At 67.4% G+C, this 57,671-nt stretch carries 50 protein-coding genes and 1 pseudogene (1 of these 51 running past the window's edge); 31 read left to right on the top strand and 20 right to left on the bottom strand.

Translation table 11 applies throughout. From position 1 onward, the window contains the following. From trxA to ACLQ3J_RS17835, 3 genes are all read right to left on the bottom strand, one after another. Positions 1 to 355, bottom strand: the 5' portion of a protein-coding gene (gene trxA / locus ACLQ3J_RS17845; RefSeq protein ID WP_169652900.1) for a thioredoxin. The gene continues 17 nt to the left of window position 1, outside the view; the window shows 355 of its 372 coding nt (coding positions 1-355); its start codon is at positions 353 to 355; its stop codon lies beyond the left edge, outside the window. A 121-nt stretch (positions 356 to 476) separates the two neighbouring features. After that, a complete protein-coding gene (locus tag ACLQ3J_RS17840; protein WP_169652899.1) occupies positions 477 to 1,499 on the bottom strand; it encodes a GlxA family transcriptional regulator in 1,023 nt (340 codons plus the stop codon). A 232-nt stretch (positions 1,500 to 1,731) separates the two neighbouring features. Next, entirely contained in the window at positions 1,732 to 2,250 is a 519-nt protein-coding gene (locus tag ACLQ3J_RS17835; RefSeq protein WP_169652898.1) for a 2'-5' RNA ligase family protein, read from the bottom strand. A gap of 19 nt (positions 2,251 to 2,269) precedes the next feature. Between ACLQ3J_RS17835 and ACLQ3J_RS17830 the strand changes: the two genes are divergently transcribed. From ACLQ3J_RS17830 to ACLQ3J_RS17815, 4 genes are all read left to right on the top strand, one after another. After that, the gene (locus ACLQ3J_RS17830; RefSeq protein ID WP_346765391.1) at positions 2,270 to 3,397 is read left to right on the top strand and encodes an isocitrate/isopropylmalate dehydrogenase family protein; all 1,128 of its coding nucleotides are present in this window, start codon (positions 2,270 to 2,272) and stop codon (positions 3,395 to 3,397) included. Positions 3,398 to 3,568: 171 nt separating this feature from the next. Continuing rightward, a complete protein-coding gene (locus tag ACLQ3J_RS17825; RefSeq protein ID WP_425904151.1) occupies positions 3,569 to 4,441 on the top strand; it encodes an ABC transporter substrate-binding protein in 873 nt (290 codons plus the stop codon). Positions 4,442 to 4,451: 10 nt separating this feature from the next. Then, positions 4,452 to 5,420, top strand: coding sequence for an amino acid ABC transporter permease (locus ACLQ3J_RS17820; RefSeq protein WP_169620020.1), 969 nt, complete (start codon positions 4,452 to 4,454; stop codon positions 5,418 to 5,420). After that, a complete protein-coding gene (locus tag ACLQ3J_RS17815) occupies positions 5,417 to 6,190 on the top strand; it encodes an amino acid ABC transporter ATP-binding protein (protein ID WP_169620019.1) in 774 nt (257 codons plus the stop codon). The genes ACLQ3J_RS17820 and ACLQ3J_RS17815 overlap by 4 nt, the downstream gene beginning before the upstream one ends. A gap of 17 nt (positions 6,191 to 6,207) precedes the next feature. Here the strand turns inward: ACLQ3J_RS17815 and ACLQ3J_RS17810 are convergent, their stop codons facing one another. Beyond that, complete coding sequence (locus ACLQ3J_RS17810; RefSeq protein WP_425904051.1) at positions 6,208 to 7,119, bottom strand: class I SAM-dependent methyltransferase; 912 nt, start codon at positions 7,117 to 7,119, stop codon at positions 6,208 to 6,210. A 232-nt stretch (positions 7,120 to 7,351) separates the two neighbouring features. Between ACLQ3J_RS17810 and rpsA the strand changes: the two genes are divergently transcribed. Beyond that, positions 7,352 to 8,812 carry a 30S ribosomal protein S1 gene (gene rpsA, locus ACLQ3J_RS17805; protein WP_072698949.1) on the top strand — a complete coding sequence of 487 codons (1,461 nt, stop codon included), beginning with the start codon at positions 7,352 to 7,354 and terminating at the stop codon, positions 8,810 to 8,812. Positions 8,813 to 9,006: 194 nt separating this feature from the next. On the opposite strand, the gene ACLQ3J_RS17800 is transcribed toward rpsA, so the two are convergent. After that, positions 9,007 to 9,219: a hypothetical protein gene (locus tag ACLQ3J_RS17800; protein ID WP_296551249.1), complete on the bottom strand. Its 213-nt coding sequence runs from the start codon at positions 9,217 to 9,219 to the stop codon at positions 9,007 to 9,009. Positions 9,220 to 9,435: 216 nt separating this feature from the next. Between ACLQ3J_RS17800 and coaE the strand changes: the two genes are divergently transcribed. Further along, positions 9,436 to 10,653, top strand: a complete 1,218-nt coding sequence (coaE, locus tag ACLQ3J_RS17795) for a dephospho-CoA kinase (RefSeq protein WP_422423534.1) — start codon at positions 9,436 to 9,438, stop codon at positions 10,651 to 10,653. 86 nt (positions 10,654 to 10,739) lie between these two features. Here coaE and ACLQ3J_RS17790 read toward each other — a convergent pair whose 3' ends face one another. Then, positions 10,740 to 10,955 carry a hypothetical protein gene (locus ACLQ3J_RS17790; RefSeq protein WP_425904049.1) on the bottom strand — a complete coding sequence of 72 codons (216 nt, stop codon included), beginning with the start codon at positions 10,953 to 10,955 and terminating at the stop codon, positions 10,740 to 10,742. Between the two features lie 788 nt (positions 10,956 to 11,743). After that, a complete protein-coding gene (locus ACLQ3J_RS17785; RefSeq protein ID WP_425904047.1) occupies positions 11,744 to 12,760 on the bottom strand; it encodes an MFS transporter in 1,017 nt (338 codons plus the stop codon). Between the two features lie 1,053 nt (positions 12,761 to 13,813). Here ACLQ3J_RS17785 and ACLQ3J_RS17780 point away from each other — a divergent pair. Continuing rightward, positions 13,814 to 14,393 (top strand): annotated as a pseudogene (locus tag ACLQ3J_RS17780) (LLM class flavin-dependent oxidoreductase); the annotation flags it as partial. An 18-nt stretch (positions 14,394 to 14,411) separates the two neighbouring features. Here the strand turns inward: ACLQ3J_RS17780 and ACLQ3J_RS17775 are convergent. Next, positions 14,412 to 14,921, bottom strand: a complete 510-nt coding sequence (locus ACLQ3J_RS17775; protein WP_169652895.1) for a DUF402 domain-containing protein — start codon at positions 14,919 to 14,921, stop codon at positions 14,412 to 14,414. A 104-nt stretch (positions 14,922 to 15,025) separates the two neighbouring features. On the opposite strand from ACLQ3J_RS17775, the gene uvrB reads away from it, so the two are divergent. Both uvrB and ACLQ3J_RS17765 read left to right on the top strand, forming a co-directional pair. Beyond that, the gene (gene uvrB, locus ACLQ3J_RS17770) at positions 15,026 to 17,185 is read left to right on the top strand and encodes an excinuclease ABC subunit UvrB (RefSeq protein WP_169622970.1); all 2,160 of its coding nucleotides are present in this window, start codon (positions 15,026 to 15,028) and stop codon (positions 17,183 to 17,185) included. A 185-nt stretch (positions 17,186 to 17,370) separates the two neighbouring features. Further along, on the top strand, positions 17,371 to 17,823 hold the full coding sequence (locus ACLQ3J_RS17765; RefSeq protein WP_169622971.1) for a universal stress protein: 453 nt from the start codon (positions 17,371 to 17,373) through the stop codon (positions 17,821 to 17,823). 24 nt (positions 17,824 to 17,847) lie between these two features. On the opposite strand, the gene ACLQ3J_RS17760 is transcribed toward ACLQ3J_RS17765, so the two are convergent. The 8 genes from ACLQ3J_RS17760 to ACLQ3J_RS17725 form a co-directional block, all read right to left on the bottom strand. Continuing rightward, on the bottom strand, positions 17,848 to 18,252 hold the full coding sequence (locus tag ACLQ3J_RS17760) for a DUF732 domain-containing protein (protein WP_378528419.1): 405 nt from the start codon (positions 18,250 to 18,252) through the stop codon (positions 17,848 to 17,850). Positions 18,253 to 18,406: 154 nt separating this feature from the next. Beyond that, positions 18,407 to 20,710: a HelD family protein gene (locus tag ACLQ3J_RS17755; protein WP_425904046.1), complete on the bottom strand. Its 2,304-nt coding sequence runs from the start codon at positions 20,708 to 20,710 to the stop codon at positions 18,407 to 18,409. Between the two features lie 190 nt (positions 20,711 to 20,900). Further along, positions 20,901 to 21,926 carry a DoxX family protein gene (locus ACLQ3J_RS17750; RefSeq protein WP_169622972.1) on the bottom strand — a complete coding sequence of 342 codons (1,026 nt, stop codon included), beginning with the start codon at positions 21,924 to 21,926 and terminating at the stop codon, positions 20,901 to 20,903. Positions 21,927 to 22,134: 208 nt separating this feature from the next. After that, positions 22,135 to 23,499 (bottom strand): cytochrome P450, encoded by a 1,365-nt coding sequence (locus ACLQ3J_RS17745; protein ID WP_378528416.1) that lies wholly within the window; start codon positions 23,497 to 23,499, stop codon positions 22,135 to 22,137. Positions 23,500 to 23,567: 68 nt separating this feature from the next. Further along, positions 23,568 to 24,080 carry a (2Fe-2S)-binding protein gene (locus tag ACLQ3J_RS17740; protein WP_169652893.1) on the bottom strand — a complete coding sequence of 171 codons (513 nt, stop codon included), beginning with the start codon at positions 24,078 to 24,080 and terminating at the stop codon, positions 23,568 to 23,570. Next, the gene (locus ACLQ3J_RS17735; protein ID WP_169622975.1) at positions 24,073 to 24,948 is read right to left on the bottom strand and encodes an FAD binding domain-containing protein; all 876 of its coding nucleotides are present in this window, start codon (positions 24,946 to 24,948) and stop codon (positions 24,073 to 24,075) included. The genes ACLQ3J_RS17740 and ACLQ3J_RS17735 overlap by 8 nt, the downstream gene beginning before the upstream one ends. Continuing rightward, complete coding sequence (locus tag ACLQ3J_RS17730) at positions 24,945 to 27,317, bottom strand: xanthine dehydrogenase family protein molybdopterin-binding subunit (protein WP_296549901.1); 2,373 nt, start codon at positions 27,315 to 27,317, stop codon at positions 24,945 to 24,947. Before ACLQ3J_RS17730 ends, ACLQ3J_RS17735 begins: the two co-directional genes overlap by 4 nt. A 261-nt stretch (positions 27,318 to 27,578) precedes the next feature. Next, entirely contained in the window at positions 27,579 to 29,282 is a 1,704-nt protein-coding gene (locus ACLQ3J_RS17725; protein WP_425904044.1) for an alkaline phosphatase D family protein, read from the bottom strand. A gap of 165 nt (positions 29,283 to 29,447) precedes the next feature. On the opposite strand from ACLQ3J_RS17725, the gene ACLQ3J_RS17720 reads away from it, so the two are divergent. Continuing rightward, on the top strand, positions 29,448 to 29,663 hold the full coding sequence (locus tag ACLQ3J_RS17720) for a hypothetical protein (RefSeq protein ID WP_240955183.1): 216 nt from the start codon (positions 29,448 to 29,450) through the stop codon (positions 29,661 to 29,663). Positions 29,664 to 29,767: 104 nt separating this feature from the next. Next, positions 29,768 to 30,805, top strand: coding sequence for a beta-ketoacyl-ACP synthase III (locus tag ACLQ3J_RS17715; RefSeq protein WP_169622979.1), 1,038 nt, complete (start codon positions 29,768 to 29,770; stop codon positions 30,803 to 30,805). A gap of 32 nt (positions 30,806 to 30,837) precedes the next feature. On the opposite strand, the gene ACLQ3J_RS17710 is transcribed toward ACLQ3J_RS17715, so the two are convergent. The 3 genes from ACLQ3J_RS17710 to ACLQ3J_RS17700 all read right to left on the bottom strand — a co-directional run bounded on the left by ACLQ3J_RS17710 (position 30,838) and on the right by ACLQ3J_RS17700 (position 33,012). Beyond that, positions 30,838 to 32,001: a N(5)-(carboxyethyl)ornithine synthase gene (locus tag ACLQ3J_RS17710; RefSeq protein WP_425904041.1), complete on the bottom strand. Its 1,164-nt coding sequence runs from the start codon at positions 31,999 to 32,001 to the stop codon at positions 30,838 to 30,840. A gap of 44 nt (positions 32,002 to 32,045) precedes the next feature. Continuing rightward, a complete protein-coding gene (locus tag ACLQ3J_RS17705) occupies positions 32,046 to 32,180 on the bottom strand; it encodes a hypothetical protein (RefSeq protein ID WP_277350493.1) in 135 nt (44 codons plus the stop codon). 142 nt (positions 32,181 to 32,322) lie between these two features. After that, positions 32,323 to 33,012: an MBL fold metallo-hydrolase gene (locus ACLQ3J_RS17700; protein WP_425904040.1), complete on the bottom strand. Its 690-nt coding sequence runs from the start codon at positions 33,010 to 33,012 to the stop codon at positions 32,323 to 32,325. A 120-nt stretch (positions 33,013 to 33,132) separates the two neighbouring features. Here ACLQ3J_RS17700 and uvrA point away from each other — a divergent pair, with 120 nt between their 5' ends. Then, positions 33,133 to 36,057: an excinuclease ABC subunit UvrA gene (gene uvrA / locus ACLQ3J_RS17695; protein WP_169622982.1), complete on the top strand. Its 2,925-nt coding sequence runs from the start codon at positions 33,133 to 33,135 to the stop codon at positions 36,055 to 36,057. 65 nt (positions 36,058 to 36,122) lie between these two features. Here the strand turns inward: uvrA and ACLQ3J_RS17690 are convergent, their stop codons facing one another. Further along, positions 36,123 to 36,488, bottom strand: a complete 366-nt coding sequence (locus ACLQ3J_RS17690) for a DUF1844 domain-containing protein (protein WP_169622983.1) — start codon at positions 36,486 to 36,488, stop codon at positions 36,123 to 36,125. A 338-nt stretch (positions 36,489 to 36,826) separates the two neighbouring features. Between ACLQ3J_RS17690 and infC the strand changes: the two genes are divergently transcribed. From infC to tyrS, 19 genes are all read left to right on the top strand, one after another. Further along, positions 36,827 to 37,528, top strand: a complete 702-nt coding sequence (infC, locus tag ACLQ3J_RS17685; protein ID WP_206037422.1) for a translation initiation factor IF-3 — start codon at positions 36,827 to 36,829, stop codon at positions 37,526 to 37,528. A gap of 70 nt (positions 37,529 to 37,598) precedes the next feature. Further along, positions 37,599 to 37,793: a 50S ribosomal protein L35 gene (gene rpmI / locus ACLQ3J_RS17680; RefSeq protein ID WP_072698932.1), complete on the top strand. Its 195-nt coding sequence runs from the start codon at positions 37,599 to 37,601 to the stop codon at positions 37,791 to 37,793. 72 nt (positions 37,794 to 37,865) lie between these two features. Next, positions 37,866 to 38,246 carry a 50S ribosomal protein L20 gene (gene rplT / locus ACLQ3J_RS17675; protein ID WP_169622984.1) on the top strand — a complete coding sequence of 127 codons (381 nt, stop codon included), beginning with the start codon at positions 37,866 to 37,868 and terminating at the stop codon, positions 38,244 to 38,246. A gap of 38 nt (positions 38,247 to 38,284) precedes the next feature. Continuing rightward, the gene (locus ACLQ3J_RS17670; RefSeq protein WP_169622985.1) at positions 38,285 to 39,115 is read left to right on the top strand and encodes a TrmH family RNA methyltransferase; all 831 of its coding nucleotides are present in this window, start codon (positions 38,285 to 38,287) and stop codon (positions 39,113 to 39,115) included. A gap of 93 nt (positions 39,116 to 39,208) precedes the next feature. Beyond that, on the top strand, positions 39,209 to 40,279 hold the full coding sequence (gene pheS, locus ACLQ3J_RS17665; RefSeq protein ID WP_169622986.1) for a phenylalanine--tRNA ligase subunit alpha: 1,071 nt from the start codon (positions 39,209 to 39,211) through the stop codon (positions 40,277 to 40,279). 49 nt (positions 40,280 to 40,328) lie between these two features. Next, positions 40,329 to 42,815 carry a phenylalanine--tRNA ligase subunit beta gene (gene pheT / locus ACLQ3J_RS17660; RefSeq protein WP_296549937.1) on the top strand — a complete coding sequence of 829 codons (2,487 nt, stop codon included), beginning with the start codon at positions 40,329 to 40,331 and terminating at the stop codon, positions 42,813 to 42,815. A gap of 76 nt (positions 42,816 to 42,891) precedes the next feature. After that, the gene (locus ACLQ3J_RS17655) at positions 42,892 to 43,308 is read left to right on the top strand and encodes a PspA/IM30 family protein (protein WP_296549939.1); all 417 of its coding nucleotides are present in this window, start codon (positions 42,892 to 42,894) and stop codon (positions 43,306 to 43,308) included. Positions 43,309 to 43,372: 64 nt separating this feature from the next. Continuing rightward, entirely contained in the window at positions 43,373 to 44,446 is a 1,074-nt protein-coding gene (argC, locus tag ACLQ3J_RS17650) for an N-acetyl-gamma-glutamyl-phosphate reductase (RefSeq protein WP_422423549.1), read from the top strand. Positions 44,447 to 44,481: 35 nt separating this feature from the next. Then, complete coding sequence (gene argJ / locus ACLQ3J_RS17645) at positions 44,482 to 45,714, top strand: bifunctional glutamate N-acetyltransferase/amino-acid acetyltransferase ArgJ (protein ID WP_378528429.1); 1,233 nt, start codon at positions 44,482 to 44,484, stop codon at positions 45,712 to 45,714. 23 nt (positions 45,715 to 45,737) lie between these two features. Next, positions 45,738 to 46,682 (top strand): acetylglutamate kinase, encoded by a 945-nt coding sequence (argB, locus tag ACLQ3J_RS17640; RefSeq protein ID WP_425904150.1) that lies wholly within the window; start codon positions 45,738 to 45,740, stop codon positions 46,680 to 46,682. Beyond that, positions 46,679 to 47,866: an acetylornithine transaminase gene (locus ACLQ3J_RS17635; RefSeq protein WP_425904037.1), complete on the top strand. Its 1,188-nt coding sequence runs from the start codon at positions 46,679 to 46,681 to the stop codon at positions 47,864 to 47,866. Before argB ends, ACLQ3J_RS17635 begins: the two co-directional genes overlap by 4 nt. Positions 47,867 to 47,872: 6 nt before the next feature. Beyond that, positions 47,873 to 48,802, top strand: coding sequence for an ornithine carbamoyltransferase (argF, locus tag ACLQ3J_RS17630; protein WP_169622991.1), 930 nt, complete (start codon positions 47,873 to 47,875; stop codon positions 48,800 to 48,802). Positions 48,803 to 48,804: 2 nt separating this feature from the next. Further along, positions 48,805 to 49,317 carry an arginine repressor gene (locus ACLQ3J_RS17625; protein ID WP_169622992.1) on the top strand — a complete coding sequence of 171 codons (513 nt, stop codon included), beginning with the start codon at positions 48,805 to 48,807 and terminating at the stop codon, positions 49,315 to 49,317. Positions 49,318 to 49,366: 49 nt separating this feature from the next. Beyond that, positions 49,367 to 50,566, top strand: coding sequence for an argininosuccinate synthase (locus tag ACLQ3J_RS17620; protein WP_169622993.1), 1,200 nt, complete (start codon positions 49,367 to 49,369; stop codon positions 50,564 to 50,566). Between the two features lie 2 nt (positions 50,567 to 50,568). Continuing rightward, entirely contained in the window at positions 50,569 to 51,990 is a 1,422-nt protein-coding gene (gene argH / locus ACLQ3J_RS17615; RefSeq protein ID WP_296549944.1) for an argininosuccinate lyase, read from the top strand. Positions 51,991 to 52,168: 178 nt separating this feature from the next. Next, positions 52,169 to 55,156: an alpha/beta fold hydrolase gene (locus ACLQ3J_RS17610; RefSeq protein ID WP_169652885.1), complete on the top strand. Its 2,988-nt coding sequence runs from the start codon at positions 52,169 to 52,171 to the stop codon at positions 55,154 to 55,156. A gap of 41 nt (positions 55,157 to 55,197) precedes the next feature. Beyond that, positions 55,198 to 55,419 (top strand): Trm112 family protein, encoded by a 222-nt coding sequence (locus ACLQ3J_RS17605; protein WP_169622996.1) that lies wholly within the window; start codon positions 55,198 to 55,200, stop codon positions 55,417 to 55,419. A gap of 14 nt (positions 55,420 to 55,433) precedes the next feature. Continuing rightward, positions 55,434 to 56,060: a DNA-3-methyladenine glycosylase gene (locus ACLQ3J_RS17600; RefSeq protein ID WP_169622997.1), complete on the top strand. Its 627-nt coding sequence runs from the start codon at positions 55,434 to 55,436 to the stop codon at positions 56,058 to 56,060. A 7-nt stretch (positions 56,061 to 56,067) separates the two neighbouring features. Next, complete coding sequence (gene tyrS, locus ACLQ3J_RS17595) at positions 56,068 to 57,345, top strand: tyrosine--tRNA ligase (RefSeq protein ID WP_425904035.1); 1,278 nt, start codon at positions 56,068 to 56,070, stop codon at positions 57,343 to 57,345. Positions 57,346 to 57,671: the final 326 nt, after the last annotated feature.

Here is a 57,671-nt window from a genome sequence, read left to right as displayed (position 1 = left end):
GCGCTTCCGCGATCTGCTTGCGCACATCTTCCATATCGAGTGCCTTGACCTGGCTCACGAGATCGGAGAGGGCAGCCGGGGGAAGGGCACCGGCCTGGTTGTAGACGAGAATGCCTTCCCGGAAGGCCATGATCGTCGGGATCGACCTGATGTTCGCCGCTGCCGCGATGCCCTGCTCGGCCTCGGTGTCGACCTTGGCGTGCACCACGTCGGGGTGCTCCTCGGACGATGCCTCGAAGGTCGGGGCGAACTGCTTGCACGGGCCGCACCAATCGGCCCAGAAGTCGACGAGCACGATGTCGTTACTGGTGACGACCTCATCGAAGTTCTGCTGCGTGAGAGCTTGGGTTGCCACGGAAATCCTTTCGTCGGCGTATCGACGGTTCCAACATCCGGACGTCTCGTTTTCTTCCCGCCACGCTACGCGAGTGGTTCCGCCCGTGCGGCGTGCTCGGCCCGTCGATCGGGCCCGGTGGTCAGGACACCGGTACCGCTTCGGCTGCTCGGAACGCACGCCGATAAGCCTGGGGCGTGGTCTGCCGAAGCCGCAGGAAATGCTGCCGGAGCACCGCGGCGGTACCGAACCCGACGCGGTCCGCCACCACGTCGACCGGGAGGTCGCTGTGCTCGAGAAGTCGCTGGGCAGCGAGAACGCGCTGGTCGCGCAACCACCGTGCCGGAGTGGTGCCGGTCTCGGCGGCGAAACGCCGCGCGAAGGTCCGCGGCGACATGTGCACCCGCGCGGCGAGCGCCGGAACGGGCAGGTCGAGGCCCAGATTCTCGGTCATCCAGTCGAGGAGCGGGGCCAGAGCCTCGGATTCGCATTCCGGCAGCGGCATCGCGACGTACTGCGCTTGGCCGCCGTCGCGGTGCGGGGGAACGACCATGCGCCGGGCGATGGAGTTGGCGACGTGGGAGCCCTGCACCGTGCGCACGATGTGCAGGCACAGATCGATGCCGGCTGCGGTGCCCGCGCTGGTGAGCACCGAGCCGTCGTCGACGTAGAGGACATTGGGGTCGACCCGCGCCTCGGGGTACATCCGGGCGAGTCGCTCGGCATGTCGCCAGTGGGTCGTGCAGCGCCGGCCGTCGAGAAGCCCCGCCGCACCCAGGAGGAACGCTCCGGTGCACAGGCTCGCAACGCGGGCACCGCGGTCGACTGCCGCGCGGAGACGCTCGAACAGCGGTTCGAGTTCGGATGCGTCGGCACCCTTCCCGCAGAGGAAGGACGGATCGTCGAGGGAGGCCATGTCCGTGCCGCCGGCGGGAAGCACCACCAGATCGGCTTCGTCGATCTTCGTCAGGTCGTAGGGCGCGTCGACCGTGAACCCGAAGCGGGTCCGGGACGGAGTCGGGCTCCCGGCGATCAGCGAGAAATCGTAGGTGGGCAGGCCGTCGTCGGATCGGTCGAATCCGAAGACCTCGCACGCGACACCGAGTTCGAACATCTCGGTCCGGGGCAGGACCGGGACCACCACTGTCTCGAGTTTGTCGGCCATGACGTCAGTCTGCACCCTGGGTGGCAGGAAAGCGAGTAATCATGTCTTTTCTGCCACTGTTGTGGCGGGTGGACGAGGGCGACGCTGGTAACCATGATCTCGCTGCTGATTCTGTTCCTGGCCGTGTTGCTGGTCCTGGACGTGCTCGCGCTCCTCGGGAGGACGCCCGATACCCACTTGGAGACAACGCAATTCGGCGACTACACGTTCTGAGCACCCTCCGGGTACGCGGTCAGACCAGACGCCATTCGCGCTTGGCTGCGCCGTCCCACCGGCGGATCCCGGCACTCGTCCCGCTCAGGTCGTGGCCCCCGATATGTGCCGCGACGAGGGCCGCTCCGATGCGATCGGCAGGAACCCGCCGGGCCAGGGTCACGTGCGGGGTCCACTCGCCGGGCCGGATGTGTGCCGGTATCCCGGGGCACACTTTCAGCAGTTCGTAGATCCGCGCATGCAGATCGAGGAGCGCGGACGACGGTACGACCAGGCGCGCGAGGGTCGCGTGCCGATCGCCGAACACGATGGCACCCCCGAGCCGCACAGGCAGGGGAGTGTCGGTGAGGGTCGCGCGTACGGCGTCCTCGACCTCGGCCGGGATCTCGGCCGAGACGAACAGGGTCACGTGCGGGCGATTGGTCGGGGAGCGGACACGGCCCTGACTGTCGATTCCCCCGTCGAGCATGCGTGTCCACTCGTCACGCACCGCCGCGTCGAGGCGGTCGTCGAGCAGCAGTTCCACCGACTGCACCATGGTGAGCAATGATGACCGGGTGACCGACCAGACCGCAACGCCCCGCGACGCGACACGACCGGCAGCGCTCCCCGGAACAGGTCCACACCGCATCGGCCTTCTCGAAGGCGACGGCATCGGCCACGAGATCGTCCCGGCAACGCGGGAGGTCGTGGATGCGGCGGTCGCCGCGGCCGGAGGAATCGGGGTGGAGTGGGTCCCGCTGCCGATCGGGGCCGAGGCGATCGACACGCACGGCACGCCCTTGCCCGAGGAGACGCTCGACGCGCTCGAGGGCCTAGACGCGTGGATCCTGGGTCCGCACGACAGTGCGTCGTACCCGGAGCCGTACCGGAGACAACTGACTCCCGGCGGACGCATCCGCAAGCACTTCGACCTCTATGCCAACATCCGGCCCGCGCGCACACTCGCCGGCGTGCGGGCGGTCTCACCGGCGATGGACCTGGTGGTGGTCCGTGAGAACACGGAGGGCTTCTACGCGGACCGCAACATGGCGGTCGGAAGCGGTGAATTCATGCCGACCCCCGACGTCGCCCTTGCCGTGGGTGTCGTCACACGGGCTGCGTGTGAGCGGATCGCCCGGACCGCGTTCGACCTCGCGTCGAAGCGCCGCGGCCGCGTCACCATCGTCCACAAGGCAAATGTGCTGTCGATGACCACGGGACTGTTCCGGGACGTGTGCCGCGAAGTAGGCCGCGACTATCCGAGCGTGCAGGTCGACGACGCCCACGTCGACGCGATGGCAGCGCTGCTGGTCCGGCACGGCGACCGGTACGACGTCATCGTGACCGAAAACATGTTCGGCGACATCCTCTCCGATCTGACCGCCGAGTTGTCGGGTTCGCTCGGCACCGCGGCGTCGGTCAACGCCTCGGGCACCAGAACGATGGCGCAGGCGTCACACGGTGCCGCGCCCGACATCGCCGGTCTCGGCCGGGCCAATCCCATCGCGCTGATATCTTCTGCGGCAATGCTTCTCGACCGGATCGGCGACACATCCGATCCTTCCTTCGCCGCAGCTGCGCGCAGGATCGACGCTGCCGTGGACGCGACGGTCGGCTCCGGAATCGCCACCGCCGACCTCGGCGGCACGGCGTCGACCGCCGAGTTCACCGATGCCCTGATCGCGCGCGTGCGCGACCTCTGACCCCGGAGCGATCGGCGCGGGATTCGGCCGCACGGGCACCGGAGTGGATACTGTTTCTCTGTGAAAGAAGCAGTGCGCACCCACGGCAGGGGGCACACCGGCGACACACATCCCACCGAAAGCACCGGACATTCCGGACGCAAGGCGAGCGGAACGCGCCGCGGTCGAGGCATCGCGGCAGCGTGTGTATCCCTGTTCGCGGTGCTGTGTGTCACGACGGGGTGTGTCGTCAACTCGGAATCGACCGTGCCCGCGGGCGACCGCGTCCGCGCCGAACGCGTCGACAGCATCGCGTCCCAGCTTCCCGACTGGGCCTCCGACCCCGACCTCCAGATCGGCGTCAACGTGCCCTACGCCCCGAACGAGTTCCGGGACGACGACGGCACGATCGTCGGCTTCGGTGTCGAACTCGTGCAGGCGCTCGGCGACGTGCTGGGCGTGCAGACAGTCTTCAACGAGGCCGACTTCGACCGGATCATCCCGGCGGTGCAGGCCCGCACCTTCGATCTGGGTTCCTCGTCGTTCACCGACACGCTGGAACGTGAGGAAACGGTCGACTTCGTGACCTACTACAACGCCGGGGTGCAGTGGGCACAACGGACCGGCGAGCACGTCGATCCCGACAACGCCTGCGGGATGCGTGTCGCGGTGCAGACCAACACGGTCGAGGACATCGAAGAAATCCCCGCGAAGAACGAGGCGTGTGCCGCCGCAGGGCTCCCGCCGATCGACAAGGTCAAGTACGACAGCCAGGACGAAGCGGCGAACGCGCTCATCCTCGGACGCGTCGACGCCCTGTCCGCCGACTCACCGGTCACCGCGTACGTCATCGCCCGCAGCGAGGACCGACTCGAGGCGGCGGGACCGCTGTTCGACGCGGCGCCGTACGGCTTCGTCGTCGCGAAGGGATCACCGCTGGGCCCCGTACTGCAACAGGGCGTCCAGTACCTCATCGACACCGGTGTCTACGCCGAGATCCTCGAGCGCTGGAACATGTCGGTCGGGGCGATCACCACGTCGCAGATCAATGCGGCAACGAGCTGAGAGGGAACCGATGAGCGAGCACACGCATCCGAGCGGTGCGCCTGCGACCGAACCGGAACCGATCCAGGCGGTTCCTCTCCGGCACCCCGGACGCTGGATCTCCGGGGCACTGGTGCTGATCGGGCTGGGCCTGTTCCTGTGGGGCGCGGCCACCAACGAGGCCTACCGCTGGGATGTGTACGGCCAGTACCTCTTCGACAGCCGCATCACCGCAGCCGCGTGGAAGACGGTGCAGTTGACGGCACTCGCGATGCTGATCGCGGTGCTGCTCGGTGTCCTCCTCGCCGTGATGCGACTGTCGCCGAACCCGGTGCTCAAGTCGGTGTCGTGGCTGTATCTCTGGGTCTTCCGTGGCACCCCGGTCTACGTGCAACTCGTCCTCTGGGGCCTGTTTCCCTCGATCTACAAGCAGATCGATCTCGGCATCCCGTTCGTGCACCAGTTCGTCCACATCGACGTCCAAGGGCTCAACGCCGCATTCCTGTTCGCCGTCGTCGGTCTCGCCCTCAACGAAGCCGCCTATATGGCGGAGATCGTGCGCGCCGGCATCGGATCGGTTCCGGAAGGGCAGGTCGAGGCGTCGACTGCGCTCGGGATGTCCTGGTCCCAGACCATCCGGCGCACCGTGCTGCCCCAGGCCATGCGGGTGATCATCCCGCCGACGGGCAACGAACTGATCAGCATGCTCAAGACCACGTCGCTCGTGGCGGCGGTGCCCTACAGCCTCGAGTTGTACGGCCGAGCGCGAGACATCTCGGGCGCGAACTTCCAGCCCATTCCGCTGCTGCTCGTCGCGGCGACCTGGTATCTCGCTATCACCAGCGTGCTGATGGTGGGCCAATACTTCATCGAACGGCACTACTCGAAGGGGCTGAGCCGCCAGTTGACGAACCGCCAGTTGCAGGCCCTCGCCGACGCACAGGACACGCCGGCCGCCGCGCCGAAGACCCCGAAGCACCCCGGAGGTGGGCTCGCATGACCTCGACCGAAACGCCGATGGTTCGCGCGGACCGCGTATGCAAGAACTTCGGGGCCGTCAAGGTGCTCAAAGGCATCTCTCTCGAGGTGGGACGCGGTCAGGTCGCATGCATGATCGGCCCGTCCGGGTCCGGCAAGTCCACCTTCCTGCGGTGCATCAACCACCTCGAACGCGTCGACGCCGGGCGCCTCTATGTCGACGGTGACCTCGTCGGTTACGCCGAACGCGGCTCCAAGCTCCACGAGCTTTCGCCCAAGGTCGCCGCCCGGCAGCGCCGCGAGATCGGCATGGTCTTCCAGCACTTCAATCTGTTCCCGCACCGCACGGCGCTCGAGAACATCATCGAGGCTCCGATGCTGGTGAAGAAGGTCAAGCGCGCGGAGGCGGTGGAGCGTGCGCGTGAACTCCTTGCCCGCGTGGGCCTGTCCGACAAGGCCGACGCGTACCCGGCGCAGTTGTCGGGTGGCCAGCAGCAGCGCGTCGCCATTGCCCGTGCCCTCGCGATGGACCCCAAGCTCATGCTCTTCGACGAGCCCACCTCGGCGCTCGATCCTGAACTGGTGGGTGAGGTCCTTGCCGTGATGCGGGATCTCGCTGCCGGCGGAATGACGATGGTCGTGGTCACCCACGAGATGGGTTTCGCGCGCGAGGTCGCCGACGAACTCGTGTTCATGGACGGCGGTGTCGTCGTCGAAGCCGGCAATCCGCGTGAGGTGCTGTCGAACCCGCAGCACGAGCGCACCCGCGGGTTCCTGTCACGCCTGCTGTAGCCGCGCCGGAGCCCGGTTCAGCTCGGTTTGCGGCTGCAGAAGATCGCGGTGCCCGGGAAGTACTCGCCACGCAGAGGGCTCCACTGTCCCCACTCGCGGTCGAGATGCTCGGGCCACTCGGGTTCGATGATGTCGTAGACCTCGAGTCCTGCGCCGACGAGTTCGCGCACCCGGTCGCCGATGGTGCGGTGGTGTTCGACGTAGGTGGCGGTGCCGGCGTCGTCGAGTTCTACATAGGGCGTGCGATCGAAGTAGGGGAACATCGCGACCAGTCCCTTTTCGGTCGGGTCGTCCTGGAAGATCCACCGCATCGGGTGATTGACGGAGAACACCCAGCGGCCTCCCGGTCGCAGCACCCTCGCGACCTCCCGCATGACCTGCGCCGAATCCGCGACGAAGGGCACGGCCCCGAAGGCCGAACACACCACGTCGAAGCTCCCGTCCGCGAACGGGAGATTCTCGGCGCCGGCCTGCACGAGCGGAACGCGACGCTCCCGGGGTGTGTCCGTGGCGTCCATCGCGGCCAGGCCGCGCTCGAGCATCGCCATCGAGATGTCGAGTCCGACGGGGTGTGCGCCGTGCTCGGCCAGCCACCGCGCGCACGGAGCGGACCCGCAACCGATCTCGAGCACATCCCGCCCCGCGATGTCGCCGAGCAGATGGACGTCGCCCTCGTGGAGTCCTTCGGGGCACCAGACGAACTCACCGGCGGCCGAGTCGACGCCGAGGAACTCGCCGTGCGTGCGGTGGTAGTCCTCGGCGTCGGCGTCCCACCACGCCCTGCTTGCGCGCTCGCTGTCGCGGGAGCCGAGCCGGAGGCGCCCGACCTTGGCGGTGCCGAGGAGCGCGTTCGCGGATGCGTGCCGTTCCTCGGGTGACAGCTGGGACTGGTGAGGTGCTGTGCCGGAGGAGTTTTCGGGGCTGGGCATGGATCCGAGCGTAAAGGTCTCGCGGGGGCGGGCACGCGGGTGGGGCGTCCTGGTTTGCCCAGCTCCCCTGCGGACGCGTAGCCTGGTGGTCGCGAGTGTCCGCTGCTCGGCTTCATCGGTCGGACGGGGACGCTCGCCGTGATTCGATCACCGCTTCATCGCAGTGCCCGATTCGCATGCCCGACCGAAGTTCCATCAACCGACTATCAACCCGTCCGGAGCAACTCAACACATGGCCTCCACCACCGTCACCTCGCCGCAGGTAGCCGTAAACGACATCGGCTCCGCCGAGGATTTCCTCGCCGCCATCGACGCCACGATCAAGTACTTCAACGATGGCGACATCGTCGAAGGCACGATCGTCAAGGTCGACCGCGACGAGGTGCTGCTCGACATCGGTTACAAGACCGAAGGCGTCATCCCCTCCCGTGAGCTCTCCATCAAGCACGACGTCGACCCCAACGAGGTCGTGTCCGTGGGCGATGAGGTCGAGGCTCTGGTCCTCACCAAGGAGGACAAGGAAGGCCGTCTGATCCTGTCCAAGAAGCGTGCGCAGTACGAGCGCGCCTGGGGCACGATCGAGGAGCTCAAGGAGAAGGACGAGGCCGTCAAGGGCACCGTCATCGAGGTCGTCAAGGGCGGCCTGATCCTCGACATCGGCCTGCGTGGCTTCCTGCCCGCGTCGCTCGTCGAGATGCGTCGCGTCCGCGACCTCCAGCCGTACGTCGGCAAGGAGATCGAGGCCAAGATCATCGAGCTCGACAAGAACCGCAACAACGTGGTCCTGTCGCGCCGTGCATGGCTCGAGCAGACCCAGTCCGAGGTCCGCAGCGAGTTCCTGCACCAGCTCCAGAAGGGCCAGGTCCGCAAGGGCGTCGTGTCCTCCATCGTCAACTTCGGCGCCTTCGTCGATCTCGGCGGTGTCGACGGCCTCGTGCACGTCTCCGAGCTGTCCTGGAAGCACATCGATCACCCGTCCGAGGTTGTCGAGGTCGGCACCGAGGTCACCGTCGAGGTTCTCGACGTCGACCTGGACCGCGAGCGCGTGTCCCTCTCGCTCAAGGCGACGCAGGAAGATCCGTGGCGTCAGTTCGCCCGGACCCACGCGATCGGCCAGATCGTCCCGGGCAAGGTCACGAAGCTGGTTCCGTTCGGTGCGTTCGTGCGCGTCGAAGAGGGAATCGAAGGCCTCGTGCACATCTCCGAGCTGGCCGAGCGCCACGTGGAGGTCCCGGACCAGGTTGTCGCAGTCGGCGACGACGCGATGGTCAAGGTCATCGACATCGACCTCGAGCGTCGTCGTATCTCGCTGTCGCTGAAGCAGGCGAACGAGGACTACACGGCCGAGTTCGACCCGTCGAAGTACGGCATGGCCGACAGCTACGACGAGCAGGGCAACTACATCTTCCCCGAGGGCTTCGATCCCGAGACCAACGAATGGCTCGAGGGTTACGAGAAGCAGCGTGAGGAGTGGGAGTCCCGCTACGCGGAGGCCGAGCGTCGTCACAAGATGCACACCGCTCAGATCGAGAAGATGGCTGCCGACGAGGCTGCCGAAGCTGCTGCCGGCGTGTCCAGCAGCAACTACTCGTCCGAGACGGATGCCGAAGAGCCCGCCGAGCAGACCGGTGGCTCGCTGGCCAGCGATGCTCAGCTCGCTGCACTGCGCGAGAAGCTGTCCGGCAACGCCTGACAGATCTGATCGACTCTGATCGACGGAAGACCCCGCACCGATTCGGTGCGGGGTCTTCCGCTTTTCTGCGTTCGGTGCCGGTTGCGTCGGTGCGTCATGCGGCGCTCCCGGGCTCGGACGACGACGGCGACCACCTCCTGTCGGGAGGGGTCGCCGTTGTGGTGTGTGACCGTAGCGGTCCGGCCCGTGCGGGATCAGCCCACGGCGGGGGTGGCCCACTGCGCGGGAAGTGCGGCCGCGCGCTTACGCATCGCGGCGTGACTGTGCCGCGCATTGCTCAGCAGCGTGGTGAACCAGTTGCGCCGATGCTCGGCGAGCGCGGCGGCCACCTCGGGAATGAGGACGCAGTGAACACCGTGTTCCATACCGAGGCGATGTCGACCGGAAGGTGAGGGGGAGGAACTCATAGCCTGCCTTCTCGATGAACGGGATAACCGGAGTCGGACGCTTCGCCAAGACGATATCGGACGCGAAGAGCCCTGCCGGTCATTTACCGCAGGTGAAAGGCCGTGTTTCCCCAGGAAGGCCGCGGTCGCGACCAGCTTGTGACCGTGCCGTGACTGTGCCGTGACAGCGGCGGGTCGACTCACGGTGCCCGGCTGTGTGGTGCGACACTGGTCGGCGTGCTGCGAATGGGGTTGACCGGAGGTATCGGCGCGGGTAAGTCCACTGTCGCCAAGGAACTCGTGAATCTCGGGGCGGTGCTCGTCGACGCCGACGCGATCGCGCGCGAGATCGTCGAGCCGGGCTCGGAAGGTCTCGCCGAACTCGTCGACGCGTTCGGAGAGGACATTCTCCGGCCGGACGGCTCGCTGGACCGTCCCGCGCTCGCGGCCAAAGCGTTCGCCACCGACGACGCACGCGCCGTCCTTAACGCCATCACCCACCCGCGCGTCGGCGCACGCACGGCCGAACTCGTTGCTGCGGCACCGGAGGATGCAGTCGTCGTACAGGACATCCCGTTGCTCGTCGAAGGTGGAATGGCCCCGATCTTCCATCTGGTGGCCGTCGTGCACGCGGGGGAGGACGAGCGACTCCGCCGGCTGGTGGAGCTACGGGGAATGCCCGAGTCCGACGCTCGTGCCCGGATCGCGGCGCAGGCCACGGAAGAGCAGCGGCGCGTGGTGGCCGATGTCTGGCTCGACAACACCGGCGAGCCGGACGATGTGGTGAGCCGGGTACGGGCGCTGTGGACAGACCGTCTGGTGCCGTTCGAACGGAACGTGCGCACCCGCACCGCGGTGACAGCGGCGCCGGTACTCGTTCCGGCACGCCCCGAATGGGATCGGTCAGCGCAACGACTGATCGCCCGGCTCGCCGTGGCCTGTGGCGGCAGCGCGCTGCGCATCGACCACGTGGGATCTACCGCAGTGCCAGGGCTCGACGCAGTCGACGCGCTCGATCTGCAGGTCACGGTGCCGGATCTCGCTGCCGCCGACGCGCTCGCCGAGCCGCTGGCCGTCGCAGGTTTCCCTCGTATCGAGCAGGTCGATCACGACCAGCCGAAGCCCTCGTACGGCGCGGGCGGCGAGACGGACCCTGCGTTGTGGGCGATGCGGTTGCACGGAAGCGCCGATCCTGGGCAGCCCGCGCGGGTCGCGGTGCGCGTCGACGGCTGGCCCGGGCAGCAGTTCGCGCTGCTGCTACGCGATTGGCTGCGTGCCGACGCGGAAGCGGCCGCGGAATACGCCGACGTCAAACGTGCCGCAGCAGACGCGGCGTCGGCATTCGGTGATCCGTTGGAGTCGGCCGTGGCGTACAGCGAGGCGAAGTCGCCCTGGTTCGACCGCGCCTACCATCGCGCGTGGGCATGGGCGCAGGACACCGGCTGGAGCGCATAGCCGGACGCCCTTCTCCGGTGTCGGCTTTCCTTTGCAGTGGGTAGACCGTGCACAACAGGGCCTACCCACCGGGTCCGTCGTGAGCTCTACTCCATCTTGCTGGTTTCCAGGTTCTTTCCGCTCGTTTCCGACGCGCTCCACGCGGCGAGGATGGTGGTTCCGGCGGTCGCCGCGAGTAGGAGGCTCAGCGGCACACTCGAGCCGTCGAAGGCAACCAGCAGGCTCGCAGCGATCATCGGGGTAAAGCCTGCGCCGATCAGGCTGGCGAACTGGTAACCGAACGACACCCCGGTATATCGCACGTTCGTTCCAAACATCTCAGAGAGCATCGGCGGGGGGGGGCGCGTACATCGCGGACTGCACCACCTGCCCGAGCATCAGCGCGACGGTCAGCACCGCAACCGAACCGGCGTCGATCATCGAATACAAGGGAACGCATACAGCACGGCCACAGCCGCGCCGGTGAGGCTCACCGTCCGCCGGCCGAATACCAAACCCCCCAAGGGCCGTGCGACGTAGCCGACCGCCAGCGTCCCGAACGCGGCGATCGTCGATACTGCCGGGCTCGACGAGGGAAAAACAGCTTCCCGAAGACCAACGCGGCCATGGTGCTGTACAGCAGGAAGTCGTAGTACTCGATGGTGGTGCCCAACAGGCTCGACAGCGTGACTTTCCGCCACTGCGAGTTGTTACCGGACGGGTGAGGCGCGGCCGCGGTCGGTCCTCGACCGAAGTCGGCACGATGTGATCCATTATCAACAGTCCGCCCACTGGGCGGGATGTTCGCCTCTGCGGGCGGGCTGATCTATCGAGCGGTGAGTGTGCGATCTGTTGTTTCGACCGTGAGGCGTAGGGCGTCGTCGGAAGCGCTGCCCGCAGTGCATGGATGGTTGGGTTGGCCTGGCACTGCATCGCCACACCGCATCGCCACACCGCATACATCTCCCGATTAGGGGGTCGGTGCAATGTACGCGAGACGAACTCGTAGCGAGCCGGTGCCGGGCCAGGCGCGGATCAGCGCAAGGAGGTACTCGACCGCCACCAACGCGAGCCGAATTGCTTGGTCACAACGCCGCATCATATGCAGCCCTCAAGCTTCTGGCTTCGGAGCCATCGACGGGCCTGCGCGCTCGGCGGTACGTACAAGTATTCTCCGAGAGTAAATCGCTTGAAAGACACCAACAATGAAGAACGTCAACCCTAAAAGGCACCAGCCCGTATTACCCGTTCCGACAAGAGCAATCATGATGGCCGGACCAACTGCTACTGCCAGTCCGTCTCCAATCGCGGCGATCGATTGATATCCGCCCGCGTGGTCATCATTCATCATGCTGGTAGAAAAATACCATTTTGAAGTTACGACCAAAACTTCGGCCAAAGCGTGGAGCAAAGTAAGGCCGAGAATTATTGCGACAGCGACGCGGGTCGACTCCGTTTCGCCTGCGATCACAAATCCCGCACATACTACGGATAGAAAAATGGATCCGGCCAGGTTTACGTATCTGCCGTGCTTCAATGTCACGACTTTATTTCCTACGGGGATCTGGATAATTATAATGATAATCGCGCTGATCGCCAAACAAACTCCCGCCATTGCGGGCGGGGCTACAGTTGATTCGGTAATCCACAACGGCAATCCGACAGTGAGAACCGGCCAGCACAGCATGAGAAGACTCGACCCCAGCATCATTAGCAGGAACGCCCGGTCTTTTACGGCTGTCGAGCCACCGATCCGACGGTCCGCTCGCGACGAGGTCACAGCTGACCGGCGGCTTATCCGAGTGCACATAAGTGCTCCCGCGAACAGCATGGTGCCGCCAATAGCCAAAGCAATCCGGAAAAAGATCTCAGCGCCGGAGGCGAGAACAAGAGATGCGGCGACAGCTGTTAGGGCGTAGAGCACATGTTGCAGAGTCCGGATCCATGAGAGCGAGTTCACTCTGCTCATGGGATCCACGCGAGTCGCGACGATGCTAGTCGATAGGCCTGTTTGGGCGGATTGAAGGCCAAGCGTAATAAACAGTGCTGCGAGTAGCAGGACCGTGCTACTCGAAAGCGACACAAGGAGGGCGGCGATACCCCGCAGCGTTAATAACAGAGCTAGCAATTAGCGGTCATCGACGCGGTCTCCAAGTGATCCCACGGGATATGCAAGAGCCATGCCCGCAACCCCGCCGAAGAGGGAGACCGTAGAAACAACGGCTGGGCTCACGTCTGCAACAGAGACAAAGTAAACTGCCCACAGTGCAATCCATATTCCGTTTGCGAGACTGTTGGCTGCGAACATTCCGTATAGAATTGCTGGCCCGACCGGTCTTGTCATCACCCCGCGAAATTTACGTGAGTAAGACTCATCAGGGAAGCTGCCGTGTCGATCCGGTCGGTACACGGGCGAAGGAGGTGTCGGTCCCGCGCGATCACTTCGAGGTCGCGCGCGCTCGGGCGGTGCAGATGCTTCGTCATGTCGTACGACTACTTGTCCACGTGCAACCGCTCGCTCACGATTGTCCTCGGTCGTTTCTCGATCGTGGAATCCGACATCAAAACAGTACCCCTTGCCAGTGTGTCTCTTGCCAGTCGCCTGGATTGGTCTTGGCGCGAAACACCGCGTCTTCGTCGCACCCGTGTCGCAGTGCCTCACGGATCGCAAGAGACCGCTCGTAATGGGAGCGGCCTTGACCGTTGAGTAGCGAGCAAACGGCCAGAAAGTCTCCCCATTCGCGACCGCGTATCGCAAATTCTCGCCGTGGGTGGAATTCACGAGTTGGCTGGTACTGACCCGAACGCACACTGGTCCTTGCACTTGTGCTCGCACACAACGTTCGATTTCGAGAGGCCCGTCCACCAGCTCCACCGAGAACCGATGAGCCAGCACCGTCCTTTGCCGATTCTCTCGTTGGAAGTTGTACCGGCTCCGTCCGGGCCGCTGATCGCCGCGACGTTCACTCGCGAAGGCCTTAGTGATGATCGACCACCACACGCGGACGGGACTGTCCGCTGGACTCCTCAACGACGTACTCGACGTCGGGCACCGGAAAGCCGATGTCCCCGACGGTTCGCCCCAACTCGTAACCGGTGACGCGTCACTAACCGCAGCGGGGTTCGGAACTTGTCTTCCCAGTCGACGACCTTCTCTCGCGACATAGGCGCCGGAGCAGGTGGTAGTTCTCGGTGGCCTGGAATCGCTGAACAGCCAGCGTTCTACGGCGACGGCTCCTGGAACAAGGAACACACCCCGGCAGAGGATCACCCTGTACCGGAACCGCTTCGAGCAGTACGGGCACGGCGCGGCCGAGCAGGCCGTCGTCGGACTCGGCGGCCAGGTATTCATGGCGGACACCGAAGCCGAGGCCAGGCGCATCTTCCGTCCGTATTTCGACAACGCGCCGGTGTACGGCCACGGCCCGTCCCTCGAGGAATTCTCCGCGACGACCCCGCTGACCGTGGGCACCCCCGAACAGGTCGTCGAGCGCACTCTCGGCTTCGCCGACTACGCGGGTGACTACCAGCGTCAGCTGTTCCTCATGGATCACGCCGGTCTGCCGCTCGACGTGGTGCTCGAGCAGATCGAAATCCTCGGTCGCGAGGTCGTCCCGGTGCTCCGTACCGAGTTCGAACGACGGCGTCCCGCGCATGTGCCGTCCGACCCGCCCACCCACGCGTCGCTCGCCGCCGAAGGCCCCGGGTCGCCGCACCGGCTCGTCGCTCCGGCTGCGAGCGGGGCCGGAGCCCGGGAATGAGCAGGGGAGCGGCGGGCGTCACTGCCAGCTGATCGGCAGCCCGACCGAGCTCAGCCACGCGTCGACGTCGTGACCGTGGGCGGCGATGCCGTCGACCGCTTCGAACGCGCGCAGGACGGCCAGTTCGGCGTCGTCCGTGTCGAGCAGACCCGCGGCGACGGCGGCGAACAGTTCGTCGACATCTTCTACCGCGGTGCCACGGCCGGTGCGGACGAGAAGATCGAGGTAGTGGTCGCGCGAATGCCACACGTCACCGTCTCGCCAGTACTCGCCCACATCGACGTACCGATCCAGGTCGCGCTCGTGCCCGGGTCGGTAATGGAAGATCGTCACGCGCAGATGCCGGGACGGCAGCAGCCAGGACTCCACGTACCCGAACTCGTGGTGGTCCGCCGGCCGCGCCATGTACAGCCCCCACGGCTCGACCCGGTACACGTCGACCGGCCGCACATTGCCCTTGGGGTCGGTGTTGGTCTGCGCGGGAACATCGAAACGTTCCTCTTTGACGGGGTGAAGGTGCGGCGTCATGACCGCACGTTACCGTCCGCGCGGGAACGGGCGTTGCGCCTGGCGGGGAGCGGCGGGCTCGGCGGCGCGCCGCACGTGTCGGTGGGAGCAATTACCCTGGAAACATGGCGTTCGCAAGTGAGCATCCTGTAGTCGCCCATTCCGAGTTCCGTCCGGTGGGGGAGATCGAACGCACCGACGCCCCGTTCGAGGTCGTCAGCGAATACGAACCCGCCGGCGACCAGCCCGCCGCGATCGACGAACTCGAGCGCAGGCTGAAGGCGGGGGAGAAAGACGTCGTCCTGCTCGGTGCCACGGGTACCGGCAAGTCCGCTACCACCGCGTGGCTCATCGAGCGGCTGCAACGTCCCACCCTCGTGATGGCACCCAACAAGACTCTCGCCGCGCAGCTCGCCAACGAGCTGCGGGAGATGCTGCCCAACAATGCGGTCGAGTACTTCGTGTCGTACTACGACTACTACCAGCCCGAGGCGTACATCGCGCAGACCGACACCTACATCGAGAAGGACTCGTCGATCAACGACGACGTCGAGCGGTTGCGTCACTCGGCCAGTTCGTCGCTGCTCTCCCGCCGCGACGTCGTGGTGGTCGCCTCGGTGTCCTGCATCTACGGCCTCGGCACCCCGCAGTCCTACCTCGACCGCTCGATCCAGCTCGAGGTCGGCCTCGAAGTTCCGCGCGACGCCCTGCTCCGCCTGCTCGTCGACGTGCAGTACAACCGCAACGACCTCGCGTTCACCCGCGGCTCGTTCCGTGTGAAGGGCGACACCGTCGACATCATCCCTGCCTACGAGGAACTCGCGGTCCGCATCGAGTTCTTCGGCGACGAGATCGAGGCCCTGTACTACCTGCACCCGCTGACCGGCGACGTCGTCCGCAAGGTCGATTCGTTGCGGATCTTCCCCGCGACGCACTACGTGGCCGGACCCGAGCGGATGGAACGCGCGGTCAAGGACATCGAAGCCGAACTCGAGGAGCGTCTCGCCGATCTCGAGAATCGTGGCAAGCTTCTGGAGGCGCAGCGGCTGCGGATGCGCACGCAGTACGATCTCGAGATGATCCGGCAGGTCGGATTCTGCTCCGGCATCGAGAATTACTCGCGGCACATCGACGGCCGGCCCGCCGGCACCGCACCCGCGACGCTGATCGACTACTTCCCGGAAGACTTCCTCCTCGTCATCGACGAGTCCCACGTCACGGTGCCGCAGATCGGCGCGATGTACGAAGGCGACATGTCGCGCAAGCGCAACCTTGTCGAATTCGGTTTCCGCCTGCCCTCGGCCGTCGACAACCGGCCGCTCACCTGGGAGGAGTTCGCGTCTCGAATCGGCCAGACCGTCTACCTGTCGGCGACGCCCGGACCGTACGAACTCGGACGGACCGGCGGCGAATTCGTCGAACAGGTGATCCGCCCGACCGGCCTGGTGGACCCGAAGGTCGTCGTCAAGCCCACCAAGGGCCAGATCGACGACCTCATCCACGAGATCCGGGAGCGGGCCGAGCGCGACGAACGTGTGCTCGTCACGACGCTGACGAAGAAGATGGCCGAGGACCTCACCGACTACCTGCTCGAACTCGGTATCCGGGTGCGGTACCTGCACTCCGACATCGACACGTTGCGCCGCGTCGAACTGCTCCGGCAGTTGCGTCTGGGCGAGTACGACGTGCTCGTGGGCATCAACCTGCTCCGTGAGGGTCTCGACCTCCCCGAGGTGTCGCTGGTGGCGATCCTGGACGCCGACAAGGAGGGGTTCCTCCGCTCGAGCACGTCGCTGATTCAGACCATCGGGCGCGCGGCGCGCAACGTCTCCGGCGAAGTGCACATGTACGCCGACAAGATCACCGACTCGATGGCGCGCGCCATCGACGAGACGGACCGCCGGCGCGAGAAGCAGATCGCTTACAATAAGGAGCACGGCCTCGACCCGCAGCCGTTGCGCAAGAAGATCGCCAACATCATGGACCAGGTGTATCAGGAAGCTGAGGACACCGAAGCCATCGAGGTGGGCGGATCGGGCCGCAATGCCTCGCGCGGACGTCGCGCCCAGGGCGAGTCGGGACGCGCGACGAGTTCCGGTGTTGTCGAAGGTCGCGACACCACGACGATGCCGCGCGCCGAATTGGCCGACCTCGTGCAGCAACTCACCGACCAGATGATGCAGGCCGCACGCGATCTGCAGTTCGAGCTGGCGGGTCGGCTCCGCGACGAGATCGCCGATCTCAAGAAGGAATTGCGGGGGATGGACGCCGCCGGTCTGAAGTAGATCCGGATAACCGCTCCCGGCGGCCGCGAGGGTCCGGGACGCGTCCCTGTGGCGTGGGACCCAAATCCCCCATGCGCCCCGGTGTCCCGATACTGTCTACGCCAGCGCCGGGGGGAGGGTTCGCATTTCTTCCACCGGCACCATCGGCGGCACGCGCCGGTGACCGGAACACGATGGAGGAACGAATGAGCGCCTACCGGACCATTGTCGTCGGGACGGACGGTTCGGAATCGTCGTACAAGGCGGTGGAGAAGGCAGCTGCCCTCGCGGGAGACGCCGGCGCCAAGTTGGTGATCGCCTGTGCGTACTACCCGGCCGATCCCAAGGACACCGCACACGCCGCAGACGTGTTGCGCGACGAGGCCTACCAGGTCACCGGATCCGCACCGACCTACGAAATCCTCCGCACGGCACGGGAAAAGGCCACCGTGGCGGGCGCGAAGAACATCGTCGAACGGCCCGTCGTCGGTTCGCCCGTGGAATCCCTCCTCGCCCTCGTCGCAGAGGTCGAGGCGGATCTCATCGTGATCGGTAACCGCGGACTGAACACCCTCACCGGCAGGCTCCTCGGCTCGGTGCCGTCGGACGTGGCCCGGAAAGCGACCTCCGACGTGCTGGTCGTGCACACCGTCCGCTGACAGAGTTCCGCGAACGCGCGGGAGTCAGCAGTAGGTCTCGCGCGTGATCTCGACATAGTGCCGGGCGGCATCGTCGCCCGGCACCGTCGTATGCGTCGCCGCCGCGGCGTACGACGCGATCGGCCGCGCTGTCTCCAGGATGCGTTCCTCCGGCATTCCGGCTGCGAGCTGGTCGCACAGTCCGCGCGCGACCGCGAGCAGGGTCTCGTCCGGAACATCTGCGACCAGTCCCGCTTCGTCCAGCGTCTCCTTCATGCGTGTCGCGCGCGCGTCCAGTACCGGTGGCTCGGCCGCGGCCGTGGCGGTGGGTGTCTCCACCGCCTCGACGGGGTCGGCTGTGCCGGCCGAGCATGCGGCAGCCGCGAGCACTGCCGCGCCGGCGAGCAGAACCCGAGCCGCGGCGCCGATCGGCCACCGTCCCCGTCCCATCACCCTCACCTCACACCGTCGACGAACCGGACGTTTCTGTCGGCGGTGCCGTGGCGTACGGCACCGTGCACAGGACCGTACCTTCCCGGCATAACGGAATCGTTCCGATCCACGGCGTGCTGCTTCCACACCGCTACCTCGAGACGGCCCCCGCTCAACACCGGGCCTGGGCGGCGAGTCCGTCGAGCACCCGGGGGAGCGGGGTGGTGTGCAGCACGCCGAGTCTCTGGGTCGCCCGGGTCAGCGCGACATAGAGGTCGTTCATGCCGCGGGGAGATTCCGACACTATCTCGGACGGCTCCACCAGCAGGACGGCGTCGAACTCGAGGCCCTTGACGTCCTTGACGGCAGCGACCGTCACCGACGGTGAGGCGAGGTGCGCCCACTCCGCCACCAGGCGGGCAGGTACCAGAACCGCCGTCGTGCCCGGTCCCGACTCCTCGTCCAGTGCACTGCGCACCGCGTCGACCAAGCTGTCGGCCTCCACCGAACGTGCCCAGGGTTCGTAGCCGGATTCGCGCACCGACTCCGGCGGGAGTTGCTCGGGGTCGATCTCCGCGAGCACCGCGTGCGCGACCCGCATGATCTCTGCCGGTGTCCGGTAGTTGACGGTGAGTTCGGCCTTCTTCCACCGGTTCGCGACATACGGCTCGAGGACCCGCTGCCACGACGTGCTGCCCGCCGGATCACCGGTCTGGGCGGTGTCGCCCACGAGGGTCATCCACCGGTTCGGGATTCGGCGCATCAGCGCCCGCCACGCCATCTCCGACAGTTCCTGCGCTTCGTCGACGATCACGTGCCCGTAGGTCCAGGTCCGATCACCGGCAGCACGTTCCGCGGTGGTCTCGTGGTCCCGGTGGTCCTGGCGCTCCGCAAGCTGGGACGCGTCGATCAGGTCGTACGCCATGAGCAGTTCGGGGTCGAGGTCGTCCTCGAGATCCTGCGGTGCGGAACCGGTGAGGATGTCGAGTGCGCCTTGGGCATCGGCGATCTGCCTGCGCCACCTACGGGACGTGCGTTCTCGTTCCGCCGCGTCGTCGACCCCGAGCAGTTCGGCGATCTCGTCGAGCAACGGGGCATCGGCGGCGCTGAAACGTCCTGCACCGTCCGGGCGGTAGAGAGCCTCGATCTGGTCTTCCGAGAAGTGCGGAGCGGCCGAGGCAAGACGTTCCCGTGAGCCGAGCAGATCCGTGAGCACCTGCTGCGGGGTCAGTTCCGGCCACAAGGCGTCGATCGCGGAGACGATGTCCCGGTCCGCCCGCATCTCCGACCGGATGTCGTCGATGTCGTCGCGGCTGAGCAGGTTTCCGCCGTTGACCAGGTCGGTACCGATGATGGAGGCGAGCTGGTCTGCGAGCGCTTCGATGACCGCGGACACGAAAATCGGACGAGCCAGATTGTGTGGCCGACGCGACGAGCGCGCCCGGCCGCGTGCACGCGAGACAGATTTCCGGTCGAGCATGAGGCGGTAGGTGTCGAACGAGACGGGCACCGGGGAACTCGGGACTTCCTGCCGGTCCCGCACCGCCTTCTTGAGGATGTCGACCATGGCCGACGACCCCTTGAGTTCACCGGCCTCGCGGCTGTCGTCCAGCGTGGCCTTCACACCCGGATACAGGTCGCCGATGGTGGACAGCAGCACGCCCGTCTCACCGAGGGAGGGCAGCACCTGACCGATGTAGTCGAGGAAGGTGGAATTCGGGCCGATGATGAGCACGCCGCTCTTCGCGAGTTGCTTCCGGTACGTGTAGAGCAGGTATGCGGCGCGGTGCAGCGCCACCGCAGTCTTGCCCGTTCCCGGCCCGCCTTGCACCACGAGCACGCTTCGGTGCTCGGAGCGGATGATCGCGTCCTGCTGGGCCTGGATGGTGGCCACGATGTCGTGCATCTGCCCGGTGCGGGCGGCGTTGAGGGCCGCCAGCAGGGCGGACTCGCCGGCGACTCCGCCTGCAGCCGGGGTGTCGGAGTGCTCCTGCGCGGCGTCGAGATCGAGGTATTCGTCGTTCAGGGCGGTCACCGAACGTCCACGACTGCGGATGTGGCGACGCAGCACCACGCCGTCGGGTGTTGCCGGCGTGGCGAGATAGAAAGGCCGCGCCTGCGGTGCCCGCCAGTCGAGGAGAAGCGACTCGTAGTCGTTGTCTTCGTCCAGAATTCCGATGCGCCCGATGTATCGGCTGTCGAGGCCCCCGTCGTTGTCGACCTCGTCGTCCCGCACGTCGATCCGCCCGAAGCACAGGCCGTGTTCCGCGGCGTCGTACTTCGCGAGATCCTCGGTATACATCTGGGTGAACGACTCACGTTCGGAGCGTGCCTGCGGGGTGCCCCCCGACTCCCGGAGCACGCGGGTCAGCCTCGTCTTCGCGTAGTCGCGCAGGTCGTCGAGGTGCCGGTAGAGCATCGAGACGTAGGCCTGCTCAGGCTCGAGGTCTGGGTGGGACGCGCCATCGGCCGGCACATGAACTCCTCGGATAGGGACAGATCGAACGCGTGGGGGCGTCGACGGAAGTGCCCGAGAAGTCTAGTCGGATCGCCGGGGGCGTCGAGGAACACCCGGAGACAAAGCGCAGGCACGCGGATCCGGGTGGATCCACGTGCCTGCCGCGGAAGCCGATCACTCCGCTCGCTGTGCTCGTCTCGAGGCGGTCTTACCGCTTCTTCTCGAGCGCCTTACGATTCTTCTCGATGGTCTTTTCTGCCTGCTTGCGGGCCTTCTCGGCGCTGATCCGTGCCTTCTCAGCGGCCTTGAGCGCCTTGGCGTTGAGCACCGCCGAACGCTCGTCTGCAAGCTGTGCCCACTCGCTGCTGCGATCACGGGCGGTGTCCAGGAACTTGGTGCCGCGTACACGGGCGACCTCGGCGATCTCGGGGCCGCGTTCCTTCGCGACGTCGAGCAGTTCGGTGCCGCGCTCGCGTGCGGTGTCCGCGAACACGGGGCCGCGTTCCTTCGCGATGTCGATCAGGCCGGTGCCGCGCTCCCGTGCGCGTTCTGCGAGTACGGGGCCACGATCACGCGCAACCTCGAGGAAGTCGGTGCCGCGTTCCTTCGCCACCTCGGCGAGGACGGGACCACGTTCCTTGGCGACATCGAGCAGATGACCGCCGTGTTCGGCTGCGTCACCGGTCAGGGACTTCACGCGATCGGCGACGTTGCTGAAGGCCTCCGCAGTGCCGCGATCGGAGGAAGCCGCGAGGGGGAGAGCCGCTGCCACGGAAGCCTGGGCGTGCCGCGCCGCGCGGCGGCCTCGCCATCCGAGCGACGGTTTGCCTTCGGTGTCCACCGCGGCGATGAGGAGCCCGCCCAGCAGGCTGACACTCTTGATGAACTCGGTGCGCTGCTTGGAACGGGTTTCCGCATCCTGAGCGTTCCAGAAGTCGTGTCCGACGGCGGTGGTCGGTATGAGCGAACCTGCGAGGGCGAGTGCCGAGAGTCGAGGTGCCTTACCGAGCGCGAAGAGCGCGCCGGCACCGATCTGCACGGCGGCGTTGAGCTGGATCAGCGTCTCGGGGTTGCTCGGGAGCCGATCGGTGACCGAGGCGGGCAGGACATTCACCGCCTGATCCAACGCGGGCTGAGCCGCGTTCGCCCGCGGAGCGGGATTGCGGAGAGCGTCGACGCCCCCGGCAATGAAAATGGACGCGAGCATCGGCCTCGCGAGTCTCCGGACGATCATGTAATTCCTCCCGTTGTCGGGTGTGTTGCCACCGCAACCCGTGTACCCCCACCGCTGCCGGAATATGCCCGGGATCCCGGAGTGTCGCCCGGGATGTCCTTTTCCGCGCAGAAGTGGGGTTCGCATAGGACGGAACTTCTAGATAACCCGAATCGGCAGGGGTGCACACCCGCCGGCACAACCGGGCCGAGACCTGAGGGTCGTCGCGTCAATCGATGCGCGCGACCTCCGGGCGGGCGGTCACCGGGGCGGCCAGTTGCTGCTCGTCGCAGATCCGTTGCAGCTTCTCGAGCGTGGCGCTCAGGCCCGGGCCTCTCCGGGGGCCCGGAGTGAAGGACGCGGGCAGGTGCCGCATGCCCTGGATGACACCGATGGTGTCGTAATGCACCGTCCCTTCGGGATCGCACCGGAAGTCCGGCATGCGGTCGAGTACCGCGGTGAGCATCGACTTGAACACCGTTCGGGCTACGTTGGAGCCGATGCAGCGATGGATTCCGAGACCGAAACTGAAGTGCCGGTTCCCTTTCCGGTCCAGGACGATCTCGTCGGGATCGGGAAAGACCGTCGCGTCACGGTTCGCCATCGCCCACGACAGCCACAAGCGCTCACCTTCGCGCAACTCGGTGCCACCGACCTCGAAGTCGGCCGCGACGGTGCGCCCGTCGCCCGGTGCCGGCGTGAAGAAGCGCAGGAACTCTTCGGTGGCCGAATCGAGCAACTGTTCGCGGTCGCGGATGAGCACGTCACGCTGGTCGGGATTCGACGACAACCACTCGAGCGAGTGGGCGGTGAGCGCCGTCGTCGTGTCGAAACCGCCACCGATCAGCAGTCCGAGCATGCCCAGCAGTTCGAGGTCGGGCGCCGGCTCGCCGTCGATGCGCAACTCGACGAGCCCGTTGACGAGTCCCGGACGAGGGTTCGTCTTGATCTCGGCCAGATTCGACAGCAGGTCGATCCCCATCGCGCGGTGCATCTCGGCGACCCGCTCGGCGTCCGGCGAATTCTCCGGTGTGTAGACCGACGCGTGCACCGGTTCGCTGTACACGGACCATTTCTCGATCGGGATACCGAGCATGGCGAGGGTGAGGACGGCGGGCACGACGTTGGCCAGGTCGTCGACGAAGTCGATCCGTCCGGATTCGATCTTCTCGTCGAGTGCGGCGTGGGCTGCTTCGTCGATGAACGGTTCCCACCGTTTCACCGCGGCAGGGGACAGGTAAGGGTTGAGGACCTGCCGGTAGAGGCGATGCTCGGGGTCGTCCATCTCGAGAATGCCGCCGCGCACCATTGCCGCGCGACGTGCGGTGGGAATCGAGATCCCCTTGTATCCGCGCCGGGTGCCGTGAACGTCGTGGTCGTTCGACACGTCGGCACTGCGTGCGAGCTCGAAGACCTCGTCGCTCCCGCTGGCTACCCAGTGCCCGTCGTAGGTGTCGGTCCAGGCGAGGGGGCACCGGGCGTGAAGATCATGCGTGATCTCCTCGAACCGATGCCGGTATTCCGGGGTGTGCCGGTCGAAATGGGCCCGGGGGTGCTTACGGTCCCGGTCGACGGGTGCGTCATCGATGGTCACAGCTGTTCCTTCGCGGTACAGGGATACTCGGGCGGGATCGTCTTCACTCGGTGTTGTCGTCGTATGCGTCAGGCGCCGGATGCGGCGACGGCGCCGGGCTCGCCGCTGGAGTCCGGGCCACCGGCCGCGGCGCGTACCGCGCGGACGATGCCCTGGTAACCGGTGCAGCGGCACAGGTTGCCCGAGATCGCTTCCCGGATCTCGTCGTCGGACGGTGACGGGTTCTCTCGCAGGAATGCGGTTGCCGAGACGATGAATCCCGGTGTGCAGAAACCGCACTGGAGTCCGTGCTGGTCCCGGAAGGCTGCCTGGACGGAGGACAGTTCCCCGTCGGCGCCGGCGAGGCCCTCGATGGTCGTCAGTTCGGCTCCGTCGGCCTGGACCGCGAAGATCAGGCACGCGCGCACGGCCTCGCCGTCGAAGAGGACGGTGCACGCCCCGCACACCCCGTGCTCGCATCCCAGATGTGTGCCGGTCAGGCCGCACCGCTCGCGCAGGTAATCGGCCAGCGTCAAGCGCGGTGGTACGCGATCGTGGCGGGTCGCGCCGTTGATCCGGACACGGATATCGACGTCAGTCATCGAGTGCCTCCTTCACGGCGCGGTTCCACGCGCGAGCGACCATCGCGGACCCGACGCGGCGTCGGTACCCGGCCGTGCCGTGACCGTCCGACGGAACCGCGTCGAGATGTGCGGTCGCGTTGCGGCCGACCTCCTCGGCGGAGATCGTCGACGCCCCGCGCCCGAGCAGTTCCCTTTCGACCGTTCGCGCGCGGATCGGTGTCGGGCCCATTCCGAAGACCGTGACCGCGCACCGTTCGATCCGCTCGTCCGCATCCACGCGGAGCGCGACCGCAGCGCCCGCCACCGCGAAGTCGCCGCTGCGGCGGGTGAATTCTTCGATCGCAGAACCGCACCGGCCGCGCCACACCGGGAATGTCACTGCGGTCACCAGCTCGTCCGGTTCCATCGCCGTCGTCCACATCCCCTGGAAGAAGTCGGCGGCGGGGATCGTGCGCAACCCCCGGGGGGAGCGCGTTTCGATGTCGGCATCGAGGGTCAGGGCCACCGCCGGATACTCCGCTGCGGCATCTGCGTGCGCGAGGGAACCGCCTATCGTGCCGCGGTTGCGGATCTGGAAGTGCCCGATGAGCGGTGTCGCGCGGGCGAGCAGGGGAACGCTTCGGGCGATCGTCTCGGACCGGCCGACCATCGTGTGCGTGGTGGTGGCCCCGATCCGGACGGTGTCGGTGCCGGCCGTGATGTCCGCCAGATCGGTGAGTCGCCGGAGGTCGACGAGGTGGTCGAACACGGCGAGCCGCAGGACGAGCAGCGGCATCAGGCTCTGCCCGCCGGCGATGAACTTGGCCTCGTCACCGAGTTCGGCGAGCAGGTGAACCGCCTCGTCGGCCGTCTCCGGTGCGTGATAGTCGAACGCGGCGGGCTTCATTCGTCGTCCTTCGCGGCGGTGCGCGCGTCGTCGATCATCGTCAGAACGGCGGAGGGGGACAGCGGCAGCTGTTTCAGTTCGACTCCGAACGGAGCAAGCGCGTCCATCACCGCGTTGAGCACTGCGGGCGTCGCGCCGATCGCGCCGCCCTCGCCCACGCCCTTGAAGTTTCCGGGCCCCGGGCTCGGGGTGTCGATGTGCCCGATCTCGATCGCCGGAATCTCGGATGCCGTCGGCAGCAGGTAGTCCATGAAGGTGGTGGCGACGGGATTGCCGCTGTCGTCGTACGCGAGATGCTCGTACAGTGCGCCGCCGATTCCCTGGACGGTGCCGCCGCAGATCTGGCCCTCCACCACGCTCGGATTGATCATCTTGCCGCAGTCCTCGCTCACGATGTAGCGAAGCAGGGTCACCTTACCGGTCGCTACGTCCACCTCGCAGGTGCACACGTGGGTGGCGTTGGCCCAGATCATCATGTGTGGTGTCCGGTAGCGCCCGCTCGCTTCCAGACCCGGCGGGACACCCGGTGGCAGGGCCTCACCCTGGAAGTAGGCGATATCCGCGATCTCGGCCAGCGACAGTGTCTTGTCCGGTGCGTTCCGCGCCGACGCCGTGCTGTCGACGAAGTCGATCTCGTCGGGAGTCGTGTCCAACCGGTGCGCCGCGATCGCCACGATCCGTTCACGCAGGCCCGCGGCGGTCTCGGCAATCGCACCTGCCGTCATCGACCCGGACCTGCTGCCACCGGTGCCGGCCCCGAACGGCGTGACGGCGGTATCGCCCTGGACCGTCCGGACATCCGCCATCGCAACGCCGAGGGCATCTGCCGTCAACTGCACGACGGTCGTCTCGAGACTGTTGCCCGCGGAGCCACCGGCAACATAGACGTTCACCTTGCCGGTCGGCTCGATCCGGATGGTGGCGCCCTCGGTGCTGTGGAACGAGGTTCCGCCCGTGGTCGGCTCGACGTAGGTGCACGTACCGACGCCGAGGTACCGTCCCTCGGCGCGGGCGCGTTGCTGCTCTTCCCGGAAGTCCTCGTAGCCGAGCATCGCCACGGCCTGCTCGAGAGTGTCGAGGGGTGAGATGTGATCGAGCGGCATGCCGTGCGGGTTGAACGCGGGCAGGTCCTCGCGGCGGATCATGTTGCGACGTCGCAGTTCGACGGGATCGATGCCGATCCGGCGGGCGGCATGGTCGAGAAGCACTTCACGAGCGACGGATTCGAACTGCCAGGGACCACGGTAGGCCAGCCGGCCGACGGTATTGGAGTAGTGGAACTTCACGCTGAACGACGCGTCCGGGACCCGGTAGGGACCCGGGAACAGCATGCCCACCACGACTCCGGCGGTGAGAGGCGAAGGAGTGGGGTAGGCACCGACGTTCTGCACATGGTCCATTCCCGCCGCAAGGATCCGGCCCTCCGCGTCGAAGGCCATCCGCACGTCTGCGTGCTCGTGACGCGCCATACCCGACGACATCAAATTCTCTTGACGGTCCTCGATCCACTTGACCGCCGTGCCGAGCGTGCGTGCCGCGAGCTGGATGCAGATCTCCTCGCGCAGCGGCGCAACCTTGAGTCCGAAACCCCCTCCGGTGTCGCGCGCGATCACCCGGACCCGGTGTTCGTCGATGCCCAGCAGCCGGGCACAGAAGCCGCGCACCTCGTGGGGCGACTGGGTGGAGATCCACACCGTCATCTCGCCTGTCGAGGCCGACCACTCCGCCACCAGCCCGCGGGTTTCCATGGGAACGGGTAGGTAGGCCTGCTGAAAGATCTGCTGCTGCACGGTATGTGCGGCGGCCTCGAAGATCGGATCGAGATCCGATGCCGGACGTCCGGCCATCTCACCGGCGGAGTTGCCGGCGAACCCGGCGTGCACGAGATGCGGTGACGAATCCGCGGTGACGTAATCGAGTACCGGTTCGAGCGGTTCGTACTCGACTTCCACGAGTTCGACGGCGTCTTCTGCGACGTACCGGTCGACGGCAACGACCAGGGCCACCGGGTCTCCGACGAATCGCACCTCTTCTTCGGCGAGCGGTGGCCGAGGTACCGGCGGCATGCCGGGCATGTCGAGCGCGTAGGAGATCTGGTGCGCGACGGTGTTCAGTTCGGCGGCGGTGTATACAGCGAAGACGCCCTCGAGCTGCAGTGCCGCGGATGTATCGATCGCGCCTATTCGCGCGCGGGGCAACGGGCTTCGTACAAAGCAGGCGTGCACCATCCCGGGCCGTGTCACGTCGTCGACGAACGTGCCGGCGCCCGTGACCAGGCGGAGATCCTCGATGCGCGGAACCGAGGTGCCGACGACCCCGCGCGCGGCGGCGTCGTCGCGGACGGCCGGGGGAGTCTGCGTGCGGGTCACCGGAGTGCTCGTCGCAGAGGGCGGTTCGGTATGCGGGAAAACGACGGCGGAAGTGTCATGCGGCAGGTTCTCCGTTCACCTGGACAGTCCGTCAGGCGTCCGCTGAAGGCTTGTGCACCAACAGGTTCGAGAATGAAAGCGCAAACACGTGCGGGTTCGGCACGTGCGGAATGTCTAACATCGCCGACGGTGCGATGTCAACAAGATATGTCGTCGGCGATTATGCGGTTGCGATTTCGTGAGAATTGCATTTACGGCAGGTCAGGTCTCCGCGCGGTCCGGACGATGCAGTCGCGGCACGTCGGTAGTCGCGTCGTCCCGCGACAGGACCAGGTCGGTGACGCACTCGAAGTACGGGGCGGCGCTACCACGGCTCGTGGTGCGCTCGATCGACAGTCGTGCCGCGCGGCCGTGCAACCGGAGCGTCGCGATCTGGTTCCCGAACGTCGGCCCGGCGATCCGATCCCACTCCACGGGCGACCGGGGAACCGGCGTGACAAGCCGAAGCAACCCGCGTACCGACCGTTCCGCCAGGCGACTCCACGCCGCCCGGAACCCCGCCCGGACCGCGGCCGGAACCCGATTGTGGAGAGGTGAACACGTCAACTGATAGACCTGAGAGTCGGTCGGGAAGGTGAACCGCGCGCTCGCGGCGTAGGCGTGGTGGACATCGCCCGACAGCACACAGATCGTCGCCGGGGGGATGCCGGACGTATCGGTCAGGTCTCCGCGGGCGACTTCGCCGAAGAGTCGCGCGAGGCGGTCGAACGAGTCGTGGAACGCTGCCCAATGCTCGAGGTCGGCGCCGCGGCGCAGACTCTCCGCCCAGCGGGCGAACCGCGGTCCCCGCGCACCGAACGCCAACTGCTCGTCCCAGGCCTCCGCATCGTGCAACGCGCGGGGCAGCAGCCAGGGCAACGACGTTCCGACGAGGAGGTGGTCGTAGTCGCCCACCGTCTGGTCTTCGATCCAGTCGAACTCCGGATCGGAGACCATCTCGCGCCGTTCCGAGGTGAGGACCCGCCCGCAGCGCGAATCGATCACGAGAAGACGCACCGACCCGAAATCCCGGCGATACGACCACTGCACACCGCGCGCACCGTCGGCCTCCTCGTCGGCCTCGGACGCGAACTCGCGCAGCAGGGCGGTCGCGTCGCCGGTGGTCCCGCGGATCTTGGCGTACAACTCGTTCCGGCGCAGTTCCGCGGGCGAGAGGTTTCCGAGGTGCTGGTAGATCCAGTACGACATGAGCGCCCCGACGATCCGCTCCTCCCACCAGTTGCTCGCCTCGAATTCGGCGCGCCACGATTGCGAGGTGTTCCAGTCGTCGTGCACGTCGTGGTCGTCGAAGATCATCGAGGTCGGCACGGTCGACAGCAGCCACCGCACCTCCGGGTCCGACCACGCCTGGGCATAGAGCCAGGTGTATTCCTCGAAGTCCCGCACCTGGGCGCCGGGCGGCTCGTCCAGGTCGTGCCGCTCTCCGACGCGTTGCAGGATTTCGGGGGACAGTTCGTCGGCATAGACCTGGTCGCCCAGCAGCATCAACGCGTCGGGCCACAGGTCGCGCGGTTGCGTCCTCATACGCTGCGCGTAAACGGCGAGAGCGTCCGCGCCGAGCGACTCGTCGGGCCCGCCGTCGGTCTCGGCGCCGGTGGTGGCGACCCGGCACGAGCCGAACGCGAGATCGAACCGGGCGTCGTCGCTCAGGGACCGGATGACAGAGGCGTCGGCGTTCTCGAGTGGCCAGACGTCGGTGTCGTCGAGTCGCACCCGGTACGGCGTGGTGGAGCCCGGCTCCAGGCCGTCGATCACCACGAGGGCGTAATGGTGTCCCGCGACGGACCACGTCCGTTCGGAACGGCCGAGTATCTCGACGGTGCAGGGAGCAGATGTTTCCACCCACACCGTGGCGTCCGTGGAACCGACGTGCCTGAGGACGGGTCCGAGCAGAAGTGCCGCCATGGTTCACCGTGCCGGAGTTCGCAGGAGCGAGGCCTGATGCGACCGAATCGTACCGGGATCAGAAGGCCGATCCCGACGAAACGAGCCCCGGGAAGGGGAATCGGGGGGACGCTGTTGATGCCGGCAGTCTCCGCCGGCGGAACTTCGGAACGAGGGGAGTCCGGCGTGGACGACAGTCAGGATCCGAGTGGATGGGACAACCTCGACGAAGACGCGAAGCGGCAGGCGCAGGACAAAGCCGAGAAGGTCCGCAAGATGTACGAACCCGGGGTACGGCCCACCGAAACCGTGCCGGGTACCGACGGAATGGTCTCCGGTACCGCGTTCGCCGAGCCTGACGACGAACATCGCGGGGACGAATCGGAAGCGGACCGGCAGTAGAGCGGCCGGCTGTCCTGTCCGGCGTTCAGTCGTGCGCGCGGGGGCGTTGTGGCGATGCCATGGAAGTGCTTCCGAACGGCGCGCGGTAGGGGCAAGATGTGCGAATGCCCGCACACATCACCACCGCACCGCCGACAGTTCACACCGCCCTCCTCGGTCTGGGGGTCTACCGGCCTCGCCGCGTCGTTCCCAATTCGGAGATCGTCGAGCGCATCGACTCCACCGATGAATGGATCAGGACCCGCTCCGGCATCACCGCCCGCCACTGGGCCGAACCTGACGAAACGATCGTCTCGATGAGCACGGCCGCTGCCCGCGACGCGCTGTCCGCGGCGGGCATGGATGTCGATCAGATCGATGCCGTCGTACTGGCCACCTCGTCGCAGATGGTGCTGGGACCGTCCGCGGGGGCTGTCGTGGCCACCGAACTGGGCATGCAGAACACCGCCGCCTACGACGTCTCCGCGGGCTGCGCCGGGTTCTGCTACGCGCTCGGCAACGCGGCGAGTCTCGTCCGCGCCGGCCAGGCCCGCAACGTCCTTGTCATCGGCGTGGAGCGACTGTCCGACCTGCTCGACCCCACCGACCGCACGTGCGCGTTCATCTTCGCCGACGGCGCCGGGGCCGCAATCGTGGGCCCGGCCGACGAGGAAGGGATCGGGCCGGTCGCCTGGGGCTCGGACGGCAGCCAGACCGACGCCATCAAGCAGGACAAGGATTTCCAGCAGTATTTCGGCGAGGTCGACGCCGCGCTGGCCGGCGGTCCGACGCCGGTACGCCCGTACATCCGGATGAACGGCGCGGCCGTTTTCCGCTGGGCCGTGACGTTCCTCGAGACGGCGTGCAAAGACGCCCTGGCGAAATCCGGCGTCACGGTCGACGACCTCGATGCCTTCGTGCCGCACCAAGCCAACAGCCGCATCACCGATGCCCTGATCCGGACCTTGGGACTACCCGACACCGTGGCGGTCGCTCGCGACATCGCGGAAACGGGCAACACGAGCGCGGCCTCGATTCCGATGGCCATGGAAGAGTTGCTGCGATCCGGTGCGTCCAAGCCCGGTGACACGGCACTGCTGCTCGGGTTCGGGGCCGGGCTTTCGTACGCCGGGCAGGTCGTCCGAATGCCCGCGATCGTGTAACCGCGACCGGCGGGTGCCGGTCGCGGCACCCGTCATCGCGCGGTCGCGTCCACCGTCTCAGCGAGCATCGCGTGCGGGTAGTCGGCGGCGCGGTGCTGGAACGCGGTGATACTCGGATTCCGGATCACTCCGTCGCGAATCTCGATCGCTCGGGCGATGACCTGGTCGCCGGCCCAGGCGTCCGGGCCGGAGAGGACCGTCCGCACGTGGGGGAGCAGCGCTGCACTGATTTCCCACGTCGCGGAGTTCCACAGGTACGACGGACTGTGATCCACGGCGTAGTAGTGGATGTTGTTACCGACGACGAAGCTCGGCTCGGTGAACGAGGTGGGCCGCGCCCAGCTGAACCCCATGCCCGCATCGCACGACACGTCGACGATCAGGCTGCCGGGCGCGAATGCATCCAGGTCTTCTTCGCCGAGGAATGTGAGCGGTTCTGCGGTGTCCTGCAGGACGCAGTTGACCACGATGTCGTTCTCCGCGAGGTACGGCGCCAGCGGCACCCGTCCCTCGTCGGTGAGCACGAAGCTGCGATGCGGATCGGTGGCCTCGTGTTCGAACCGAACGATGCGCGCCGAGTGTATGGGCGATCCGACGGCGGCCACATCACGGTTGGTGAGCACCCGGACATCGTCGATGCCGTGTGCGTTCAAGGCGGTGACCGCGCCCCGGGCCGTTGCCCCGAACCCGATGACGACGGCGCGCAGACGACGGCCGTAGTCACCGGTGCACCCGATGATCTGCAGACCGTGGATCACCGAGCTGTAACCGGCAAGCTCGTTGTTCTTGTGGAACACGTGCAGCCCGAAGCTTCCGTCGCTGCGCCAGTGGTTCATCGCTTCGAAGGCGATCAGCGTCAGCCGCCGGTCGATGGCCTGCTGCGTCACCGCGGTGTCCTGGACGCAGTGCGGCCAGCCCCACACCGTCTGGCCCTCCCGGAACTCCGCGAGATCGCTCGCCTGAAGCTTGGGCAGAGCGATCACGTCGCAGTCGGCGATCAACTGCTCCCGGGAGCGGAATCCCGCGACGAAGGGCTCCAGATCGGCATCGGACACACCGAAGGGTGTGCCGTAGCCGGGCTCCAGATAGATGTGGGCACGCAAATCCTCGTCGATCCGGGAAAAGTGGTGCGGATGGATCGGCAGACGTCGCTCGTTTTTCTTCCGAGAGTGCGCCAGGACACCGAGATCAAGCATATGTAGTTGTGCTCCTGCGGGTTTGGTGATGAGGGAGAGTTGTGTCAGCGCTTCTTGACGTGCGCGACGATCTCGGGATCGGCCTGGGAGTTGGCGCCCGACTTCTTGTCGGCCCGCTTTTCCTTCAGCGACTTGCCGGACTTCTTGGACATGGAACTGCGAGGCGATTTGTCGGCCATGCTGCCACCCTCATTCGAGGACCTGAACGGTCCTGATGACCTGACAGTACGGGATCACCGGCCCGGAACCTCGCTCCGCCTCGAATCGGGTCGCCGAACGGCCGGCGTCGAGGCTCGGGCCGATGACCTGCTACGCAGTCCGTCACCAGCCGCGTTCGCGCCACTCGCCGAGGTGCGGACGCTCCGCGCCGAGCGTCGAGTCCTTGCCGTGCCCGGGGTAGAACACCGCGTCGTCGCCGAAGCGGTCGAAGATCTTCGATTCGACATCGTTCATCAGCGAGCGGAAGGCGTCCTCGTCCGGGGTCTTGCCGACGCCGCCGGGGAAGAGGGAGTCGCCGGTGAAGATGTGGTGCTTGCCGGTGCCCTGTTCGGTGAGAACCAGCGCGACCGACCCCGGTGTGTGCCCTGCGAGGTGAATCACCTCGAGATCCAGGTCACCCACCCGAATCGACTCTCCCTCGGTGAGAATCCGATCGGGTGCGACCGGCAGCGGTCCGGCGTCGAGTGCGTGCGCGGCGGTGGGGACACCCGTCTCGGCGGCGACCTTCTCGAGACCCTGCCAGTGATCCCAGTGCTGATGGGTCGTGACGATGAGTTCGAGGTGCGGGGCGTTGTCGCGCAGGAACTGCACCAGTGTGTCGGGTTCGTTTGCGGCATCGATGAATACGGATTTGCCGGTCGCGGTGTCGGTGACGAGGTAGGTGTTGTTGTTCATCGGGCCGACGGCGAGTTTGACGATCTCCGCGCCGGGGACTGCGCGTCGCTGGGCCGACCCTCCCGGGGTGACGTCGCCGGTGTAGGTGTCCTCGATGATCACGGTGTGCTGCGTCATACCCGCAAACCTACCGCCGCCATACCCGGGAGGGGACGAAGCGCGCCCGGCCTCTGTCGGTACCCGCGCCTACCATGGATCAAGGCCGAACCTCGGCCGTGTCTACAGGAAGGATATGGCGTGGCGGACCGCCTGATCGTGCGTGGAGCACGGGAACACAACCTGCGGGGAGTAGACCTGGACCTACCGCGCGACAGCCTCATCGTGTTCACCGGCCTGTCGGGATCGGGCAAGTCGAGCCTCGCGTTCGACACCATTTTCGCGGAGGGCCAGCGGCGCTACGTCGAATCGTTGTCGGCCTACGCCCGGCAGTTCCTCGGACAGATGGACAAGCCCGACGTCGACTTCATCGAGGGCTTGTCGCCGGCTGTGTCCATCGACCAGAAGTCCACCAACCGCAATCCTCGATCCACGGTCGGCACGATCACCGAGGTGTACGACTACCTGCGTCTGCTGTACGCCCGCGCGGGCACTCCGCACTGCCCGGTGTGTGGCGAGGAGATCTCCCGGCAGACGCCGCAACAGATCGTCGATCAGGTCCTCGACATGGAGGAAGGGGCGCGATTCCAGATCCTCGCGCCGGTCGTCCGCACCCGCAAGGGCGAGTTCGTGGACCTGTTCGAGCAGCTCACCGTGCAGGGTTACTCCCGCGTCCGGGTCGACGGCGTGGTGTATCCGCTGTCGGATCCGCCGAAGCTCAAGAAGCAGGAGAAGCACGACATCGAGGTCGTGGTCGACCGGTTGGCTGTGAAGCCGAGCGCCAAGCAGCGCCTGACCGATTCGGTCGAGACGGCGTTGCGCCTGGCGGAAGGCGTGGTCGTCCTCGACTTCGTGGACCGCGACGAGAATGCGCCGGATCGCGAGCGCCGGTTCTCCGAGTCGCTGGCGTGCCCCAACGGGCACCCCCTGGCGATCGACGATCTCGAGCCGCGCTCGTTCTCCTTCAACTCGCCCTACGGCGCGTGCCCCGAGTGCGCGGGCCTCGGTGTCCGGAAGGAAGTCGACGTCGATCTCGTCGTGCCCGACCCGGACGTCAGCCTGGCAGAAGGTGCGATCGCGCCCTGGTCGATGGGCCAGAGCGCGGAATACTTCACGCGCCTGCTGACCGGCTTGGCCGACGTCATGGGCTTCGACATCAACACTCCGTGGAAGAAACTGCCCGCGAAGGTTCGCAGGGCGGTCCTCGAGGGCAGCACCGACCAGGTGCACGTGCGGTACAAGAACCGGTACGGCCGCGTCCGTTCGTACTACGCCGAGTTCGAAGGTGTGATGCCGTTCCTGCATCGTCGCCTCGAGCAGACCGAGTCCGATCAGATGAAGGAACGCTACGACGGGTACATGCGGGAAATCCCTTGCCCCGCATGTAAAGGCGCCCGGTTGCGGCCCGAGATCCTCTCGGTCACCATCACCGCCGGCAACCACGACCGCAGGTCGATCGCAGAGGTGTGCGACCTGTCGATCGCCGAGTGCGCCGAGTTCCTCGACACGCTCACCCTGGGTAGCCGTGAGGCGGCCATCGCCGGCCAGGTGCTCAAGGAAGTGCAAGCGCGGCTCGGGTTCCTGCTCGACGTGGGCCTCGACTACCTCTCGCTCTCCCGCGCCGCCGCGACCCTCTCGGGCGGGGAAGCGCAGCGCATCCGGCTTGCCACCCAGATCGGCTCCGGCCTCGTCGGTGTCCTGTACGTGCTCGACGAACCGTCCATCGGCCTGCATCAGCGCGACAACCGGCGGCTCATCGACACCCTCACGCGGCTCCGCGATCTCGGGAACACGCTCATCGTCGTCGAGCACGACGAGGACACCGTCCGCGCGTCCGACTGGGTCGTGGACATCGGTCCGCGAGCGGGCGAACACGGTGGCCGGGTGGTGCACAGCGGCACCTACAAGGAGTTGCTCGACAACCCCGAGTCGCTGACCGGCGCGTACCTGTCCGGCCGTGAAGCCATCGAGATCCCGGCACTCCGTCGTCCCGTGGACCAGAAGCGGCAGATCACCGTGGTGGGAGCGCGCGAGAACAACTTGCACGACATCGACGTGTCGTTCCCGCTCGGTGTGCTCACCTGCGTCACCGGCGTATCCGGTTCGGGTAAATCCACGCTGGTCAACGACATTCTCGCGACGGTGATGGCGAACAAGCTCAACGGGGCGCGCCAGGTGCCCGGCCGGCACACCCGCATCAACGGTCTCGACCAGCTCGACAAGCTCGTGCGCGTCGACCAGTCTCCGATCGGTCGCACGCCGCGGTCCAACCCCGCGACCTACACCGGGGTGTTCGACAAGATCCGCACGCTGTTCGCGGCCACCACCGAGGCGAAGGTGCGCGGGTACCAGCCGGGGCGCTTCTCCTTCAACGTCAAGGGCGGACGCTGCGAGGCGTGTTCCGGTGACGGCACGCTGAAGATCGAGATGAACTTCCTGCCCGACGTCTATGTGCCGTGCGAGGTGTGCCACGGGGCGCGGTACAACCGCGAAACCCTCGAGGTGCACTACAAGGGCAAGACGATCGCCGAGGTTCTCGACATGTCGATCGAGGAGGCGGCCGAGTTCTTCCAGCCCGTCACCTCGATCCACCGCTATCTCAAGACACTCACCGAGGTGGGACTGGGATACGTGCGGCTGGGCCAGCCGGCCACCACGCTGTCCGGCGGCGAAGCCCAGCGCGTCAAGCTCGCGGCGGAACTGCAGAAGCGGTCGAACGGGCGCACCGCGTACATCCTCGACGAGCCGACCACCGGCCTGCACTTCGAGGACATCCGCAAACTGCTCGGCGTCATCAACGGGCTTGTCGACAAGGGCAACACCGTCATCGTCATCGAGCACAACCTCGACGTCATCAAGACGGCCGACTGGGTGATCGACATGGGACCCGAAGGCGGAGCCGGGGGCGGCACCGTCGTCGGACAGGGCACGCCCGAGGACATCGCCGAGGTGGAAGCGAGCTACACCGGGCGCTTCCTCGCCGAGGCGCTCGCGCCTGTACCGCCCGCGCCGAAGAAGGCTCCGGCCCGGAAGCGGGCGGCGAAGAAGAAGGTCGCGGCGAAATAGTCACGCAGGACACCCGGGAGCGGCGCCGAGCGCTGCGTCCCGGGTGTCGTGCTGTGCGGGTCGGATCAGTAGACGGGGCCGGTGTACTTCTCGCCGGGACCGAATCCGGGCTCGTCGGGAGTCGACGATGCCTCCCGGAACGCGCGCTGCAGTGCTTGCAGGCCCTCTCGGATCGGTCCGGCGTGCGGTCCGAGGTATTCCACGGAAGCCGTGACGAGGCCGGCCAGCGCAGTGATCACACGTCGTGCCTCGTCGAGATCGAGGTGGCTGCTCTGCTGGGGGTCGGCGTCGCCGAGGCCCAGCTTCTCGGCGGCCGAACTCATCAACATCACGGCAGCGCGGCTGATCACCTCGACAGCCGGGATCTCGGCGAGTTCGCGCACGTCGTCCGGCGCTACGTTCGGGTCCTGGGAATCGGGTGCCTCGGTCATGCATCGAGGATCCCACTGCGCCCGGGAGCGACGCAGTTCGGGTGGTCGCTCGCGGGGCGATTCGATGCCGACGTGCATCTTTGCTAGACTTGTCCCCACGACCGCCCATGCATACCAGCATGGGCAGCAAAGTGGAGTCCGACTCCCACCTCTGGCGGCACATAGATGCAGTTCAGTGGTCCGGTCTTCCCGGTGCTCGCACCGCGGATGCCGCATCCTCCGGGATGCTGGGGCGTATGTGCAGTGCAACTGCCGTTCGTCGACCGGTCGGTATCGGACCCCGCGTGGAGCCTCGGCACCACAGCGGGGTCTTTTCGTCGAGGAACTCGGGCCACCTGCTGCGGTGCGGTCACACCGACCCACCGTTCTACCTAGGAGGCCACATCAGCGCTGAGACCCGCATCAACGAACGCATCCGAGTTCCCGAGGTCCGTCTCGTCGGACCTGGCGGGGAACAGGTCGGCATCGTGCGTGTTGAAGATGCACTCCGCCTGGCCATCGAAGCCGATCTCGACCTTGTCGAGGTGGCGCCCGACGCTCGGCCGCCGGTCTGCAAGATCATGGATTACGGCAAGTTCAAGTACGAGAACGCGCAGAAGGCGCGCGAATCGCGCAAGAACCAGCAGATGACCGTGATCAAGGAGCAGAAGCTCCGGCCCAAGATCGACGATCACGACTACGAGACCAAGAAGCGCAACGTCGTTCGCTTCCTCGAGGCCGGGTCCAAGGTCAAGGTCACCATCATGTTCCGTGGCCGTGAGCAGTCGCGTCCCGAACTCGGGTACCGGTTGCTGCAGCGTCTGGGTGCGGATGTCGCCGAACTCGGCTTCATCGAAACCTCCGCGAAGCAGGACGGTCGCAACATGACCATGGTGCTGGCCCCGCACAAGGGCGCGAAGACCCGCGCGAAGGCGCAGGAAGCCGCCCATGCTGCACCGGTCAACACCGCGCAGCCCTCGAGCACCGCGCAGGCAACGCAGGCATCTGCCCCTGCGACCCCGCCGCCGGCGCCGCAGCAGGGCGACGCCCCAAGCAGCTAGCCGCTCGAACCAGCACACCCGGTGCTGCGTGCGAGCACCGATGTACACACCGACAAGAACTGAGGACTCCATGCCCAAGTCGAAGACCCACAGCGGCACCGCGAAGCGATTCAAGGTGTCCGGCAGCGGGAAGATCCTGCGCCAGAAGGCCGGGCGCCGCCACCTTCTCGAGCACAAGCCTTCGACCGTCACTCGCCGTCTCGACGGCGTGGCAGTGGTCGCGCCCGCGGACACCCCGCGGGTCAAGCGCCTGCTCGGCCTCTGAGCTTCCCCGACCGTTTCCCGCTCTCCGGGGACGAAACAATGTCGTCCCCCGAACTTTGACAGGACTTAACCAGTGGCACGCGTGAAGAGGGCCGTCAACGCCCAGAAGAAGCGCCGTTCGATTCTCGAGGCCTCGAAGGGCTACCGCGGGCAGCGCTCGCGTCTGTACCGCAAGGCCAAGGAGCAGCAGCTTCACTCGCTGACCTACGCCTACCGCGACCGTCGCGCCCGCAAGGGTGATTTCCGCAAGCTGTGGATCAGCCGTATCAACGCGGCGGCTCGCGCCAACGACATCACCTACAACCGCTTCATCCAGGGCCTCAAGGCCGCGGGTGTCGAGGTCGACCGCAAGATCCTCGCCGAGCTCGCCGTCTCCGACGCCGAGGCATTCGCCGGCCTGGTCGCGCTCGCCAAGGCTGCGCTGCCGGCCGACGTCAACGCTCCGGCTGCCTGAGCACGACGCTGAACGACGACACAACACAGGAACGGCCCGTGGATCCGCTCACCGAGCGCACCCCGCGGGTCGTTTCTGCTGTGAAACTCTTGCGGGCCGCGGAACGACGCAAAAACGGGCGGTTTCTCGCCGAGGGTGAGAACTCCGTCACCGAAGCGCTCGCGGCCGGTCACGTGCACGACCTGTTCGTCACCGAAGCCGCGGCCGAGCGCTACCGCGACTGCGTCGACGCCGCGCACCGCGCGGGGGTGCGCGTCGCCACCGTGACCGAGAAAGCCGCCGCCCGTCTGTCGGACACAGTGACCCCGCCGGGACTGGTGGCCGTCTGCGACACCCTCGACGTCCCTCTCGAGGCGGCACTGTCGCCGCGCCCCCGGCTCGTGGCGGTGCCCGTCGCGATGGCGGAGCCCGGCAACGCCGGCACCCTGATCCGTGTCGCGGACGCTGTCGGCGCCGACGCGGTGATCCTCGCCGGCGACTCGGTGGACCCACACAACGGAAAGTGTGTGCGTGCGTCGGCAGGCAGCATCTTCCACCTGCCGGTTGCGCGGGAGCGGGACACCCTGCGTGTTCTCGACGCCCTCTCCGGCGCAGGCGTGCAGATCCTCGCGACGGCCGCCGACGGCGAGGTCGAACTCGACGACGCCGACGAACTGCTGGCCCGTCCCACGGCGTGGCTGTTCGGAAACGAGGCCCACGGTCTCGATCCGGAGGTCGCCGCGCGGGCAGACCATCGGGTCCGTATCCCGATCCGGGGTCGTGCCGAGTCTCTCAACCTCGCTACCGCAGCGTCGATCTGCCTGTACGCCAGCTCCCGGGTGCAGCACCGGCCCCCGGTGCAGACTCGGGCCTCCGGACCCATCACATAGGATTTGTCGGTGCGCCGTCGACCATCCGGTCGCGGCGGCGCCCGCGAGAACATTTCGAACCATCGTTCGCCCGAAGAAGGAGTTGCACCGGTCGTGGCCAAGAATGAAGGCGGCACCCCGCCGGCAGTCGATCCGAGCGCCTTGACCGAGGAGGCCCTCGCTGCGGCCGAGAAGGCTGCGATCGAGGCGTTCGCGGCCGCTGCCGACCTCGACGCGCTCGCGCGGGCGAAGGTCGACCATCTCGGCGACAAGGCGCCCATCTCCCTCGCCAAGCGTGCGCTCGGCTCGCTGCCGGGCAAGGAGCGCGCAGACGCGGGCAAGCGGGTCAACGCCCACCGCACCGCCGCGCAGGCCGCATTCGACGCCCGCAAGGAAGAACTGCAGGCCGAGCGTGACGCGGCGGTCCTCGTCGCCGAGGCCGTCGACGTGACGCTGCCGGCGACTCGCCGCCCGCTCGGTGCCCGGCACCCGATCAGCATCATTTCCGACCAGGTCGCCGACGTGTTCGTCGCGATGGGATGGGAAATCGCCGAAGGGCCCGAGGTCGAAACCGAGCATTTCAACTTCGATGCCCTCAACTTCCTGCCCGACCACCCGGCCCGCACGATGCAGGACACCTTCCACATCGCACCGGAAGGGTCGCGTCAGGTGCTGCGCACCCACACCTCCCCGGTGCAGGTGCGCACGATGCTGCACCGCGACATCCCGATCTATGTGGTGTGCCCGGGCCGCACATTCCGTACCGACGAACTCGACGCCACGCACACCCCGGTGTTCTCCCAGGTGGAGGGCCTCGCGGTGGACAAGGGTCTGACCATGGGCCACCTGCGCGGCACGCTCGATGCGTTCGCGCGTGCCCTGTTCGGACCGGAGACGCGGACGCGGATGCGTCCGAACTACTTCCCGTTCACCGAGCCGTCCGCCGAGGTGGACGTCTGGTTCCCGAACAAGAAGGGCGGCGCGGGCTGGGTCGAGTGGGGCGGCTGCGGCATGGTGAACCCGAATGTGCTGCGGGCCTCGGGCATCGACCCCGACGTGTACACCGGATTCGCATTCGGCATGGGTCTCGAGCGCACGCTGCAGTTCCGCAACGGCATCCCCGACATGCGCGACATCGTCGAAGGCGACGTGCGCTTCACCCTGCCCTTCGGTGTGCAGGGCTGACGCCCGCCACCTCCATCCGTCCCCGAACGAACGAGAAAGCTGAACCCAAGTGCGAATAGCGCAGTCCTGGCTGACCGAGATCCTGCAGCGTGCCACCCCGGAGTGGAACGTCACGCCCGAGGAACTCGACGCGGGATTCGTCCGGGTCGGGCTCGAGGTCGAGGACATCGAAACCCTCGAACGCATCGACAACCTGGTCGTCGGACGGGTCGCCGAGATCACCGAACTCGAGGGGTTCAAGAAGCCCATCCGGTTCTGCAAGGTCGAGGTGGGCGAAGACGAGCCCCGCGGCATCGTGTGCGGTGCCCGCAACTTCGCCGAAGGTGACCTCGTGGTCGCCGCACTCCCCGGCGCGGTGCTTCCCGGCGGGTTCGCCATCGCGAGCCGCAAGACCTACGGGCAGGTCTCCGACGGGATGATCTGCTCGGTGAGCGAACTGGGTATCGGCACCGACCACTCGGGCATTCTGGTGCTCGAACCGGGAAGTGCCGAGCCGGGCGCGGATGCGAACGAATTGCTCGGGCTCGGCGACACGGTCGTCGAACTGAACATCACCCCGGACCGCGGTTACTGCTTCTCCGCCCGCGGACTGGCCCGCGAACTCGCCTGCGGCTTCGACCTCGAATTCGTCGACCCAGCTCAGGTCACCCCGCTGCCCGCCGACGGTGGCGAGGCCTACCCGATCCGGCTCGAGCCGGAGACCGACGCCACCCGGTTCGCGGCACGCCGGGTAACGGGCATCGACCCGAACGCAGTGTCCCCGTGGTGGCTGCAACGGCGCCTGCACACCGCCGGTGTGCGCCCGATCTCCCCGGCCGTCGATGTCACGAACTATGTGATGCTCGAACTCGGCCAGCCGCTGCACGCGTTCGACGCGGCCACCCTGCAGGGCGATATCGTCGTGCGCCGAGCTCGGGCGGGGGAGAAGCTGACCACCCTCGACGGTGTCGAGCGCGACCTCGATCCCGAGGACGTCGTGATCTGTGACGACTCCGGCGTCATCTCCCTCGCCGGCATCATGGGCGGCGCCACCACCGAAGTCGGGGACGCGACCACCGACATCCTGCTCGAAGCGGCGACCTGGGATCCGCTCGCCGTGTTCCGCGGCAACCGGCGTCACAAGCTCAGCAGTGAAGCCGGGAAGCGTTTCGAGCGCACCGTCGACCCCGCCGTCGCCCGCGCCGCACTCGATCGCGCGGCAGCGCTGCTCGTCGAGATCGCCGGCGGCACCGTCGAGCCCACCCTCACCGACATCGTCGTTCCGACCGAACCCGTGTCGATCCGGATGGACATCGACCTTCCGGACCGCATCGCCGGGGTCACCTACCCCAATGGCACCGCCGCCCGTCGCCTGACCCAGATCGGGTGTGCCGTGGAGGTCGGTGTCGGCGAGGACGGTCACGGTCAGCTCGTGGTGACGCCGCCGTCGTGGCGCCCCGACCTGCGTCAGCCCGCAGATCTCGTCGAGGAAGTGCTTCGCCTCGAGGGGCTCGAACAGATCCCGTCGGTGCTCCCGGCCGCTCCCGCAGGACGGGGACTGACGCCGAGTCAGAAGCGTCGCCGCGCCGTCGGCAAGGCGCTCGCCTACGACGGTTACGTCGAGGTACTCGCCCCGGTGTTCCTGCCCACCGGCGTGTTCGACACCTGGGGACTCGACGCCGACGATCCGCGCCGCGTCACCACCAAGGTGCTCAACCCGCTCGAATCGGACCGCCCGGAACTGGCCACCACGCTGCTGCCCGGCCTCCTCGAGGTGCTCGCGCGCAATGTCTCGCGTGGCCAGCGCGACCTGGCGCTGTTCTCCATCGCCCAGGTGGTGCAGCCGGGTCCCGACACGGTGGCGGTCGCGCCGTTGCCGGTCGACCGGCGTCCCAGCGACGACGAGATCGCAACCCTCGAGCAGTCGCTCCCGGCGCAGCCCGTGCACGTCGGCGGTGCGCTCGCGGGAATGCGTGAGCCCGCGGGACCGTGGGGACCGGGACGCGCGGCAGAGGCGTCCGACGCCTTCGCGGCCGCCGAGACCATTGCCAGGGCCGCGGGTGTGCAGCTGGAACGGCGTGCGGCGCAATATCTTCCGTGGCATCCGGGTCGTTGCGCCGAGTTGCTCGTCGACGGGGTGGTCGTCGGCCACGCCGGTGAGTTGCATCCGGCCGTCGTCGAACGGGCGGGCCTTCCGGCGCGCACGTGTGCTTTCGAGCTCGATCTCGACGCCCTCCCGATCTCCGAGTCGCTGCCCGCTCCGGTGGTCTCGCCGTTCCCGGCGGTGCTGCAGGATGTCGCGGTGGTGGTCGACGCGGAGGTGCCGGCGGCGTCGGTCGAGTCCGCGCTGCGCGCGGGTGGCGGCGAACTGCTCGAAGACATCAGGCTGTTCGACGTGTTCGAAGGCGCGCAGGTGGGTGAGAACCGCAAGTCGCTCGCGTTCGCGTTGCGTTTCCGGGCGCCCGATCGCACGCTCACCGAGGACGAGGCGAGCGCTGCCCGTGACGCTGCGGTCGCTGCGGCTGCTGCCTCCGTGGGTGCCGAGATGCGTCGCTGACGTTGTCCTCGGCGGGGGCGCGCCGGGTCACGGCTCGGCGCCCCCGCTCTCGGTCCGTCCGACGTAACCTGGATGTATGAGTAGCGACGAACGGAACCACGGCCGGATACCGGAGCCCGAGACGCCGGACGAGCCTGCGCCCGACGTCACACCGGCCGAACCCGCGACTCCCACGGTGCCCGACGTGCCGCCGTCGCCGGACATCCCGGACGTGCCGCCCGCCGAGCCCGAACCGGCCACCGATCCCGGCCCCGTCGGTTCGGGGACGCGGGCGCCGACGATCGAGGAGATCACCGGGTACACCCGCGACGGCGTGCCCACGCTGGACTCGGTGCGAGAGAAGATCGAGCACCGTTCGGCGACAGCGATCGGCGCAGAGGAACTGGCGAGGGAAAGCGTGTCCGGGCGCACCCTCGACGACGAGTACGAGGCGCGGCAGGCAGCCGCGGCCGACAAGCTCGCGGAGATCCGGCGGTCGTTGCGTTCGGAATGACCCGGAACTGGGTGTGACCCAGAGCCGGATGAAATAGTTTGCATCATCGTGCATAATCAATCGTATGGGTAATTCACCGGTATTCACGGCGACGCCGCAGGCGCCGCTCCGGGTGGCCGTCGCGGGAGCGAGCGGTTACGCGGGCGGCGAGATCCTGCGCCTCCTTCTCGGCCATCCCGCGTACCAGGACGGATCACTCGTCATCGGTGCACTCACCGCCGGGAGCAACGCCGGAGCCACCCTCCGCGAATTCCATTCGCATCTGCTGCCGCTCGCCGACCGGGTTCTCGCACCCACCGACCTCGACAGCCTCGCCGGGCACGACGTCGTCTTCCTCGGCCTGCCGCACGGCCACTCCGCGGTCATCGCCGAGCAACTGCCCGAGACCACCGTCGTCATCGACTGCGGCGCCGACTTCCGGCTGACCTCCTCCGACGACTGGACGCGCTGGTACGGCACCGACCACGCGGGCACCTGGCCGTACGGCATGCCGGAACTGCCCGGCGCGCGCGACAAGCTCATCGGCGCGACCCGCATCGCCGTACCCGGCTGCTATCCCACCTCCGCGTCGCTCGCTCTCGCTCCGGCGGTCGCAGCCGGCATCGTGGAACCGTCCGTGCAGATCGTCGCGGTGTCCGGTGCCTCCGGCGCGGGCAAGTCGCCGAGAGTCGACCTGCTCGGCTCCGAAGTGATGGGATCGGTGCGGGCCTACGGCATCGGCGGCGCCCACCGCCATACCCCCGAGATCAAGCAGAATCTCTCGGTGCTCGCCGGCACCGACGTCTCCGTCTCGTTCACCCCCGTTCTCGCACCCATGCCCCGGGGCATCCTCGCCACCTGCACGGCGCCGACCACGGCTACCGCCGAGGAAGCGCGCGCCGTCTACGAAAAGGCCTACGGGGACGAAACATTCGTGCACCTGCTACCGGAAGGGGTGCTGCCCGCCACCGGCTCGGTGATCGGGTCCAACGCCGTTCAGCTCGCCGTCACCGTCGACCCCGACGCGGGCCTGTTGATCGTGATCGCCGCGCTCGACAACCTGACCAAGGGCACCGCCGGAGCTGCGGTCCAGTCCATGAACCTGGCGCTCGGGCTGCCCGAGGCCGCCGGCCTGTCCACCGTAGGAGTGGCGCCGTGACCGATCTGACCGACAGCACCACCACGGAGGACAGCGTGGACGCCGCGTACGCACACGCCGAGGAGATCGCCGGAGGACGGCTCATCCGCACCCAGGGCGTGACCGCCCCGGCAGGGTTCCGCGCCGCCGGCATCCGGGCCGGGATCAAAGCCAACGGCAACGCCGATCTCGCCCTCGTCCTCAACGAGGGACCCGAGCTCGCCGCGGCAGGCGTCTTCACCACCAACAAGGTCAAAGCCGCTCCCGTCCTGTGGTCCCAGCAGGTCCTCACCACCGGCGCATTGCGCGCGGTGATCCTCAATTCCGGCGGTGCCAACGCATGCACCGGACCCGGCGGATTCCAGGACACCCACACCACGGCCGAAACGCTGGCCGACGCACTGAGCAACTGGGGCACCGAGACCGGCGCGGGTGAGATCGCCGTGTGCTCGACCGGGCTCATCGGCGACCGGCTGCCCATGGACAAGGTCCTCACCGGCGTGCAGGAGATCGTCCACGAACTCGCCGGAGGAATCTCCGGCGGCACCGACGCCGCCCACGCGATCATGACGACCGACACCGTCCCGAAGCAGGCGGCGCTCCACCACGCGGCGAACTGGAACGTCGGCGGCATGGCCAAAGGCGCGGGCATGCTCGCCCCGGCGCTCGCCACCATGCTCTGCGTGCTCACGACCGATGCCGTCGCCACCCCGGAACAACTCGACGCGGCGCTGCGCCACGCCAGCCGGAAGACGTTCGACCGACTCGACATCGACGGTGCGACCTCCACCAACGACACCGTCTTGCTGCTCGCCTCCGGCGCCAGCGGGGTCAGCCCCACACAGGACGAACTCGACGCCGCGGTCCTCGCCGTCTGCGACAGTCTCGCCGACCAGATGATGGCCGACGCGGAAGGTGTCACCAAACGCGTCACCGTCACCGTGCGCGGTGCCGCGAGCGAAGACGACGCGCTCATCGGCGCCCGGACCGTCGCCCGCGACAGCCTCGTGAAAACCGCGCTGTTCGGCTCCGACCCCAACTGGGGACGGGTGCTCGCCGCCATCGGGATCGCCCCGATCGAACTCGACCCGAACACGATCACCGTCACGTTCAACGGGCAGCCCGTGTGCATCGGCGGCGTCGGCGCCCCCGGCGCCCGCGAGGTGGACCTGTCCGGTATCGATATCGCGCTCGACATCGATCTCGGGCTCGGCGACGCCGAGGTGTCGATCCGCACCACCGACCTGTCGCACGCGTACGTCGAAGAGAACTCGGCTTACTCGTCGTGACCGCGCACGTGACCGGAGCCGACATGGCCGCAGACCTCATCGCGAACCTGTCCGCACAGCAGAAAGCATTCGTCCTCGCCGAAGCGTTGCCGTGGCTGCAGAAGTTCCGCGACAAGATCGTCGTGGTGAAGTACGGCGGCAACGCCATGATCGACGACGACCTCAAAACGGCGTTCGCGGCCGACATGGCGTTCCTGCGCACCGTCGGCATCCACCCCGTCGTGGTGCACGGTGGCGGACCCCAGATCAACGCCATGCTGCGGCGTCTCGGGCTGGAAGGCGAATTCCGCGGCGGATTCCGCGTCACCACCCCCGAGGTGATGGACATCGTGCGGATGGTGCTCTTCGGCCAGGTCGGCCGCGAACTCGTCGGCCTCATCAACGCCCACGGCCCCTACGCCGTGGGGATCTCGGGCGAAGACGCGCGGCTGTTCACCGCAACCCGTCGCACCGTCGTCGTGGAGGGCACGGACACCGACATCGGACTCGTCGGTGACGTCACCACCGTCGACCCCGCCGCCGTCCTCGACCTGATCGCCGCCGGTCGCATCCCCGTGGTGTCGACCGTCGCGCCCGACATCCAGGGCGTCGTCCACAACATCAACGCCGACACGGCCGCCGCCGCGCTCGCCGAGGCGCTCGGCGCCGAGAAACTGGTGGTACTCACCGACGTCGAAGGGCTCTACACGAACTGGCCCGACCGCTCGTCGCTGACCTCGTCCATCGACGTGGACACGCTCGCCGAACTGCTGCCTTCCCTCGACTCCGGCATGGTCCCCAAGATGGAGGCGTGCCTGCGCGCCGTCCAGGGCGGGGTACCGACCGCTCACGTGATCGACGGCCGCCAGGCGCATTCGGTGCTGCTCGAACTGTTCACCGAGGAAGGCATCGGCACCATGGTCACCCCTGCCCAGGGCACCGGCACGCACAGCCCGACGGTGCTCCCCGTCACGGAAGGAAACGCATGACCGGCACGTCCGAGCTACAGCAACGCTGGGCAGGCTCGCTCATGAACAACTACGGCGTCCCCAAGCTGGCGCTCGTCGCCGGCGACGGCGCGGTCGTCACCGACGCCGACGGCATGCAGTACCTGGATCTGCTCGGGGGCATCGCGGTCAACAGTCTCGGCCACCGGCATCCCGCGATCCTCGAGGCCGTCACAGCTCAGCTCGGGCAGCTCGGCCACGTGTCCAACCTCTATGCCTCCGCACCGGTGGTGGAACTCGCCGAACAACTCCTCGGGCACTTCGGACACCCGGGGCGCGCCTTCTTCTGCAACTCCGGCACCGAAGCCAACGAAGCGGCCTTCAAGATCGCCCGCCTCACCGGCCGGCCGAAGATCATCGCCTGTGAGAAGGCGTTCCACGGCCGCACCATGGGTGCCCTCGCGCTGACCGGTCAGCCCGACAAGCGGGCACCGTTCGAGCCGATGCCCCCCGGCGTCGAGTTCGTTCCCTACGGCGACATCGCCGCGCTCGACGCCGCGGTGGACGACAACACCGCCGCCGTGTTCCTCGAACCCATCATGGGGGAGTCCGGGGTCGTCGTGCCGCCGGAGGGCTACCTCGCGGAAGCCCGCCGCATCACCCGTGAGCGCGGCGCGCTGCTCGTGCTCGACGAAGTCCAGACCGGCATCGCCCGCACCGGCACCTTCTTCGCCCACCAGGCAGCCGGAGTCGTGCCCGACGTGATGACCCTCGCCAAGGGTCTCGGCGGCGGTCTGCCCATCGGTGCGGTCCTCGCGACCGGGCCGGCCGCGGACCTCTTCCAGCCGGGCAAGCACGGAACCACGTTCGGTGGGAACCCGGTGTGCGCCGCGGCGGCCCTCGCCGTCCTCCGCACCATCGACGAGCAGAACCTGCTCGACCACGTCAACGCCGTCGGCAAGACGCTGAGCACCGGCATCGAGTCCCTCGGACACCCCCTCGTGTCGCACGTGCGGGGCTCCGGCCTGCTTCTCGGTGTGGTCCTCACCGACACGAAGTCCGCAGCGGTCGAAGCCGCCGCGCGCGAGGCCGGGTTCCTCGTCAACGCCCCGGCGCCCGACGTCATCCGGCTCGCGCCGCCGCTCATCCTCACCGAGCGCCAGGCCGAAAGCTTCGTCGCGGCGCTACCCGCCATCCTCGACAACGCAGACCGGGAAGGGAACTGAAGCACCGTGCTGAGACATCTTCTGCGTGACGACGACCTGACTCCCGCCGAACAGAACGAAATCCTCGATCTGGCAGCGGAACTCAAGAAAGCCCCGCTGTCGCGGCGTCCGCTCGAGGGCCCCTACAGCGTGGCGGTGTTGTTCGACAAGCCCTCCACCCGCACCCGGTTCTCGTTCGACGCGGGCATCGCCCAGCTCGGCGGTCACGCGATCGTCGTGGACGCCGGCTCCACGCAGATCGGCAAAGGCGAAACGCTCGAGGACACCGCGCGCGTCTTCTCCCGGTTCGCCGAAGCGGTCGTGTGGCGCACCTTCGGGCAGGACCGCATCGAGACCCTCGCGGCGCACTCCACCGTGCCCGTGGTCAACGCGCTGACCGACACCTTCCACCCGTGTCAGGTGCTCGCCGACCTCCAGACCATCCGCGAACACAAGGGCCGCACCCACGGGCTGAAACTCACCTACTTCGGTGACGGCGCGAACAACATGGCCAACTCGCTGATGCTGGGAGGCGTCACCGCCGGCCTCCACGTCACCATCGCGTCCCCGACGGGCTTCACCCCCGACCCGGAAGTGGTCGCCGCAGCCCGCGCGCGGGCAGAGGAGACCGGCGGCAGCGTCACCGTCACCGACGATCCCCATGCAGCGGCGACCGGCGCCGACGTCCTCGTCACCGACACCTGGGTGTCGATGGGGCAGGAAGTCGACGGCAAGGACCGCGAGGCCCCCTTCCGGCCGTACCAGCTCGACGACACGCTGCTGGCACTGTCCGATCCCGCGTCGATCGTGCTGCACTGCCTGCCCGCCTACCGCGGAAAGGAGATCACGGAAGAGGTCATCGACGGACCCCGCTCCGTCGTCTGGGACGAGGCCGAGAACCGGCTCCACGCACAGAAGGCCCTGCTCGTGTGGCTGCTCGAGCAGCGCAGGAGCTGAACGTGAACACCGCGGAGGGAGCCGTCGAACGGGCCGGCAGCGCCGCCCCGACTCGGGCCGCGCGGCAGGCGCGTATCACCGCGCTCCTGGCAACCCGCGCGGTGCGCAGCCACACCGAACTCGCGGCACTCCTCGCGGCCGAAGGCATCGAGGTCTCCACCGCCACCCTCTCCCGTGACCTCGAAGAACTCGGTGCCGTCAAGCTGCGCGGCGCAGACGGGGGAGCGGGCGTGTACATCGTGCCCGAGGACGGCAGCCCCGTCCGCGGAGTGTCCGGCGGCACGGATCGACTCTCCCGGCTACTCGGTGAACTGCTCGTCTCCACCGACGCCAGCGGCAACATCGCGGTCCTCCGGACGCCACCGGGGGCAGCGCACTATCTGGCCAGCGCACTCGATCGGGCATCATTACCGGAGGTGGTCGGCACGATCGCCGGGGACGACACCATTGCGGTGATCGCCCGGGAACCGATGACAGGGGCCCAACTGGCCGCCCTGTTCGAATCACTGGCCTGAACCATCACGTCGAGAGACGTACACGAAAGAAAAGAAGGAGCACAAGACAATGGCCGATCGCGTCGTACTCGCCTACTCGGGCGGGCTGGACACCTCCGTTGCCATCAGCTGGATCGGCAAGGAGACCGGCAAGGAGGTCGTCGCCGTCGCCATAGATCTCGGTCAGGGCGGCGAGGACATGGAAGTGGTGCGTCAGCGTGCGCTCGACTGCGGTGCCGTCGAGTCCGTCGTCGTCGACGCCAAGGACGAGTTCGCCGACGAGTACTGCCTGCCCACCGTGCAGGCGAACGCGCTCTACATGGACCGCTACCCGCTGGTCTCCGCGATCAGCCGCCCGCTGATCGTGAAGCACATCGTGAAGGCGGCCCGGGAGTACGGCGGCACCATCGTCTCGCACGGCTGCACCGGCAAGGGCAACGACCAGGTGCGCTTCGAGGTCGGCTTCGGCGCCCTCGCTCCCGACCTGCAGGTCATCGCACCCGTGCGCGACTACGCCTGGACCCGCGAGAAGGCCATCGCCTTCGCCGCCGAGCACAACCTGCCGATCAACGTCACCAAGAAGTCCCCGTTCTCCATCGACCAGAACGTGTGGGGACGTGCCGTCGAGACCGGCTTCCTCGAGGACCTGTGGAACGCCCCCACCAAGGACGTCTACGACTACACCGAGGACCCCACCCTCAACTGGCAGGCCCCCGACGAGCTCATCGTCTCCTTCGAAGCGGGCCGTCCCGTCGCGATCGACGGCAAGCCCGTGTCCGTGCTCGAGGCGATCCAGGAACTCAACAAGCGCGCCGGCGCACAGGGTGTCGGCCGGCTCGACATGGTCGAGGACCGCCTCGTCGGCATCAAGAGCCGCGAGATCTACGAGGCGCCCGGCGCGATCGCGCTGATCACCGCGCACCAGGAACTCGAGCACGTCACCCTCGAGCGTGAGCTCGGCCGCTACAAGCGCCGTGTCGAAGAGCGGTGGAGCGAGCTGGTCTACGACGGCCTCTGGTACTCCCCGCTCAAGTACGCGCTCGACGCGTTCATCCAGAACACGCAGGAACGCGTCACCGGCGACATCCGGATGGCCATGCACGGCGGGCACATCACCGTCAACGGACGCCGCAGCCCCGAATCGCTGTACGACTTCAACCTCGCCACCTATGACGAGGGCGACAGCTTCGATCAGTCCAACGCCAAGGGCTTCGTCCAGATCCACGGCCTGTCGTCGAAGGTCGCCGCGAAGCGCGATCTGGGCCTGTAGTCATGGCCACCCACGGCACCAACGAAGGTGCGCTGTGGGGCGGCCGGTTCGAATCCGGACCGGCCGCCGCCATGGCGGCATTGAGCAAGTCGACCCACTTCGACTGGGTGCTTGCGCCCTACGACGTGCGGGCGTCCCAGGCGCACGCCAAGATCCTGCATCGGGCCGGGCTACTGAGTGACGACGACCTCGCGACCATGCTCGACGGGCTCGAGGGCCTCGCCGCCGATGTCGCATCGGGCGCGTTCGTCCCGTCGGATTCCGACGAGGACGTGCACGGCGCACTCGAGCGCGGTCTCATCGAGCGGGTCGGCCCCGAGGTGGGCGGACGTCTGCGCGCCGGGCGCTCCCGCAACGATCAGGTCGCGACGCTGTTCCGCATGTGGTTGCGCGACAGCGCGCGGCGTATCGGCGACGGTGTGCTCGATGTCGTCGAGGCCATCGCAGGCCAGGCCGCCGCGCACCCCGACGCCGTGATGCCGGGGAAGACCCACCTGCAGGCGGCGCAGCCGGTGTTGCTCGCGCACCATCTGCTCGCGCACGCGCATCCCTTGCTGCGTGATGTCGATCGTCTGCGTGACTTCGACCGGCGCACGGCTGTCTCGCCGTACGGGTCGGGCGCGCTCGCGGGCTCGTCCCTCGGGCTCGACCCCGAGGCAATCGCCGCCGATCTGGGATTCGACGCTGCCGCCGACAATTCCATCGACGCGACCAGTGCGCGCGACTTCGCCGCAGAAGCGGCGTTCGTCTTCGCTCAGATCGCGGTCGACCTCTCGCGGATGGCGGAGGAGGTGATCCTGTGGAGCACACCGGAGTTCGGGTACATCACCCTCGCCGACGCGTGGTCCACCGGATCGTCGATCATGCCGCAGAAGAAGAATCCCGACGTCTCCGAACTGACCCGCGGCAAGGCGGGCAGGCTCATCGGAAACCTCACGGGCCTGCTCGCGACGCTCAAGGCACAGCCGCTGGCCTACAACCGGGACCTCCAGGAAGACAAGGAACCGGTCTTCGATTCGGTCGCCCAGCTCGAGCTTCTGCTTCCGGCGATCACCGGGCTCGTGTCGACGCTGACGTTCCACACCGAACGGATGGCCGAACTCGCGCCCGCCGGATTCACCTTGGCGACCGACATCGCCGAGTGGATGGTGCGCCAGGGCGTCCCGTTCCGCGTGGCCCACGAAGCTGCCGGCGCCTGCGTCCGGGCAGCGGAGACGCGCGGGGTGGGGCTCGAAGACCTCACCGACGCCGAACTCGCGGCAGTCGATCCCGCACTCACCCCTCAGGTGCGTGAAGTTCTCACGGTCGAGGGCTCCATCGCGTCGCGGAACGCTCGCGGCGGCACCGCGGGAGTCCGCGTTGCCGAGCAACTCGGCAGGGTGCGCGAGACCGCGGCGGCGCTGCGGGCCTGGGTGCGGGCCTGACGCCCCTCGCGTAGGCGGGCGCCGCGCTGCGTCTGTTCCTCTTCCGGTCCCGGGCGGCATCCGAATAGCCCGGGACCGGGCGGCGTCCGAATTGCCCGGGACCGGATCACGGATATGGCAGGCTTACGCGTACACCCGTCATGTACCGGGGTCATGGGCATCGTGGAGGGAAGCGATCGTGGGACTGGACGGTAGAGCGGTGACCGGACCGATGCGTCGGCTCATCGCGACGGCGCAGAACGGTCTCGAAGTCATCCGCTTCGGGGGGCTCGAACCGGGCACCTCGTCGTCTCCGTATCAGGTCGTCGAACGGTGCGGGATGTACCGTCTCCGGCGCTATTTCCCCGACTCGGACACCGCCGCGTCCGGTCCACCCGTGGTGTTGGTGCCGCCGATGATGATGTCCGCGGACGTTTACGACGTCACCCGCGACAGCGGTGCGGTCGGTGTCCTGCACGCCGCGGGACTCGATCCCTGGGTGGTGGACTTCGGCTCGCCCGACCAAGAGGAAGGCGGGTGGGACCGCACCCTCACCGACCACATCCTCGCTCTCGACGAAATCGTCGACCGGATTCACGCGTACACCGGACGCGACGTCCACCTCGGGGGTTACTCGCAGGGCGGCATGTTCTGCTACCAGGCTGCCGCCTATCGCCGCAGCCGCAACATCGCCAGCCTCATCACCTTCGGCAGTCCCGTCGATACCCTCGCCGCACTGCCCTTCGGCATCCCCGGCCCTGTGGCGACACTCTCGGCCGATTTCCTGGCCGATCACGTCTTCAACCGTCTCGCGATCACAGGCTGGATGGCTCGTACCGGATTCCAGTTCCTCGACCCGGTCAAGACGGTGCGGTCGCGTATCGACTTCCTCCGGCAGCTCCACGACCGCGAAGCTCTCCTTCCGCGGGAGCCCCAGCGCAGGTTCCTCGACACCGAGGGCTGGGTCGCGTGGTCCGGACCCGCGGTTGCCGACCTGCTGCGCCAGTTCGTCGCGCACAACCGCATGGTCAGCGGGGGCTTCGTGATCAACGACAAGCCCGTGACGCTCGCGGAGATCACCTGCCCCATCCTCGCGTTCCTCGGAGAAGTCGACGACATCGGCCAGCCTCTCGCAGTACGCGGAATTCGCAGAGCGTCGCCGCGCGCCGAGGTCTACGAATATTCGCTCCGCGCGGGCCATTTCGGTCTCGTCGTCGGATCCGTTGCAGCGCAACAGACGTGGCCTGCGACGAGCGAATGGGTGCAGTGGAGGGAGGGAATCGGGGACCGGCCCGTCGGGGTCAGTCCCATGACCGCGCCGGAGCCGAGCGACGAGGGCGCGACCGGCGTCTCCATCAGTAGCCGGGTGGCGCACACGGTCGCAACGCTCGCCGATGTCGGCGCCGATATCGGGAAGGGGATCGCCGAGGTCGCGACCGGCGCGGTGCGCGGTGCCCGCGACCTGTCGGGCGAAGCCGCGCGAGCACTTCCGCGTCTCGCCCGCCTGGGACAGATCCAGCCCCGCACCCGTGTCTCCGTCGGCAGCCTCCTCGCCGAACAGGGGAGGAGAGGGCCTCAGCGCGAGTGCTTCATCTTCGAGGACCGGGTCTACACCTACGAAGCGGTCAACCGCCGTATCGACAACATCGTTCTCGGTCTGGTCGACAACGGCGTCCGGCCGGCGATGCGTGTCGGTGTGCTCATGAACGTCCGGCCCAGCGCCATGGCGGCGGTGGCCGCCGTCTCCCGTCTCGGCGCGGTATCGGTCCTGATCCCCCCCGGACCGGACGCGGCCGCCGCCGCCCGACTCGGCGGTGTGGAAAAACTCGTCTCCGACCCGGAAAACCTCGACCTCGCTATCGGCACGGGCCTGCCGGTTCTCGTGCTGGGTGGAGGCGACGTCCGCGACCTCGACGTCGAGCCCGGCGCCGACGTCGTCGATCTCGAGCGGACCGACATCTCCGGGGTGCACCTGCCGGGCTGGTACGTCCCGGATCCGGGCCTCGCCCGCGAATTGGCGTTCGTGCTCTTCGTGGGGAGTGGTCCGACGCTCGAAACCAAGCGGGTCACCAACTATCGCTGGGCGCTGTCGGCGTTCGGTACGGCGACCGCTGCGTCGCTCGGCCGCCGCGACACGATGTATTGCCTGGCACCGCTGCATCACTCGTCGGGCCTGCTCGTGAGCTTCGGCGGTGCATTGGCGGGTGGAGCGCGGATCGCCTTGTCGAACGGACTGGACCCGGCGAAGTTCGGGGAGGAAGTCCATCGCTACGGCGTCACGGTGGTCACGTACACGTGGTCGATGATGCGAGAGGTGCTCGACAGCCCTTCCCTGCACATCGACGCCAGTCACCCCATCCGGTTGTTCATCGGCTCCGGCATGCCGCCCGGGCTGTGGTGGCGCACCCTCGAACGTTTTGCTCCCGCGCGGGTGGTCGAGTTCTACGCGTCCACCGAAGGCGACGTGATCCTCGCCAACGTGTCGGGTTCGAAAGTGGGATCTAAGGGACGCCCGCTCCCCGGCAGCGCTGCGGTCGGTCTCGCGGCCTACGACCCGCTCACCGGACGGCTCATCGAAGACGACCGCGGCTTCGTACGCTCGTGCGCCGACGGCGAGGTCGGACTTCTCCTCGGCAAACCTGGTGCGTCCAACGAAGCGCTCGGCGACGTCATGCGCGGTGTGTTCGAACCGGGTGACGTGTGGATCGCCACCGAAAACCTGTTCCGCCGTGACGCGGACGGTGACTACTGGCTTCTCGACAACAAACGCGGGGTGGTCGTCACCGCGCACGGACCGGTGTACTCGCAGCCGGTGATCGACATGCTCGGGATGATTCCGCGTATCGATCTTGCAGTCTCGTACGGAATCACTCTGGGGGACAGCGATATCGCGGTGGCCGCGTGTACGTTGCGCGGTAAGAAGGCCCCGACGGCAGCGGAGATCACGGCCGCTCTCGACGTCGTTCCCGAAGCGGAGCGCCCCGATCTGGTGCACATCGTCCCGTCCATCCCGATCGGGCCGTCCTACCGTCCCGCCGCCGACAAGCTGCGCGAACACGGCCTGCCGACCCCGACCGTTCGCTCGTGGTACGCGGACCGGGACACCGGCACCTACAAGCGGTTCACCAAGGCGGTCGCCACGAAATGGGCAACGGGCACGGCGGGAGCCACGCCCGCCGCCCGGTAGGCTGAACCCGTTCCGTTGTGTACGAAGTCGGAAGGACCCCCGTGGCCGTCGATCCCACGCTGTTGAACATTCTTGCCTGCCCCGAGGACAAGGGGCCGCTGCTTCTCGTCGACGACACGGTCCTCTACAACCCTCGGCTGCGCCGCGCCTACCCGATCGAGAACGGCATCCCGGTGCTCCTGATCGACGAGGCCGTGGCCGTCGGTGACGCAGAGCACGAGGATTACGTCACGCGGGGTGTTCCCGGCTGGACCCGAGACTGACCGACGCCGCCGCGATGAGCGCGCAGTACCTCGAATCCCTCGACCCTGTCGAGGCGGCTCGTGCGCTGCTCGGTGCTGTGGTCCGGGTAGGCGATGTCGCCATTCGGCTCACCGAGGTCGAGGCGTACGGCGGACCGGAGGACGGTCCGTGGCCCGACCCCTCCGCTCATTCGTATCGGGGGCCGAGCGCGCGCAACGCCGTGATGTTCGGACCCGCCGGCCATCTGTACGTCTACCGCAGCTACGGCCTGCATCTGTGCGCCAACATCTCGGTCGGACCCGACGGCGTGGCCGCCGCCGTGTTGCTGCGCGGCGGCGAGATCGTGGACGGCGAACAGTGCGCGAGCCGGCGACGGACCCCGGGGATGCCGTCCGACAAGCTTGCACGCGGACCCGGAAACCTCGCCGCGGCACTGGGATTGGATATCTCCGACAACGGTCTCGACGTATTCTCTCCGCGGTCGCGGGTTCGCCTCGAACTGCCCGAGCGACGGGACGACGTCGACGTGGCCTCCGGCCCGCGCGTCGGGATCAGCGTCGCCGCAGACCGGCCGTGGCGTCTGTGGATTCCGGGCTCTCCGGGGGTCTCGGCGTATCGACGGAGCCCACGGGCGCCCGCACTCCGAACACGAATGGGATGATCGAGCGGTGACTGAGCACATTCTCGACGAACTGACCTGGCGCGGGCTCATTGCCCAATCGACCGATCTCGATGCACTCCGACGCGATCTCGACGCAGGTCCGATCACCCTGTATGCCGGCTTCGATCCGACCGGACCGAGCCTGCACGCCGGTCACCTCGTGCCGCTTCTCGCACTGAAACGATTCCAGCGCGCGGGCCACCGTCCGATCGTCCTCGCCGGCGGAGCGACCGGCTTGATCGGCGATCCTCGGGACGTGGGGGAGCGCACGATGAACTCCGCCGATACCGTCGCCGACTGGGCGGATCGGATCCGGGGACAACTCGAACGCTTCGTGGACTTCGACGATTCGCCGACCGGTGCCGTCGTCGCGAACAACCTGGACTGGACGGGGCGCCTGACGGCGGTCGACTTCCTGCGCGACATCGGCAAGCACTTCTCGGTGAACGTGATGCTGGCACGCGACACCGTCAAGCGGCGGCTCGAAGGCGACGGCATCTCGTACGCCGAATTCAGCTACATGCTGCTGCAGGCGAACGACTACGTGCAGCTTCGCCGCGACTACGGGTGCGCGCTCCAGGTCGGTGGCTCGGATCAGTGGGGCAACATCATCGCCGGCGTCGAACTGAACCGACGGACCGACGGAGCATCGGTCCACGCGCTGACGGTCCCGCTGGTGACCTCCTCGGACGGCAAGAAGTTCGGGAAGTCCACGGGCGGGGGAAGCCTGTGGCTCGACCCGGAGATGACCAGTCCGTACGCCTGGTACCAGCACTTCGTGAATGCCGCGGACGCCGATGTCGTCAAGTACCTGCGGTGGTTCACGTTCCTCGACCGCGAGGAACTGGCCGAACTCGAAACCGCGACGGCCGAGCGTCCCCATGCACGCGAGGCCCAGAAGCGGCTCGCGGCGGAGATGACCACGCTCGTCCACGGCGCTGCGAACACCGCAGCCGTGGAATTGGCGAGTCGCGCTCTCTTCGGGCGCGGGGAACTCGCGGACCTCGACGAGCCCACCCTTGCGGCGGCGCTCACGGAGGCCTCGGTGATGGACCTGCGTCCGGGGGAGCCCGACACCATCGTCGACCTGCTCGTCTCGACCGGTCTGTGCGAGAGCAAGGGCGCTGCGCGCCGCACGGTCAAGGAGGGCGGCGCGTCGGTCAACAACGTCCGCGTCTCGTCGGAGGAGTGGACACCGTCCGACGCAGAGCTCCTGCACGGGCACTGGCTCGTGATCCGCCGGGGGAAGCGTAATTTCGCCGGCGTTCGCGTGCACCGCAGCTGACCGCGAAGGTTCTGACTCGCTTCCGGGCCGTTGACCAGGCGATTTGACGGCCCGGAAGCGTGGGCGTAACTTAGTCCTCGTTCGAGCGACAGGGACACCGCCCCGGACCGAGAGGTTCGGAGTTCAGTGGTGTCCTGAACGTCACTCAGAACAGCCGAAGATCGAGGAACGCACGAGTTGCGGTCCGCCGGTCGAAGGTGATAGATTGGAACGGTTGCCCCGGAGCGGGTCAGACACAGTCTGGAACGCGATGGTGTGTGCGTGTTCTTTGAGAACTCAACAGTGTGCCGATGAATGTCAGTGCCAATTATTTGGTGCGATCATCC

Source organism: Rhodococcus sp. DT1, assembly GCF_049844875.1.
Classification (GTDB): domain Bacteria; phylum Actinomycetota; class Actinomycetes; order Mycobacteriales; family Mycobacteriaceae; genus Rhodococcus.
This window is presented reverse-complemented; position numbering and strand designations above follow the sequence as displayed.

Bases quoted from the DNA above. Each gene is read 5' to 3' on its own strand.
- ACLQ3J_RS17820 (WP_169620020.1), top strand. From the start codon at position 4,452: ATGAGCGAGCACACGCATCCGAGCGGTGCGCCTGCGACCGAACCGGAA.
- ACLQ3J_RS17600 (WP_169622997.1), top strand. From the start codon at position 55,434: ATGAGCGCGCAGTACCTCGAATCCCTCGACCCTGTCGAGGCGGCTCGT.
- ACLQ3J_RS17635 (WP_425904037.1), top strand. From the start codon at position 46,679: ATGACCGGCACGTCCGAGCTACAGCAACGCTGGGCAGGCTCGCTCATG.
- ACLQ3J_RS17690 (WP_169622983.1), bottom strand. From the start codon at position 36,488: ATGACCGAGGCACCCGATTCCCAGGACCCGAACGTAGCGCCGGACGAC.
- argH (WP_296549944.1), top strand. From the start codon at position 50,569: ATGGCCACCCACGGCACCAACGAAGGTGCGCTGTGGGGCGGCCGGTTC.
- uvrB (WP_169622970.1), top strand. From the start codon at position 15,026: ATGGCGTTCGCAAGTGAGCATCCTGTAGTCGCCCATTCCGAGTTCCGT.
- ACLQ3J_RS17725 (WP_425904044.1), bottom strand. From the start codon at position 29,282: ATGGCGGCACTTCTGCTCGGACCCGTCCTCAGGCACGTCGGTTCCACG.
- ACLQ3J_RS17710 (WP_425904041.1), bottom strand. From the start codon at position 32,001: ATGCTTGATCTCGGTGTCCTGGCGCACTCTCGGAAGAAAAACGAGCGA.
- ACLQ3J_RS17775 (WP_169652895.1), bottom strand. From the start codon at position 14,921: ATGACGCCGCACCTTCACCCCGTCAAAGAGGAACGTTTCGATGTTCCC.
- ACLQ3J_RS17705 (WP_277350493.1), bottom strand. From the start codon at position 32,180: ATGGCCGACAAATCGCCTCGCAGTTCCATGTCCAAGAAGTCCGGCAAG.
- ACLQ3J_RS17740 (WP_169652893.1), bottom strand. From the start codon at position 24,080: ATGACTGACGTCGATATCCGTGTCCGGATCAACGGCGCGACCCGCCAC.
- ACLQ3J_RS17700 (WP_425904040.1), bottom strand. From the start codon at position 33,012: ATGACGCAGCACACCGTGATCATCGAGGACACCTACACCGGCGACGTC.
- ACLQ3J_RS17655 (WP_296549939.1), top strand. From the start codon at position 42,892: ATGAGTAGCGACGAACGGAACCACGGCCGGATACCGGAGCCCGAGACG.
- ACLQ3J_RS17620 (WP_169622993.1), top strand. From the start codon at position 49,367: ATGGCCGATCGCGTCGTACTCGCCTACTCGGGCGGGCTGGACACCTCC.
- rpmI (WP_072698932.1), top strand. From the start codon at position 37,599: ATGCCCAAGTCGAAGACCCACAGCGGCACCGCGAAGCGATTCAAGGTG.
- ACLQ3J_RS17715 (WP_169622979.1), top strand. From the start codon at position 29,768: ATGCCCGCACACATCACCACCGCACCGCCGACAGTTCACACCGCCCTC.
- ACLQ3J_RS17835 (WP_169652898.1), bottom strand. From the start codon at position 2,250: ATGGTGCAGTCGGTGGAACTGCTGCTCGACGACCGCCTCGACGCGGCG.
- ACLQ3J_RS17750 (WP_169622972.1), bottom strand. From the start codon at position 21,926: ATGATCGTCCGGAGACTCGCGAGGCCGATGCTCGCGTCCATTTTCATT.
- ACLQ3J_RS17815 (WP_169620019.1), top strand. From the start codon at position 5,417: ATGACCTCGACCGAAACGCCGATGGTTCGCGCGGACCGCGTATGCAAG.
- argB (WP_425904150.1), top strand. From the start codon at position 45,738: ATGGCCGCAGACCTCATCGCGAACCTGTCCGCACAGCAGAAAGCATTC.
- ACLQ3J_RS17810 (WP_425904051.1), bottom strand. From the start codon at position 7,119: ATGCCCAGCCCCGAAAACTCCTCCGGCACAGCACCTCACCAGTCCCAG.
- ACLQ3J_RS17840 (WP_169652899.1), bottom strand. From the start codon at position 1,499: ATGGCCGACAAACTCGAGACAGTGGTGGTCCCGGTCCTGCCCCGGACC.
- ACLQ3J_RS17765 (WP_169622971.1), top strand. From the start codon at position 17,371: ATGAGCGCCTACCGGACCATTGTCGTCGGGACGGACGGTTCGGAATCG.
- rpsA (WP_072698949.1), top strand. From the start codon at position 7,352: ATGGCCTCCACCACCGTCACCTCGCCGCAGGTAGCCGTAAACGACATC.
- argC (WP_422423549.1), top strand. From the start codon at position 43,373: ATGGGTAATTCACCGGTATTCACGGCGACGCCGCAGGCGCCGCTCCGG.
- ACLQ3J_RS17800 (WP_296551249.1), bottom strand. From the start codon at position 9,219: ATGAGTTCCTCCCCCTCACCTTCCGGTCGACATCGCCTCGGTATGGAA.
- ACLQ3J_RS17760 (WP_378528419.1), bottom strand. From the start codon at position 18,252: ATGGGACGGGGACGGTGGCCGATCGGCGCCGCGGCTCGGGTTCTGCTC.
- ACLQ3J_RS17735 (WP_169622975.1), bottom strand. From the start codon at position 24,948: ATGAAGCCCGCCGCGTTCGACTATCACGCACCGGAGACGGCCGACGAG.